This window comes from Thermophagus sp. OGC60D27, assembly GCF_052400625.1.
Taxonomy (GTDB): domain Bacteria; phylum Bacteroidota; class Bacteroidia; order Bacteroidales; family Marinilabiliaceae; genus Thermophagus.
Genome location: NZ_JBQTGH010000005.1, coordinates 57672 through 115342, shown reverse-complemented (window position 1 = coordinate 115342; position 57671 = coordinate 57672). Strand labels below are relative to the sequence as shown.

The 57671-nt window shown below is 44.9% G+C and carries 45 protein-coding genes (2 of these 45 cut by a window edge); 15 read left to right on the top strand and 30 right to left on the bottom strand.

Going from position 1 to position 57671, the window contains the following annotated elements:
- A protein-coding gene (locus ACT29H_RS07700) for a PKD domain-containing protein (RefSeq protein WP_444821038.1) crosses the window boundary here: on the top strand, positions 1–10859 show its 3' portion. It extends 6934 nt beyond the left edge of the window; 10859 of the gene's 17793 nt are visible here — the last part of the coding sequence; the start codon falls outside the window, past its left edge; its stop codon occupies positions 10857–10859.
- A 47-nt stretch (positions 10860–10906) separates the two neighbouring features.
- Positions 10907–11971 carry a PorP/SprF family type IX secretion system membrane protein gene (locus tag ACT29H_RS07695; protein WP_444821037.1) on the top strand — a complete coding sequence of 355 codons (1065 nt, stop codon included), beginning with the start codon at positions 10907–10909 and terminating at the stop codon, positions 11969–11971.
- Positions 11972–12043: 72 nt separating this feature from the next.
- Here ACT29H_RS07695 and ACT29H_RS07690 read toward each other — a convergent pair whose 3' ends face one another.
- The 5 genes from ACT29H_RS07690 to pruA form a co-directional block, all read right to left on the bottom strand.
- Positions 12044–13333 (bottom strand): glycosyltransferase family 2 protein, encoded by a 1290-nt coding sequence (locus ACT29H_RS07690; protein ID WP_444821036.1) that lies wholly within the window; start codon positions 13331–13333, stop codon positions 12044–12046.
- Between the two features lie 73 nt (positions 13334–13406).
- Positions 13407–14033, bottom strand: coding sequence for an OmpH family outer membrane protein (locus tag ACT29H_RS07685; protein ID WP_444821035.1), 627 nt, complete (start codon positions 14031–14033; stop codon positions 13407–13409).
- Between the two features lie 170 nt (positions 14034–14203).
- Positions 14204–14524: a hypothetical protein gene (locus ACT29H_RS07680; protein WP_444821034.1), complete on the bottom strand. Its 321-nt coding sequence runs from the start codon at positions 14522–14524 to the stop codon at positions 14204–14206.
- A gap of 95 nt (positions 14525–14619) precedes the next feature.
- The gene (locus ACT29H_RS07675; protein ID WP_444821033.1) at positions 14620–14931 is read right to left on the bottom strand and encodes an FtsB family cell division protein; all 312 of its coding nucleotides are present in this window, start codon (positions 14929–14931) and stop codon (positions 14620–14622) included.
- Between the two features lie 657 nt (positions 14932–15588).
- Positions 15589–17220 (bottom strand): L-glutamate gamma-semialdehyde dehydrogenase, encoded by a 1632-nt coding sequence (gene pruA, locus ACT29H_RS07670; protein ID WP_444821032.1) that lies wholly within the window; start codon positions 17218–17220, stop codon positions 15589–15591.
- A 400-nt stretch (positions 17221–17620) separates the two neighbouring features.
- Between pruA and ACT29H_RS07665 the strand changes: the two genes are divergently transcribed.
- Positions 17621–18361 carry a DUF4469 domain-containing protein gene (locus ACT29H_RS07665; protein ID WP_444821031.1) on the top strand — a complete coding sequence of 247 codons (741 nt, stop codon included), beginning with the start codon at positions 17621–17623 and terminating at the stop codon, positions 18359–18361.
- A 446-nt stretch (positions 18362–18807) separates the two neighbouring features.
- On the opposite strand, the gene ACT29H_RS07660 is transcribed toward ACT29H_RS07665, so the two are convergent.
- On the bottom strand, positions 18808–21279 hold the full coding sequence (locus tag ACT29H_RS07660) for an alpha-ketoacid dehydrogenase subunit alpha/beta (protein ID WP_444821030.1): 2472 nt from the start codon (positions 21277–21279) through the stop codon (positions 18808–18810).
- Between the two features lie 257 nt (positions 21280–21536).
- Between ACT29H_RS07660 and ACT29H_RS07655 the strand changes: the two genes are divergently transcribed.
- Both ACT29H_RS07655 and ACT29H_RS07650 read left to right on the top strand, forming a co-directional pair.
- Entirely contained in the window at positions 21537–21752 is a 216-nt protein-coding gene (locus tag ACT29H_RS07655) for a hypothetical protein (protein ID WP_444821029.1), read from the top strand.
- 230 nt (positions 21753–21982) lie between these two features.
- The gene (locus ACT29H_RS07650) at positions 21983–22153 is read left to right on the top strand and encodes a hypothetical protein (RefSeq protein WP_444821028.1); all 171 of its coding nucleotides are present in this window, start codon (positions 21983–21985) and stop codon (positions 22151–22153) included.
- Positions 22154–22195: 42 nt separating this feature from the next.
- Here ACT29H_RS07650 and ACT29H_RS07645 read toward each other — a convergent pair whose 3' ends face one another.
- From ACT29H_RS07645 to ACT29H_RS07615, 7 genes are all read right to left on the bottom strand, one after another.
- On the bottom strand, positions 22196–23224 hold the full coding sequence (locus ACT29H_RS07645) for an FAD:protein FMN transferase (RefSeq protein WP_444821027.1): 1029 nt from the start codon (positions 23222–23224) through the stop codon (positions 22196–22198).
- 405 nt (positions 23225–23629) lie between these two features.
- Positions 23630–24889, bottom strand: a complete 1260-nt coding sequence (nqrF, locus tag ACT29H_RS07640; protein WP_444821026.1) for an NADH:ubiquinone reductase (Na(+)-transporting) subunit F — start codon at positions 24887–24889, stop codon at positions 23630–23632.
- A 16-nt stretch (positions 24890–24905) separates the two neighbouring features.
- The gene (nqrE, locus tag ACT29H_RS07635) at positions 24906–25523 is read right to left on the bottom strand and encodes an NADH:ubiquinone reductase (Na(+)-transporting) subunit E (RefSeq protein WP_444821025.1); all 618 of its coding nucleotides are present in this window, start codon (positions 25521–25523) and stop codon (positions 24906–24908) included.
- An 80-nt stretch (positions 25524–25603) separates the two neighbouring features.
- Entirely contained in the window at positions 25604–26266 is a 663-nt protein-coding gene (locus ACT29H_RS07630) for an NADH:ubiquinone reductase (Na(+)-transporting) subunit D (RefSeq protein ID WP_444821024.1), read from the bottom strand.
- Between the two features lie 11 nt (positions 26267–26277).
- Positions 26278–26982, bottom strand: coding sequence for an NADH:ubiquinone reductase (Na(+)-transporting) subunit C (nqrC, locus tag ACT29H_RS07625; RefSeq protein ID WP_444821023.1), 705 nt, complete (start codon positions 26980–26982; stop codon positions 26278–26280).
- Between the two features lie 11 nt (positions 26983–26993).
- Complete coding sequence (locus ACT29H_RS07620) at positions 26994–28154, bottom strand: NADH:ubiquinone reductase (Na(+)-transporting) subunit B (RefSeq protein WP_444821022.1); 1161 nt, start codon at positions 28152–28154, stop codon at positions 26994–26996.
- Between the two features lie 75 nt (positions 28155–28229).
- Positions 28230–29579, bottom strand: a complete 1350-nt coding sequence (locus tag ACT29H_RS07615; RefSeq protein ID WP_444821021.1) for a Na(+)-translocating NADH-quinone reductase subunit A — start codon at positions 29577–29579, stop codon at positions 28230–28232.
- A gap of 87 nt (positions 29580–29666) precedes the next feature.
- On the opposite strand from ACT29H_RS07615, the gene ACT29H_RS07610 reads away from it, so the two are divergent.
- Entirely contained in the window at positions 29667–31013 is a 1347-nt protein-coding gene (locus tag ACT29H_RS07610) for a type IX secretion system plug protein (protein ID WP_444821020.1), read from the top strand.
- Here ACT29H_RS07610 and ACT29H_RS07605 read toward each other — a convergent pair.
- Both ACT29H_RS07605 and ACT29H_RS07600 read right to left on the bottom strand, forming a co-directional pair.
- On the bottom strand, positions 31010–33433 hold the full coding sequence (locus ACT29H_RS07605) for a GumC family protein (protein WP_444821019.1): 2424 nt from the start codon (positions 33431–33433) through the stop codon (positions 31010–31012). The two genes, ACT29H_RS07610 and ACT29H_RS07605, sit on opposite strands and share 4 nt — an antisense overlap.
- A 23-nt stretch (positions 33434–33456) precedes the next feature.
- Entirely contained in the window at positions 33457–34251 is a 795-nt protein-coding gene (locus ACT29H_RS07600; RefSeq protein ID WP_444821018.1) for a polysaccharide biosynthesis/export family protein, read from the bottom strand.
- 587 nt (positions 34252–34838) lie between these two features.
- Here ACT29H_RS07600 and ACT29H_RS07595 point away from each other — a divergent pair.
- Positions 34839–35432 carry a YqgE/AlgH family protein gene (locus ACT29H_RS07595; protein ID WP_444821017.1) on the top strand — a complete coding sequence of 198 codons (594 nt, stop codon included), beginning with the start codon at positions 34839–34841 and terminating at the stop codon, positions 35430–35432.
- Between the two features lie 37 nt (positions 35433–35469).
- Here the strand turns inward: ACT29H_RS07595 and ACT29H_RS07590 are convergent, their stop codons facing one another.
- From ACT29H_RS07590 to ACT29H_RS07575, 4 genes are all read right to left on the bottom strand, one after another.
- Positions 35470–36339, bottom strand: a complete 870-nt coding sequence (locus ACT29H_RS07590) for an aminotransferase class IV (protein WP_444821016.1) — start codon at positions 36337–36339, stop codon at positions 35470–35472.
- A gap of 4 nt (positions 36340–36343) precedes the next feature.
- Complete coding sequence (locus tag ACT29H_RS07585) at positions 36344–36973, bottom strand: rhomboid family intramembrane serine protease (protein ID WP_444821015.1); 630 nt, start codon at positions 36971–36973, stop codon at positions 36344–36346.
- Positions 36974–37093: 120 nt separating this feature from the next.
- Entirely contained in the window at positions 37094–38101 is a 1008-nt protein-coding gene (gene holA, locus ACT29H_RS07580; protein WP_444821014.1) for a DNA polymerase III subunit delta, read from the bottom strand.
- Between the two features lie 30 nt (positions 38102–38131).
- A complete protein-coding gene (locus ACT29H_RS07575) occupies positions 38132–38908 on the bottom strand; it encodes an AMP nucleosidase (protein WP_444821013.1) in 777 nt (258 codons plus the stop codon).
- A 69-nt stretch (positions 38909–38977) separates the two neighbouring features.
- Between ACT29H_RS07575 and ACT29H_RS07570 the strand changes: the two genes are divergently transcribed.
- Complete coding sequence (locus ACT29H_RS07570) at positions 38978–39430, top strand: type I restriction enzyme HsdR N-terminal domain-containing protein (RefSeq protein WP_444821012.1); 453 nt, start codon at positions 38978–38980, stop codon at positions 39428–39430.
- A gap of 1 nt (position 39431) precedes the next feature.
- Here ACT29H_RS07570 and ACT29H_RS07565 read toward each other — a convergent pair whose 3' ends face one another.
- From ACT29H_RS07565 to recR, 5 genes are all read right to left on the bottom strand, one after another.
- On the bottom strand, positions 39432–39971 hold the full coding sequence (locus ACT29H_RS07565; RefSeq protein WP_444821011.1) for a GNAT family N-acetyltransferase: 540 nt from the start codon (positions 39969–39971) through the stop codon (positions 39432–39434).
- Between the two features lie 111 nt (positions 39972–40082).
- A complete protein-coding gene (locus ACT29H_RS07560) occupies positions 40083–41696 on the bottom strand; it encodes a hypothetical protein (protein WP_444821010.1) in 1614 nt (537 codons plus the stop codon).
- Between the two features lie 302 nt (positions 41697–41998).
- Complete coding sequence (locus ACT29H_RS07555) at positions 41999–42433, bottom strand: BT0820 family HAD-type phosphatase (RefSeq protein WP_444821009.1); 435 nt, start codon at positions 42431–42433, stop codon at positions 41999–42001.
- A 10-nt stretch (positions 42434–42443) separates the two neighbouring features.
- Entirely contained in the window at positions 42444–42917 is a 474-nt protein-coding gene (locus tag ACT29H_RS07550; protein WP_444821008.1) for a hypothetical protein, read from the bottom strand.
- An 11-nt stretch (positions 42918–42928) separates the two neighbouring features.
- Positions 42929–43552 (bottom strand): recombination mediator RecR, encoded by a 624-nt coding sequence (recR, locus tag ACT29H_RS07545; protein ID WP_444821007.1) that lies wholly within the window; start codon positions 43550–43552, stop codon positions 42929–42931.
- Between the two features lie 197 nt (positions 43553–43749).
- Between recR and ACT29H_RS07540 the strand changes: the two genes are divergently transcribed.
- The 4 genes from ACT29H_RS07540 (at position 43750) to ACT29H_RS07525 (ending at position 47293) form a co-directional block, all read left to right on the top strand.
- Entirely contained in the window at positions 43750–45195 is a 1446-nt protein-coding gene (locus tag ACT29H_RS07540) for a sodium:solute symporter (RefSeq protein ID WP_444821006.1), read from the top strand.
- Positions 45196–45390: 195 nt separating this feature from the next.
- A complete protein-coding gene (locus tag ACT29H_RS07535) occupies positions 45391–45969 on the top strand; it encodes a LemA family protein (protein WP_444821005.1) in 579 nt (192 codons plus the stop codon).
- Between the two features lie 11 nt (positions 45970–45980).
- A complete protein-coding gene (locus ACT29H_RS07530) occupies positions 45981–46415 on the top strand; it encodes a TPM domain-containing protein (protein WP_444821004.1) in 435 nt (144 codons plus the stop codon).
- A 71-nt stretch (positions 46416–46486) separates the two neighbouring features.
- The gene (locus ACT29H_RS07525; protein ID WP_444821003.1) at positions 46487–47293 is read left to right on the top strand and encodes a TPM domain-containing protein; all 807 of its coding nucleotides are present in this window, start codon (positions 46487–46489) and stop codon (positions 47291–47293) included.
- 166 nt (positions 47294–47459) lie between these two features.
- On the opposite strand, the gene ACT29H_RS07520 is transcribed toward ACT29H_RS07525, so the two are convergent.
- From ACT29H_RS07520 to ACT29H_RS07505, 4 genes are all read right to left on the bottom strand, one after another.
- Positions 47460–48212 carry a zinc ribbon domain-containing protein gene (locus ACT29H_RS07520; RefSeq protein WP_444821002.1) on the bottom strand — a complete coding sequence of 251 codons (753 nt, stop codon included), beginning with the start codon at positions 48210–48212 and terminating at the stop codon, positions 47460–47462.
- Positions 48213–48216: 4 nt separating this feature from the next.
- Positions 48217–49314 (bottom strand): Nif3-like dinuclear metal center hexameric protein, encoded by a 1098-nt coding sequence (locus ACT29H_RS07515; RefSeq protein ID WP_444821001.1) that lies wholly within the window; start codon positions 49312–49314, stop codon positions 48217–48219.
- A 13-nt stretch (positions 49315–49327) separates the two neighbouring features.
- Complete coding sequence (locus tag ACT29H_RS07510) at positions 49328–49663, bottom strand: MerR family transcriptional regulator (protein WP_444821000.1); 336 nt, start codon at positions 49661–49663, stop codon at positions 49328–49330.
- Positions 49664–49787: 124 nt separating this feature from the next.
- On the bottom strand, positions 49788–50759 hold the full coding sequence (locus ACT29H_RS07505; RefSeq protein WP_444820999.1) for a M23 family metallopeptidase: 972 nt from the start codon (positions 50757–50759) through the stop codon (positions 49788–49790).
- A 290-nt stretch (positions 50760–51049) separates the two neighbouring features.
- Here ACT29H_RS07505 and alaS point away from each other — a divergent pair, with 290 nt between their 5' ends.
- The 3 genes from alaS to ACT29H_RS07490 all read left to right on the top strand — a co-directional run bounded on the left by alaS (position 51050) and on the right by ACT29H_RS07490 (position 56146).
- Entirely contained in the window at positions 51050–53686 is a 2637-nt protein-coding gene (gene alaS, locus ACT29H_RS07500) for an alanine--tRNA ligase (RefSeq protein WP_444820998.1), read from the top strand.
- 187 nt (positions 53687–53873) lie between these two features.
- Positions 53874–55694: an AMP-dependent synthetase/ligase gene (locus tag ACT29H_RS07495; RefSeq protein WP_444820997.1), complete on the top strand. Its 1821-nt coding sequence runs from the start codon at positions 53874–53876 to the stop codon at positions 55692–55694.
- A 77-nt stretch (positions 55695–55771) separates the two neighbouring features.
- Positions 55772–56146 (top strand): putative signal transducing protein, encoded by a 375-nt coding sequence (locus tag ACT29H_RS07490; protein WP_444820996.1) that lies wholly within the window; start codon positions 55772–55774, stop codon positions 56144–56146.
- 207 nt (positions 56147–56353) lie between these two features.
- On the opposite strand, the gene ACT29H_RS07485 is transcribed toward ACT29H_RS07490, so the two are convergent.
- On the bottom strand, positions 56354–56551 hold the full coding sequence (locus tag ACT29H_RS07485) for a hypothetical protein (RefSeq protein ID WP_444820995.1): 198 nt from the start codon (positions 56549–56551) through the stop codon (positions 56354–56356).
- Between the two features lie 67 nt (positions 56552–56618).
- Positions 56619–57671, bottom strand: partial view of a TonB-dependent receptor gene (locus ACT29H_RS07480; RefSeq protein WP_444820994.1) — the 3' portion only. Its footprint extends 1260 nt past the window's final position; 1053 of the gene's 2313 nt are visible here — the last part of the coding sequence; the start codon falls outside the window, past its right edge; its stop codon occupies positions 56619–56621.

Sequence of the window (57671 nt, the reverse complement as noted above, 5' to 3'; positions counted from 1 at the left end):
TGTTGAGAATAGTTGATGATTTGGGATGTATTGTGGAGACGACATTTGATATTAATGAACCGGATCCTATCACTTTTGATATTGACTCTGAAAATCTTTCCTGCTACGGCAGTGGCGATGGAGAGATCTCTGTCACCAATGTGGATGGCGGATGGGGCAGCAACTACAGTTATGCCTGGGAGGTTTACAACGGAACCGGTTGGGATCCTTATCCTTCTTCAGGGCAGGCTACTACGCCTACTGTTAATAATCTTCCTGTTGGCACCTACCGGGTAGTGGTGACCGGTAATCTTCATGGATGTACTGCTACCTCTGCCGGCATTCAGATAACTCAACCGGAAGATTTGGAGCTTATACTCTCCGGACAAAAAGATATTACTACCTGTTATGGTGATAATTCGGGTGAAGTGACGTTGAGGGTTGAAGGTGGCAGTGGTCCTTATGATCTTACAGGTAGTGCTGCTCATCTGAACTGGTCGGGAACCGGAACTTTTGTAGCTACCGGACTTTCGGCAGGCATCAACAATTTTAACGTCGAGGACGCGCATGGATGTACAGCCACTTCTTCAGCCACTATCCAGGAACCGAATCAATTGGTGGTTACAGGAGTGGATGCTAAAATAGAATGTGAATCAGACGGTTCAGGTGGTGAATTGGAGCTGGAACTTTCCGGTGGCGTGGTTAACGGTTTGGGTGAATACTCTTATCGGATAGAACTTATCCATCAGGTTACAGGAAACAGCCTGGTGTGGATTCGCAGCTCTTCAACCCAACCTCTCGTCATCAATGATATTACCGGCATTCCGGAAGGGAACTATGATCTTTTTATCACTGATGCGAACTCTTCTAATCCCTCCGGATGCATCTATACGGATGTTGTTAGCTTCTCTTATATTGATATCCAGGCAGTTGTTGACCATGTCTCATGTTTCGGTGCTTCCGATGGCGCAATTGATATCACTATCAGCGGAGGATCAGGTAATTATACTTATCAGTGGAATAAGGATGGCGAAGCTGCTATTTATGCCAGTAATCAGGATTTAAGTGGTTTAACCAGTGGAAGCTACGTTTTGACACTGACAGATGTTGACCGGGGTTGCACACTGGTTCGTACGTATAAAGTTGACAATGGGAAAACGCTTTATTTGGATGCTTCGGTTATACCGGTAAGTTGCAATGGTGGAGCCAATGGAGCCATCATCGTGGATGATGTGGTTAATGCGGTTCCTCCCGTTGCCTATTATCTGGATGGCGTCGCAGACATCGATAATGATGGTCAGTGGACCGGCCTCACCGCGGGCACCTATCAGGTTACTGCTATAGATGCTGATGGTTGCGAAGCGTCGGGAAGTTTTTATGTACCACAACCTTTGAGTATCGATTTTTCATTGAGTACTTCACTTGAATGTTCCGCTGGTTATTCCAGATCGATTACGTTGAGTGGTCTGACCGGTGGCACAGCACCATACTCTTTTACCTGGAGTGGTCCGGGAGGATTTACACAGGTGTCGGATGAGGAAATTTCGGATATTACTGTTGGAGGTACTTATAGCGTGACCGTAACCGATCACAGGAATTGTTCTGTTACCAAGAGTATTACAGTGTTTGGCAAACCTGTTCTTACTGCCCTGACCACACCTGTCAAGTGTAATGGCGGCAGCAATGGAATTATTAATTTGACCGTTTCGGGTGGTAGTGCTAATTACACTTATAGTTGGGACGATCCTTCTTCCTCCGTTTCTCAGGACTTGAGTGGATTGCTTGCCGGAAACTATCAAGTGGTGGTGACCGATCATTCTCAGATCTGTGCCGTTAGCGGTAATCCTTATACAGCTACTTTAGCGGTAGAGGTAACGGAACCTGCTCCTTTTGTAATCGATAGCTATATCTCTCATGTTGATTGTGGAGGTGTAACCCCCAATGGAGAAATTAACATTACCTCTATTTCAGGAGGATCAGGAAGCTATACCCTCACTTGGGATGCATCACCCTATATAACCCAAGGTGACTGGCATCAAACCGACCTTCCCGGTGGGGAATATACGGTGGTTATTACGGATGCCGATGGATGCTCCGTAACCCGAAGCTTTACGGTGGATGAGCCTGATCCACTTAGTTTTATCCTTGATGTGGATCCATCCAATTGTTTGCAGGAGAATTCAATTACTATTACGTCGCCTTCCGGCGGTACCGGCAGTTATGAATATATTTGGGCAGGGCCCGGTGTGGATACCTCTTCTTCTTTCCTGACCACCCAAACCAATCTTCCCGGTGGGGAATATACCGTGACTATGGTGGATGTGGGAAATGCACATAACTGCAACATTAGTAAGTCGGTAACTCTTTCCAAACCATTGAATGCGACCCATACCGTTAAGTCGGAAACCTGTCCGGGGGCTAACAACGGTGCTATTAATCTTACTGTTATTGGTGGTGTTTCTCCGTACACTTATAGTTGGTCAACTTCCGATGGAAGCGGCCTGTCAGTTACAGAGGAAGACCAAAGTGGTTTGTCTGCCGGTACCTATGAGGTGGTCATTACCGACAGTAATCCTGACGGACCATGTTCCATTACCATCTCTGATATTGAGGTGGAGGTTGCGAATACCATTTCTATTGGAAGTGATATAACGCATGTCCGTTGCTTCGGTGCCTCTACGGGCGCTATTAATATTAATGTGACCGGTGGTTCCGGGGCATACAGCTATATTTGGAATGGTCCTGATGGGTTTAATTCTGTTAACCAGAATATCTCAGGATTGAAGGCCGGTAGTTATACGGTCGTGGTGACCGATGTTATTGACGGGACTTCCTGTTCTGTTACCCGTACCTTTGCGATTAACGAGCCTGCCACGCCTATCGTGGTTACAGATGTTTCTGTGGATAGCGTTAAATGTCGGGGTGCTGCAACCGGTGCCATCGACATCACGGTGGGTGGCGGAACGGGCCCATACAGTTTCCAATGGACCGGCCCGGGAATAATACCTGATCCCACATTAGAAGATTTGAACAACATACGTTCCGGCGATTACAATGTTGTGATCACTGATGCCAACGGCTGTATCCTGGATTATTCCGGCGCTTATGGGACAACAATAAATGTTCCGCAACCTGATGAGGCTTTGTCCGTTGCTCTCGTCCATGTGGATCATGTCACCACCACCGGTGGCGATGACGGCGCCATAGAGGTGGATGTTGAGGGCGGAACCGGTTCATATACCATTCTTTGGTTCGATGATAGTGGTAATCCGGTTGCCGGAAGCGATGGTCTTGAGGTGGTTAATAACCTGGAGGCAGGAACTTACCGGGTTTATGTGGAGGATGAATATGGATGCTCCGATGAAATTCTTAACATTGTTGTTACGGAACCCAATGCATTGCTCGAACTTGTGATCAGTAAACGTAGTGTCGGAAAATGTAATGGCGACGGAAATGGTGAGATTACCGTTGACATGATAGGCGGTACTTTGCCTTATCAATCCATTACCTTGTACGATGGTTCCGGACAAGTTGATCAGGTCACCAATCAAAACAATGTTGTATTTTCCGGGTTGGCGGCCGGCGATTATGAAGTGTCAGGGATAGATGCAAATGGGGTTGAAGTTAGAAAAGAAGTTACCCTGTTGCAGCCAACAGCACTTCAATTGAATGCCACTGTTTCGCAACAGGTGGAATGCTACAGCGCCACTACCGGAATTATTGAAATTTCGGTAGGAGGAGGAGTCGCTGATGAAATTGGTGGCAATTATTATGTGACGCTTAGCGGTGGGCCTTTTGGTACCGCAGACAATTATTCACCCACCTCAGGTGAAGTATTCACATTCAGTAATCTTCCTGCCGGTTCATATACCGTTAGGGTGATCGACGATAGTAATGTGAATGAAGTTAATTATGACAATGATACTTTTACCGACGGTTATGGCGATGGCCTATATAATATCAACACCGATTGTTATCTCGAACAGAAAATAGTTATTGAACAACCGGAGGCAGAACTGTTGCTGAGCACTGTTACGGGTAGTGAAGAATTGTGTGAGGGCGAATTGCCTATGCTGCAAATTATTACCTCCAACTGGGATGTTGCAGCCAGACCGTTAGAAGTGCAATTAAGTGATGGTGAAACTTATATTGTAAACTCGTCTCCTTATCAGTTCCAACCCAATAATGTGCCGGCGGTGGGTATTACACAATATACTATCACCGGATTTGTGGAACAAGGTACTGCCTGCAATAAAGGGACCGCTTCCGGAACGGCGACCGTAGAAGTTCATCCCTTACCTACCGCCACCATCTTTGGTGATGCAGAACTATGTCTGGGCGAAAGCAGGGATGTGGCCATTGAGCTGACCGGGACCTCCCCCTGGGAGGTGGTGATTTCGGACGGAACCAACAGCTGGAATCAAACTTTTACCGGTACGTTTAACCTCTTTACGGTAACCCCCGCAGCGGATGCTTCATATGAGATATTAAGTGTTTCAGATGTTTATTGTTCCAACACCGGTACAGGTACCGCTAATATTACCGTTCACGAACTGCCTGAAGTGACGCTATCAGGAAATGCAGAAATATGTGAGGGCCAGAGTACCGATCTGACATTCGAATTTACGGCCGGTACCGGACCTTGGACGGTCACCTTCACTGAAAATGGAACTCCGCGAACGGTAGGTCCTATTATTAACAATACATTTGATCTGAGTGTTTCACCTCTTGTGACCACTGATTATGAGCTTGTCAGCTTACAGGATGCCAACGGATGCCAACAGAGCGTTTCCGGCTCTGTGAGGGTTACCGTGCGTCCGTTCCCCGAGCAGCCTGCTCCCATCGTGGGTAACGACATTGTTTGTCAAGGAAGCATTCAGACCTATTCTGTTGATCCGGTGGCCAATGCTACCGGCTATGTATGGTCGTTGCCGACAGGAGCTACCATTCTTTCCGGGGATGGAACACGGGAGATTGAAGTGCAATTTGCCAATGATGCTGTCACTGGTAATATCTCGGTTTATGCCCAGAATAATTGTGGACCCGGCCCCAATAGAACGCTGCAGATTAATGTGGATGAACGACCTCTGACCATCGGTGCCATTGCCGGTCCCGAAGATTTGTGTCAGGGATCCACTGCCATCAGTTATAGTGTAACCCCCGTTGCTGATGCCTCCAAATATAATTGGACGGTCCCCACCGGCTTCTTCATTGTTTCCGGTCAGGGAACTGCCAAAATTGTGGTAGAGCTGGATCCGGCACTGGATGCAACCATCGGTGACATAACCGTTACGCCCGAAAATAACTGTGGAATTTCGGATGTTACCTCGACGCTGGAGGTGGAAGTTCATCCTTTGCCGCAAGCCGATGCAGGAGGAGATCAGCAGGTATGTGGTAATACAACCACCATGTCAGCAGCCGATCCATCCGTCATCAATGCCGACTGGCAAGGGACTTGGGAAGTGGTATCAGGATATGCAGATATCGCATCTCCGAATGATCCGAATACCTCCGTGTCTAATATCAGTAGAGGGGATGTGGTTTTGCGATGGACGGTGACCAATATTGCTTCCGGAAGTAACGGATGTAGTATCAGTGATGAAGTAACGTTACGGAATAATCAACTGACCGTAATTGCTGATGCTGAGAAAACACTGACCTGTGATGCCACCAGTAATCTTTATGCCACACCTATTCCGGCCTATTCCAATACCAGTGGTCGCTGGTCGGTGGAATCGGGAAGTGGAATCTTTGATGATGCTACCTCTCCCTCTACTTCAATCTATGATTTGGCACCCGGTTCCAATATCATTCGATGGACCATTACCCAAAACGGATGCGATAGTTATGCAGAGGTAGAAATCGTGAATGATCAACCCGATCAGGCCGTGATCTACGATCAGGATGTTATTGACTTGTGTAGTGACGATACCATTTTGGTGGCCAATGACCCTGTTGAAGGAATTGGAGTATGGACCGTAGAAAAAGGGCGTGCCACCATTACACCAATCGGAGGCAATGACTATGAGGTTCGGTTGACCAACCTGGCAAGAGGAGAAAATGTCATCCGGTGGACCATCACCAAAAACGGACATTGTTCCACCTTCGATGAAGTGGTGATACGCAATAATCAGCTGGATGTGGAAGCCGGAGACGATTTTACTACTTGCCAGAGTACCGTTCAACTGATGGCTACTGAGCCACCTGCCGGAGTTGTGGGCTACTGGACGGCCTTGGATGCTGCCTCCGGTTCGGCCACCTTTGCCGATGGTACCTCTTATCAAACAGAGGTAAGTGGTTTGGTAAATGGAGACAACCGGTTGAGATGGACACTCTATAAAAACGGTTGTGAAAGCTCCGATGAAATAGTCATTACCAGTATGGCGCCTACTCAAGCGACGGTTGGCAGTGAGCAAAGGATTTGTAAAAGTGATACCGTGCTGTCAGGAAATACACCTGCTGCCTATGAGGTTGGCAGATGGAGCGTGGTACAGGGTAGTGGTGATTTTGTGGATGTTAATGATCCCAAAACAAGAGTGACCAATGTGGGACTAGGCGTGAATATTTACCGTTGGACCATTTTTAATGGCAACTGTTCTTCTTCTGCCGATCTGAAAGTCATCAACCAGCAAGTGGTTGCTTTTGCCGGAAAAGATACCGTATCGTGTAGCCGTTATATCCTTCTGGATGCGGATCCGGTTCCCGCCGGATATTCCGGCCTGTGGACCATTGAACCCGGAAGCGGAGGGGCGGTATTTGACGGTGACGCCGGGAACCCTAATGTAGGGGTGCAGCTGGCCAAAGGAGAAAATATTTTACGTTGGAATGTGGTGCATAATCAGTCGGGTTGTTCTTCTTCTGATGTGGTTAATATTCTGGTTAATACGGTGGATAATGTGGATGCCGGAGGGGATCAGATTATTAACGACGGAAGTGGTGAGGCAACCATGCAGGCCGATTTGCAGGATCGTGCCACCGGGGTGTGGTCCATTATTTCGGGTGGGGGAGATATCCTGGATCCAACAGATCCCACTACCATCATAAGGAATTTGGTGCGAGGACCCAATATTTTCCGATGGACCGTTACAATTGGCAACTGTTCTGCTTATGACGAAGTGCAGGTCACTAACGGTGATGTGATTGAAGCCGAAACCGGACCCGACATCTATACCTGTTCGGATGAGGCCACTATGAATGCCAATGATCCTGAAAACGCTATCGGTAAATGGACGCTGGGACGATTTGGCTCCGGTAAGTTCGAAAATGAGAGAGATCCAAAAACCAGAGTCTACGACATTGGTCCCGGACAAAATGAATTTGTTTGGACCATTTCCTATGGACAGGGAACTTCTTTCTCTTCCGATACAATCATTGTTATTAATAATAGACCCGATGATGCGCGTGCGGGGGCCAACGACTACACCTGTAGTGAATCTTATACCTTACTTGGTAATACCCCTGATGCCGGAATGGGAAGCGTCTCCTGGAAAACTGTTTCCGGAAGCGGGACACTCCTTACGCCCGATCAACCGCAGACCGATGTGGTTGGCCTGTCGCAGGGCGAAAACAGATTCGTCTATACCATTGAAAAAGGCTCCGGTAGTCGGGTGTGTTATTCTACCGACACTGTTACCATTATTAATGGTATTGCGACACAGGCTATTGCCGGAGAAGATCAAACCCTCTGTACCGATAGTGCCAAACTGGAACCCAATATTCCCAATCATGGAACCGGCGAATGGAGAATCCTGGATGGGGCTGCCGAATTTGACGGTAACATGGCGCGCAATATTGCTCGTGGAACCAACCGTTTCTTGTGGGTTATTTCCACCGAATACTGTTCTTCTACCGATACCGTAACCATCGTTAACAACACACCTTCTATCCCCAATGCGGGAAGAGATATCGCGGTTTGTGAAGATAGCGTTGTCCTTTCGGGAAGTTTGGATATTTATCATACCGGTGAATGGAGCCTTATTTCCGGCTCGGGGACTATTGAAGACCCCACTCGGCCCGATACGAAAGTTACCAATCTCGGAGTCGGGGAAAACCGATTCCGATGGACCATCACCAACGGTAATTGTTCCGATTTCGATGATGTCGTAATCAGTAACGATTTCAAAGAGGCCATTATCCGTTATGATGCTTCTACGCCTCTGTGCGTCGATACTACGGCACTCGAAGCCAACAATCCCTCGCCGGGGATCGGTACCTGGGGAATTATTGGGGGCAGTGGATCGGCTGAGTTTGTGGATCCGGAAGATCCCTATACCGTAGTACGAAACCTTCAGCAGGGAGAAAACCTCCTGACCTGGAGTATTACCAACGGTGAGTGTACCGATGTGGATACCGTTCGGATTGTGAATAATCAGCCAACGACTGCCGATGCAGGAGATAATGCTGCCACTTGTGATAACTATGTACACCTCACGGCCAATATTCCGGTGGTGGGTACCGGTAGCTGGACCATTCGAAACGGTGGCGGTAAATTCTCGGCCCTTGATAACCCTTCTGCCAGAGTTGATTCGCTGAAGTTTGGCGCCAATATTTTCCGTTGGACCATCGAGCATGAAGGGTGCCGGTCATTTGATGATGTGCAGATCGACTACAACACCATACAGGCTGAGGTGGGAGATAGCCGCACCATTTGTTCGGATACCGAAATTCTGCAAGGCAATAGTCCATTGCCGGGTACCGGAACCTGGACCGTTGTTGGCGGAACCAGTCAGGCCTATTTCGACGATATCAACAATCCGAATACAACTGTTCGAAACCTGCGTAAAGGGGTCAATAGACTGCGGTGGACAATTAACTACAAAGGATGTCAGACCTATGAAGAGGTTTCCATTACCAACGCTATGCCCAGTACTGCCTATGCCGGTAATACCCAACCTCTCTGTAGCGATGAAACGGTGCTCGATGCTTTAGAGCCTGAAATCGGGACCGGACACTGGGAGGTTATTGCCGGATCGGCCACCATCGCCGGATCGGATATCACCAATCCCAAAGCGGCAGTATCAGGCCTTGCCAAAGGCGAAAATGTTCTTCGTTGGATTGTGGAAAATGGAATATGTCGTTCCTCAGATGAGGTGCTCATATTGAATAACCTGCCTTCCGAACCCTTTGCCGGTGGAGATATTGAGGTGTGCGAACCCAATCATGATCTGAGGGCGCTAACCCCCGAATATGGCTCCGGCCTTTGGTCCATCATTGAAGGTGGTGGCTACATTGCCGATGTGACCGATCCAAGTACCGAGATTAAGAATCTGGTGCCGGGAGTTACCAAACTTAAGTGGACAGTTAGTCAAGGTCAATGTACTCTTTCCGATACCATCGTTATTGAAAATAATACGCCGACTCAGGCCAATGCCGGTCCTGATGTGGCCGATTGTAAAGATTGGGCGCAACTGGATGCCAATCCGGCCCTCTATGGAACCGGAGAATGGTATCTTGTGTCCGGTACCGGATCGTTCCAAAACCCGGGCGATGAGTCTACTCTAATCGAAAATCTTGGGTTTGGTGAAAATATCCTTATGTGGGAGATTTGGAACGGTACGAAATGTTATTCTCGCGATACCGTTAAAATCTTCAATAAGGTGCCCGAACAAAGTGATGCGGGGAACGATAAAACCATTTGTGAAAATTATACCACCCTCAATGGAAATTATCCCCCCGACCCCGCCATCGGTACATGGACCGTGGTGAGTGGGGCCGGAACTTTCGATGATCCCAATTCGCCAAGCTCCATTGTTAGCGATATCGGTTTCGGTGAAAATGTCTTTAAATGGACCATTTCTTACGATGAGTGTAAGACCGAAAGCACGGTTACCGTCAGAAGTAACAAAACCGATGCTTATGCCGGGGAAGATGTGGTGGTTTACGACCCAGAGGCGATTCTTAATGCCAACAATGTTGGTGATTTGGATGCCAAATGGGAAATTGTCGGTGGTACGGGTGATTTTGAGGATGCCACATTCTTTAATACCAGGGTTACCGGACTGAGTGAAGGAACGAATACGTTCCGGTGGACCATCAGTGTGGATGAGTGTGACTCGTATGATGATGTAAGTGTTGAATATCGGCCCACCCCGGATGCTGGGTTTATCACCGATGTGGATGAAGGATGCTGGCCTTTGACCGTTAATTTCATTAATTATTCGGTAGATGTTCAGGAACGTAATTACCATTGGGATTTTGGTGACGGAAACAGCAGTGGTGATCAGAATCCTTCACATACCTTCGACGTAGCCGGTGAATTCCCCGTGGTGCTTACAGTTCCGGGACCCGATGGTACAGAAGGCCGGTATCAAAAGGTTATCCGTGTTTACGATCATCCCGAAGCAGGCTTTAGTGTCATGCCCGAAACGGTTTATGTGCCGGGCGATGAAGTGCGTTTCTTTGACTTGTCAACCGGTGCGGTCAGGTATTTATGGGATTTTGGCGACGGCAACAGCTCAGAGGAAGCGCATCCCGTTCACGAATATGCACAAAGCGGTGTCTATGATGTAACGCTTCATGTCACCAACGAACATGACTGTGTGGATAGTGTGACGGTTGTTGATGCTGTGACCGCCATTTCTCAAGGATTTATTAAGTTCCCTAATGCCTTTAAACCACGACCCGATGGCGGAACGGATAACCGTCCTAATGAAACCAATAATATTTTCAAACCCGTATACAGGGATGTGGATGAATACCATCTTCAAATATTTAACCGATGGGGGCAATTGATTTATGAATCAAGGGATGTAGAAGAAGGATGGAATGGTTTCTATAAAGGCCAGTTAGCGCCTCAGGCGGTTTATGTATGGAAAGTGAGCGGAACTTTCGTCAATGGTCGGGAATTCCGGGATACCGGCACTGTTCTGCTGGTCCGATAAAGGTGACTTTAAAACTCTAGCCAATAACTTGAATATTTTTTATACTAATGAAGGAAGTAATCAGACATATTGTTTTTCTCTTGGGGGTAATTCTAATGGGTTTGAGTAATATTCGGGCACAAGACCCAACCTTTTCGCAGGTCTATGCCTCCCCGGTTTATCTGAGTCCTTCCTTTACGGGTTTGACTGATGGTAGTCGCATTGCGCTTTCGTATCGCGATCAATGGCCCGGTATTCCCAATACCTACAGCACCATTTCCTTTTCTGCCGATCACTTCTTTGATCAGTACAACAGTGGTGTGGGCCTCGTATTTGTTCGGGATGACCAGGGCGGTGGTCAGCTCATTACCCAGAATATCGGGTTGGTTTATGCTTATGAATTTCCCATATCTCATTCCATATACGTCCGGCCCGGTCTCAATTTCAAATATTTTGAGCGCAAAATAGATCCTGCCTCCTTGCTATGGGGGGATCAGATTGGGCCTGAGGGAGACATCCTGGCCAGTGCCATTGGCGATTTCGAAAAAGAGAGTTATAACAAGTTTGATGCCGCTGCCTCGGCCATGGTTTACAGTAATGATTTTTGGGGTGGCGTTGTGGTCGATCACCTTATCAAAAGCGATCTGGGCTTCACCGATATTGAATCGACCATCCCCATCAGAACCACTGTGTATGGTGGCGGTAAATACCGGTTCAGAAAGCGATCCAGAAATCAGGATGAGGTGAGCGCCTCTTTGGCCTTTATGTATCGGATGCAAGACGATTTTCAACAGCTCGACATGGGAAGCTACTGGTACATTAATCCTTTTGAACTGGGATTATGGTACCGCGGGTTGCCCATTGGTGGCAGCGATGGTTTGACCAATAACGATGCTATTATTTTTATCGTGGGATTCAATCTCGGGAGTGTCAGGCTTTCATACAGCTATGATCTCACCCTTTCCGATCTCGCCGGACATAGTGGGGGCGCCAATGAGTTTTCCCTTATCTACCGGTTTTCTACCTCAGGGGTTAATAAGTCGCCCAGAGGAGCCATCCCATGCTCCGAATCGGGTAGTAGCTGGATGCGGAATAAAACTTCTTTCAGAAAGAACAGCCGGACCCTGTTTTAGTTAAAGGCAGAATAATGGATTACAGATGGTGCAGAGATGAATGGTTCTTCGTCTCTACACCATTTTTTTTGGCTATTCACCACTGCCTTTTTCCAATTCCCGGTACTTACGCAACAGCTCTTTTTCGTCCAAAATATCGGACGGATCTATGCCGGTGTTCTCCAGGAGCGTGTATGCAGCGTCAAAAACGTCGGTTTTGGCGTAAAAATGCTCGTGCGAATAGTTGAGATACTTAACAATGCGAAAGGCGTTAAAAGTGGTGTAGAATCGCTTTATAAAGGTTTTTTCGCTGTTGCTGTTGTTCCGGATGATGGACAGCTCTTCTTCAAAATGGGTGTTGAGCAGAAAACTTCTGAGCGGACCCGTCAGATGATAAGACCATGCCTCAAATTGATCGGGGGTAATAGCCCGTAACTCCCCGATTCGCGAAAAAAAGTTTGCCAGATCGTTAAATGCCTCCGGATTATAGGTTGTTCCCAGCTTTTTGATACCATCCACATGCTGGCGGATGCTGGCACCGGTCCCAAAGATGACCCTGTCCGATGGCCTTGGTGACGGGTAAACCGTAGTGGTGGTTATTTCACCAAACCCGCCAAGAGGTATCAGTTTTTGCAGAAAGTAGAAGTCTTCACCCGCTTGTTTTCGTGGCATGCCTCCCGCCTGGACATATTTGACGGCCCTAAAGGTCATACACGACCCGATGGTGTGTGCGGCATAGGGGAATCCGGTGTTCGCCAATGCCCGCAGATAATAGCGCAAATGGAGCTCATAAAGGGTGATGGCATCATAGATCTCCTGCGAATAGTCTTGGCCTTCCAGGGGATGCTCAAAGTATATTACCGCTCCCTGATGTTTGGGGTCGGAATACCATTCTTCTATGGCTTGGAAATAGTTGGGTGCAACGGGTGAATCGGCGTCCAGACAGGTTATTATTCCGTCAGGATGATTCAGCTCATAAAATCGCCGTACCGCTTCATCGAGCCCTGTTTTTCGAGCCATTCCTGCACCAAAGTGCTTCTTGCGTAAATGCCATACTTCCAGCGCATGAATCTGAAGCCAGGATACTGTTTTTTTGCGGTTGTAGGCCTTGACCTGGCGGCTGCACCGTTCCTGTTCTTCCTGTACCTCCCGGCGATCCTTTTCCGAGGTGTTGAATACCACAATAACTTCTACCGCTCCCGAAGGGGGATGGCAGGCACACAGAGCGTCCAGCGTCCGGAAGAGATAATCCTTTTCCAAATAAGCGGGAATAACCACAATCTGTTTTAATGACGGTGGCGGCGGATCCGCTATTGGGTGGGTAGGAAAATGCTTTTCCAGGTAATGCTCTAGAAGGGCTTGTTTTTTTTCCCGGGAGGTCATACTGTGTCAAAAAAAAACAGGCCATCGTAAAAGTGACTTAACAATGACCTGATTCGTGAAATATCTTTGTCAATTACTCCTGACTGTTGGAATTACTTTTCCCTGCCTTTTGATACCGTTTGTTGAGAATGTCCACCACTTCATCGGTGATGTCTAAGGCTTTCTCGGCATAAAGAATATTGTCGCCCAGTGTGTTGCTGAGCACCATCTGTACCGATCTGGTTTTGGCATATTCTTTCAGGAAACCGGTAATGGTATCCCTCAGCTCGCGATTCATGTTGTTTTGTTTCTGCATGAGCTCGGCCGACAGCTTGTTGTTCAGTTCTTTCAGTTTTTGTTCTTGTTGGCGGAGCCTTTCTTCTTCTTTTTGTGCCCGGTCGAGGCTCAAAAAGGCATTGTTTTGTACTTTCCGTTGAAAAGCACGCATATCGTCCTGAAATACTCTTGCACGTTCGTTAAAATCTGCTCTGGATGACTCCTCCTGTTTCAGCAGCTCCTCGTTCAGATATTGGGCATACTCGTAATTGATTAATAAAGAATCGGTGTTGATGTATGCGATAGGGCAACTGTCGCTCGCTTCATTATCGATATTGCCTTTGGATTCCTTCGCGGAAGAGTTGTCATCGGAAAGAACAATAAAAAAGAGGGCAGCTACTGCAATCAGCAGAATGGCGTTTAGGACGATCGATAAGTTCTTCATACGTAATAATTTTGTTTTTTGTGGAAGTATCTTATTATCAACCCCTCTGTCGAATTACTCAGGAAACGACAGTTGGTGTCTTTGGTTATTTTGATGGTTGATGAGGACAAATATAACTGTATTGTTAAAATATTAAAAGATTATGTAGTGATTTTGATGCCGGGAAATGATTAAGTAATTTTTCGAAAGCTGGCGTAGCCATCTAGGATGGCTGAAATAGCCACAAAAAGAATCCAGTACGATCGGTGGAAATATATGGCCAGCCCGCCAACCAGAAGCGACAGTGCACTCACCCACAGGATGGCGTTCACCCGTCGCCGCGGAGATATGGATACAAAAAAATTATAGGTCCTGACCCCTACAAAGGGAATTAGTCCTGCACCGTATACCCACAGGGCGGCAGGGGTATCGGTCATATGCATAACAATTCCGGTAAAGATTAAGATCATTCCGGCATAATAGAGGCCGCTAAAAAAACGGATAATATTCATAATAATTGTTAATGATTGCTAAGTCGTAATTGTTTGTCTGATTATTTTCATCAAAGTTCTTTGGGGAGGGGAGGGGGTGAGAGCGAAAAGTGACTTCATTCTTCCAGGACTATAAAGATGTCTTCGTCCGGCTTTTTCATGAGATACTGCTCTCGGGCAAATTTTTCCAGATTTTCCGGGTCGCTTTGAAGCTCTTCCATCTTCTTCTTATTACTGATAATTTCCTGTTGGTAGTGGATCTTTTGCCGCTCTAGCTCTTTAATTCTATTGGACAGGGCACGCCGGTCCATGAGGTTATTCTGGTCAAAAAAGGTGATCCAGATAAGAAAGGCCAAAAAAGCAATTACATACCTGTTTCGCAACAGCGGTAAAAGAAGTCTTAAAGTGCTTTTTATTGCCCTTATCATCCGTATAAAATTTGTTTCATTCATTGGTCGGATGGAACCCGCATGACTCATGGTTTTATCCATGTTCTTTTGTGACCATTTCTAATGGTCATGCTCGTTTCATCCGTATGAAATTAAGCTCAGTTGATGAACCTCCAAAGATTCCTTTCCTGAAATGGATTCTTACTGTGCAAATTTAACTATTTCCGAAGATTATGCAATTAAGTTGTCGGGCAGTTATTAAGATCGATGGGGAATCATTATTTCTGGGTGGCATTGGGTGATCGGGAAACGCTATAAAGCGTTCTTTAAGGTGGAGGGGTGTTACCACAAAAGCATGTGTAAAAAGAGAGAGGCAGAAATGAACAGACTGAAGGGAGTTGCATTTATAATATGATGGCGAAAAACTTGATTAGGCGAGTTCCATTCCGCCAATGACCAAAGTAAGTTTTATCCGGGTAAAATGGGGAATAAGCCTTTGTTGCTCCTCGTTGCCTTTCTTTGTGCATGGGTGATGCATCCCAACGATGGCTTTTGCTTGACGGTCGCAAAAAAATATCGGGCCTTCGCGGTGCCTGTCGAATAAATGAGAATAATTCCATTCTGCTCTCAATATTTTATTCCCGATTCGTGGTGTAAAGCACCCGAGGCCCGATATTATGTGGTTTCTACCTGATTCTATTCTTCCGCCATAAACGGATATTTAAAATCGGTAGGTGGCACAAAGTTTTCTTTAATGGTACGTGGAGAAACCCATCGAATGAGGTTGAGGAGCGACCCGGCCTTATCGTTGGTACCCGATCCTCTGGCACCGCCGAAGGGCTGCTGACCGACCACTGCACCGGTGGGTTTATCGTTGATGTAGAAGTTTCCGGCGGTATTGACCAATGCCTTGGTCGTTTTCTCAATGATGTAACGATCCTGTGCAAATACGGCACCTGTCAGTCCGTACATGGAGGTTTTATCCAATATCCGGAGTGTTTCATCATACTTTTGATCGTCGTAGACATAGATGGTTAACACGGGTCCGAAGAGCTCTTCCTGCATGGTGCGATAGAGCGGATTGGTGGTGAGAATAATGGTGGGCTCGATGAAATAACCAACCGATTTGTCACATTTACCGCCTGCAATAATTTCTGCTTCGGGATGGTCGGCCGCTTCCTTAATTACGGCCTCCAGTTTATTGAACGAAGACTCATCAATGACCGCATTGACAAAGTTGCGGAAATCTTCCGGCGGCCCCATTTTCACTTCGCTCAGTTGACGCAACACCTCCTTGCGTATCTCGTCCCATCGGCTGGCGGGGAGATAGGCCCTTGATGCTGCCGAGCATTTTTGTCCCTGGTATTCGAAAGCGCCTCTTGTAATGGCCGTCGCTACCACATTGGCATCGCATGATTTATGGGCAATGATGAAGTCTTTGCCACCCGTTTCGCCCACAATTCTGGGGTAACTTTTGTATTGATGGATATTGTTGCCAATGGTTTTCCAGATGGACTGGAACACTTCGGTGGATCCGGTGAAGTGGAAACCCGCAAATTCGGGATGGGAGAATACTTCGGCTGCCACTACCGGGCCCGATGCAAAGACCAGGTTGATGACGCCATCGGGTACGCCGGCTTCGCGGAATATCTGCATGATAATATGTGCCGAATAGATGGCTGTTTTGGAGGGTTTCCACACCACCACATTCCCCATCATGGCGGGGGCCGATGGTAAATTGCCGGCGATCGAGGTGAAGTTGAACGGTGTAAGGGCAAACACAAATCCTTCCAGTGGGCGATACTCCACACGGTTCCAGGTGGTGGCCGACGAGGTGGGCTGGTCACCATAAATTTGCGTCATGTAATAGACATTGAATCGCAGGAAATCGGCCAACTCACAGGCACTGTCGATTTCGGCCTGAAACACATTCTTGGACTGCCCCAGCATGGTGGCGGCATTGATCTTCTGACGATAGGGACCCGAAATTAAGTCGGCCGCCTTCAGGAATATGGAAGCCCGGTGTTCCCAGCTCAGGGCTGACCATTGGGTGCGGGCCTCCAATGCTGCATCGATGGCTTGATGGACATGGAGTTCATCCCCCTGATGATAATGCCCCAGACAATGTTTTAACTCATGCGGAGGATGGATCGATACTTTATTGCCGGTTCTGACTTCTTCACCACCAATAAACATGGGGATGTCGACCTCCTGTGAACGAAAGCGTTCCAGTTGTTTTTTCAATTCCACACGCTCTGCACTTCCCGGTGCATAAGAGAGGATGGGTTCATTCTTGGGAGGGGGTACACGAAATATTCCTTTTGGCATGATTAACAAGTTTGAGAGGTTAATTAATGTTTTTGTTTCTATACAAATCTAATTCATTGTCCTTGATTTGGCTATGAAAAATGTCAGGTATTAATGACCAATTGTCAAGGGGAATGGCTAAAAATCAATTGGCTTTGTTCGGGGCGGGAAGGAACGCCCCCCGGGGCCCGGCAGTAAGATCTTGTAAAAAAATTTATTTTTTTGTTGGAATTTTTTTCGAAATGGATTAAATTAGTACCACTTCTATGCAAAAACGTCCGGCAGTGTCGGGCGATGATTGTTGATTCCATACAAAAATGATCTTAAGTATTTACCGGGACTGAATAGCTGATTGTTGTTGCCAATTAGGACTGATTTGATGGTTAAATTATATTCATTGTTTAACTAAAATTGATTAGTTATGGCAAATATTAAAAACTCAGTAATTGTCGAGTTGTATGACCTGGCAATAACCGGAAGGAAAGATGATCGGTTTGGCAGGGTTGTGGTAACCAGAAGACTTAACGAAGCTGATTTGGCTAAAAAGGCTGAAGAGCGAGGCTCTCCCTTAAGTGCCGACATTTTGTTGACCTCCATGAACATTATGAGAGGGCTTGCCAAAGAAGAAATAGCCACAGGTGGGCATGTCACCTTTGGGCTTGGAACTTTTGGTTTGAAAGTCAATGGGGTGTTCGTGGGGGATAATGCCAAATGGGATCGCTCCAAACATTCTCTTTCCATTCAGGTTTATCCATCACCTGAATTGAGGGAGATGGTCAATGAGATTGGCGTGGAAGTGCGGGGAATGGCTCCTTCAACCATGGTGATTAACTCTGTTGTAAATGTGGCTACGGGTGAAGAGAATACTTCGCTTACACCGGGAGGTGGTGCCAATGTGTCGGGAAGCGGAATAAAAATTGAAGGCGATGCAGATGGATTGGGTATTTCACTTGCCAATACTGAAACGGGAGATGTTGTCTCTATTCCCATGAATACGGTTCTGATCAATGAGCCTTCAAGGCTTTCGTTTATTGTCCCCAGTGATTTGCCCGCCGGTACCTATTTACTCACCGTTACCACCCAATATTCCGCGTCATCGTCCCTGCTGAAAGAACCGCGTTCATTTACCTTGGAATATGTACTGACCGTTGATGCCCATTAATAGTTGATTTTATTGATTTTGTTATTCAATAACAGGACTGTTGTTGAATATTTTTGCGGGCCAATGAGTAGGGGTTATCCTCTTCGACAGGGGATGGCCCCTTAATTGTTTCCGGAAGTTGGGCCACCTATCTCGAAACTTATTTTTATCAAAGGGGATTGCCGTGTTTTATGAATCCTTGGCTGTTGTGCTTCTCCTCCCACCGCAGTTGAATCCTTCCTTCCCCGGCAGTTGAATCCTTCCCGCGCTTGCTGTTGGTTTTTTCCCGCCTTGGCCGTTGAGACCTTCCCGCCTATAAGAAACGCTTTTTTATGTTAATCTGTTCCCCTCCATCTATTCCGGTAAGCTCAAGGCGCTAAAGAGAAAGTTTGGAGAGACTAATTTTTAGTGGATGGTGCTCTACTTGATGCGCGATCGGGTAGAGCACCATCTCGCTATAAATGTGATTAATAAATAGGTGGAAACTTATCCGGGAAATCTTCACCCATCAGGTTGTAAATGGCTTCGTAGAGATCTTCTGCATTGGGGTTGCTGAAATAGTCGCCATCGGTACCGTAGGCGGGCCGGTGATCTTTGGCTGTAACCGTAACCGGCCGGTTGCTCAGATGATTAAACCCACCTTGCTCTTCGATAACTTTTTGCATCATAAAGGCGGTGGCGCCTCCGGGAACGTCTTCATCGAAAAAGACAATGCGGTTGGTTTTTTTGAGCGAATTAAGGATGACCCTCTCTTTATCAAAGGGCAGCAGGGTTTGAACATCGATGAGTTCGACGGATATTCCGGTGCTTTCCAGTTGACGGGCGGCATCCCTGGCAATGCGCACGCATGAGCCATAGGTGACCACTGTGACGTCGGTTCCTTCTTTCAGTACTTCGGGAACCCCCAGCGGTATTTTGTATTCGCCGAGGTTGGCGGGTTTTTTTTCGCGGATGCGGTAGCCGTTAAGGGGTTCAATGACGAGGGCGGGGTCTTCTCCGTCGAGAAGCGTGTTGTACATGCCTGCGGCGCGGGTCATATCCCTTGGGACGCACACGTGTATGCCACGAACGCTGTTGATCACCATGCTCAGTGGCGATCCGGAGTGCCAGATGCCTTCGAGACGGTGTCCGCGTGTGCGGACGATGAGCGGCACTTTTTGTCCGCCTTTGGTGCGGTAATGGGTGGTGGCCACATCGTCGCTGATAATATGTAGTGCATACAGAATATAATCGAAATACTGAATTTCGGTGATGGGTCGCAATCCCCGTAATGCCAGTCCGATGCCTTGGCCCACGATGGTGGCTTCGTGGATGCCGGTGTCGCGGACCCTCCATTCACCATATTTTTCCTGTAATCCTTCCAGTGTTCGGTTCACATCTCCCAGTTTACCGGTGTCTTCGCCCAGGGTGAGGATGCGTGGATCTTTGGCAAACAAGGCATCGAAGTTGTCGCGGATAATCTCACGTCCGGGCACCATGGGTGCTTCGTCGGCATACTCCGGAGCTACCGGTTGCGTCAAGAGGGGTGAATGGTGGGACTCATCATAGAGGTATCGGTTGTATTTTTCCCTTCCACTTTCGAAATAATCGGCAATCCACTTTTTGAGCTGCTCTTTGAGGCCTCCTTGGGCTTGACAGGACACACAGGTGTGACGCAGAATTTTCCGGGCGGCACTGAGGATCTCTTTTCGGTTGAGGGTGATGGCCTTGTTGAGCTTATCTATGATGCCGTTAATTTGCGCTTCCCCTTCGGGGTGGCAGACACAGCTTTTTTGTTGGACCATTTCGATCAGCTGCTTTCGTTCTTGCCGGAAGGGTTCCATAAACTCTTTGAAAACTTTTTTTTGCGCCGTTTGGGCTTCGGTGAGCGCTTCCTTTTCGATGCTTTTAAGCGTTTCTTCGTCGGCCAGGTTGGTATCGATCAGCCATTTGCGCATTTGCGTGAGGGCGTCCTTTTCTTTTTCCCATTCCAGCCGCTCATTGGTTTTGTAACGTTCGTGCGAACCGGAGGTGGAATGGCCGGTGGGCTGCGTCAGCTCTTTGACATGAAAGAGTACGGGGATATGATTTTTTCGGCATTGGCGGATGCCCTCTTCATACATCTGGCACAATCCGGCGTAATCCCACCCAAAGCCTTCGTAGATCAGGATTCCGTTGGGATCGTTATTTCGTTTTTCGAAGCCTTTAAGAGCTTTGGAAATGTTGGCCTTGACGGTTTGCAGATTCACGGGTACCGAGATGCCATAGCCATCGTCCCAAACCGAGACGGCCATGGGGATCTGAAGGACCGCAGCGGCATTTATGGTTTCGAAGAATAAGCCCTGTGACGTACTGGCGTCGCCAATGGTGCCAAAAGCCACTTCGTTGCCGTGGTTGCTGAATTGAGACAGATGGCTCAACTCCGGCTGGTTACGATAGAGTTTTGAGGCGAGGGCCAGGCCCACCAGTCTTGGCATTTGTCCGGCCGTAGGGCTAATATCGGAGGTGGTGTTTTTACTTTGTGTTTGGTTGATCCAGTTACCGTTGTCATCGATGAGGCGTGTTCCAAAATGATTGTTCATGGATCGTCCGCCGTTGTCGGGGTTAAGATGAGTTCTGGTTTCCCCGTAAAGCATGGCAAAGAATTTTTCGGGGGTGATCATTCCCGTTGCCAGCATAAAGGTTTGATCGCGGTAATATCCCGATCGCCAGTCACCTTCTTTAAATTGTTTGGCCATGGCTATTTGAGCGATCTCTTTTCCATCGCCAAAGATTCCGAATTTAGCTTTTCCGGTGAGTACTTCACGACGAGCGATAAGGCTCATCTGGCGGCTCAGGAAGGCGAGTTTGTAGTCACTCAGAACTTCCTGTCTGAACTCATTGAATTTAAGTGATTCCGTCATGTTGTGGTTGACAGGATTGCCGTTTGTTTTTCCTTCTTTTTCTTTGGTTGTAATCATTTTGGTTCTGTTGTGTCGGTTAGGCTCTCCATAAGCAATTCCAACAGGGCAAAGGTAGTGGTTTGATGTGGAAATCTAATCAAATATCAAATACGAAATATCAATGGTCGAGGTTCTATGGGCCCGGCCGGGGGCGGATAAAAAAACCCGTAAACGAAATCCCTTCTTCCTGTTCTAAATATCCAAACACTAATTTGGTGAATAATGTTTAGATCCCTATATTTTTTGTAATTTTGGGGCCAGCTAAATGATTGGAAATGATATCGAAACTTCTTCTTTTATTGATTCTTAGTGTTCTTCTGGTAGGGTTAGTTTTTATTTTATTTGCCGTTCGTATTCTTTTGAAGAAGAACGGACAGTTTCCCCATACACACATTGGGGGAAATAAGGAGATGGCAAAGCGTGGTATATACTGCGCCTCTTCTACCATTAAAATGGAGGAAAAAGACCGTCGGCATTTGTTGAAAGAATAGACTGATAGAAAGGTAGGATGGTAGGAGGGTAGAATGGTAGGAGGGTAGAATGGCTGAATGGGGTGAAAGAATGATTCCTTTCTACCCTTCCACCTTTCTACCCTTCCACCTTTTATACCTGTCCAACCAAAAGAGATGTTTGGGTCCGAAATTAAAATGTTGTATCTTTGTGGTGTGAATGAGGGGCGGAGAGAAGGTGTGAAACTAAAAAAAGAAAGAGGAGGATGACTATGAGCACAGTATTAATAGTGATAGGAATAAGCATTGTTATGGTAGGCTTGGCAGTAGCCGGGCTGGCCGTCAAAAGCTTCTTTAAAAAAGATGCCACACTAACGACCTGTAGCGGCGGTTCGTGTGGCTGTAGTGCCGGTGCCGAAAGCTGTGAAACGGCGAGCCGTTAAGCTTTGGTTGTGGCGATAGATTAACAACTTTATTGATGGGGATTACTCCCCGTCCATGTATTTTTTGAATCCCGGAGTCGTTGCCGTCTTCATTCCTTCCGGGGTATCGTAGATAAAATAACCTTCCAGATCGGGGTGGTGACAGAAGAGGTCCAAGCTTTTTTCGAGCCCCAAAACCATACAAGCCGTCGCATAGGCGTCAGCCGTCATACAGTTGTCGGTAATGACCGATGCACTCAGCAGAGAATGTTGTACGGGCATTCCCGACCGGGGATCGATGGTATGGGCATATTTCCTTCCTGTTTTTTCGTCGATATAGAATTGTCGGTAGTTGCCACTGGTTGCCATCGCTTTTCCCGAGAGTTTAATAACAACTTGTATTTCGCGTTTTGAGGCGGAAGGGTCGTCAATGGGTTTGTCGATTCCGATGCGCCATGGTTCGTTTTTTTGGTTTCTTCCTTTCGAGAATATTTCACCCCCGATTTCCACCAGATAGTTGGTACAGCCGTGTTGTTCCAGCACTTTAGCGGCCATATCCACGCCGTAGCCTTTGGCGATGGCAGAAGCATCGATCATGAGACCGGGAATTTTTTTAATGAGGGAATCTCCACGAATTTGTACTTGTTGCATACCCACCAGCGATAGCAAGGAATCGATGAGGGTTGGGGTAATGGACTGTTTTTTTGAGAAGCCAAAGCCCCAGGCATTCACCAATGGCGCAACGGTCATGTCGAAAGCTCCGTCGGTAGCTTTGGTAATGGTTCGGCCGGCAGAGAGGACCGTATTGAAATGAATGTTGTTCTCGATAATGCCGTTTTTTGACCGATTAAAGCGGGAAATAACGGATAAAGTGTCGTAGGTGGAAAGAGCACTGTTGACCGAGTCGAGTGCCGCCAGAACCGCTTTATTCAGATCTTTTCCTTGTGGGCTCTTATAGATTAAATGGTAATAAGTACCGAAAACCGACCCTTGGTTTTTGACCCACTTTTCCCGGGGGGAGCAGGCGACAACCATTAACACCAGGATGATTGGCAGTGTAATATGCCTAAAGGAATAAGGATGCTTTTTCATCAGTATAAAATTAGGTTAAATCATTGGTCTGATGCAACTCGCATGATCTTAAGTTTTATACATTCTCTTGTTGTGACAAACTTAGTTGGTCATGCTCGTTTCATTGCTCTCTAGAATTGCCTGAAATGATACGTTCCTGTTTTTCGGTATTAGGGTGGTCTATAAGCCTCGCATTAGATCTTAATGCAAGGGAAAGAAATAATCCGTAGTTCAAAAAAAAGGGTCGCTTCATCGAGGTTTTAAGGGCCTTCAACCAATTGATTGAGCTTTTTGGTTCCAACAAGAGAGCCGGAGACGGTTCATTGTCAGATCAGCGTGGTGGCATGGTGGCAATCCTTAAAACTTCGGTGAAGCGACCGGAAACTATTAATCGATACAGGGGTTTAATTCCTGCGCGATGTTTTGTTATGATCCGAAATCGTCAAACATGATCATTTCTTCCGGTACACCCAGATCGTAAAGCATTTTTTGAACGGCAGCGATCATCATAGGGGGTCCGCAAAGATAGTATTCGATCTCTTCCGGCTCTTCGTGTTTGCTGAGATATTCTTCAAAGATGACCGAGTGAATAAAGCCTGTGGGGCCGTCCCAGTTATCTTCGGGCAGTGGTTCGGAGAGCGCGATGGTGAAGTTAAAGTTGTCGAAATTCTCCTGGATGTTGTGGAAATCATCATAGTAGAAGATTTCTCTTTTTGACCGGGCACCATACCAGAAGCTGACTTTACGGTCGGTTTTCATGGAATGGAACAGGTGAAAGATGTGTGAGCGCATGGGGGCCATTCCGGCACCCCCACCAATAAACATCATTTCACGGTTGGTTTCTTTCAGGAAGAATTCGCCGTAAGGTCCGGAAATGGTAACCTTATCGCCGGGTTTGCGCGAGAAGATATAGGATGAACAAACTCCCGGGTTGACTTTCTGGAAACCACCGTTAACGCGGTCGAAGGGTGGGGTTGCAATCCGCACATTCAACATGATGATGTTGTCTTCGGCCGGATGGTTGGCCATGGAATAGGCCCTAAAGGTAGGTTCCGGATTATGCATCTTGAGGTCGAACATCTTGAATTTCTCCCAGTCGCCGCGGAATTCTTCCTGTACTTCGATATCCTTGAAGTCGACATCAATTTTCGGGACATCGATTTGGATATATCCACCCGACTTAAAGTCGAGGGATTCATTTTCCGGCAGTTGAACCACAAATTCTTTGATAAAGGTGGCCACATTTTTATTGGATACGACGGTACATTCCCATTTTTTGATTCCCAGAATTTCCTGAGGAATTTCCATTTTGATGTTGTCGCGCACCTTGACCTGACAGGCCAGACGCCAGTCATTCATTTGCTCTTTTCGGGTGAAATGGCCCGTTTCGGTTGGCAAAATGGAACCGGCACCATCGTGTACCTGACAGCGACACATGGCACAAGTACCCCCTCCACCACATGCCGAGGGCAGGAAAATTTTATTGTTTCCCAGTGCTGTCAATAAGGATTGTCCACTATCTACTTCCAGTGTTTTTTCACCGTTGTTAATGTCGATGGTGACTTTTCCCTGCGGGGTTAGTTTTTTCTTGGCAAAAAGAAGAATCGAAACCAACAATATTATCACCGTCAAAAAGACTACCGCACTGGTAACGATTACTTGTGTTGAAATAACTAATAAATTCATTTTAGCGTGCTCTTTTTTAAAGTTGAATACCCATGAAACTCATAAAAGCAATGCCCATCAGGCCTGTGATAATAAAGGTGATACCGAGTCCACGCAGCGGAGCGGGTATATCCGAATACCTGATTTTTTCACGTATGGCCGCAATGCCGACGATGGCCAAAAGCCAACCGATTCCAGAACCAAACCCGAAAACGGCTGCTTCACCAATGTTGGCATAAGCACGCTCCTGCATGAAAAGAGAACCACCAAGGATGGCACAGTTCACCGCAATCAAGGGAAGAAAAATACCCAGAGAGGTGTATAGTGCCGGAGCAAATTTCTCGACGATCATTTCCACCAGTTGAACCATGGAGGCAATCACGGCAATAAACATGATGAAGCTGAGAAAGCTCAGATCGATGTTGGCGAAGTCTTCACCCAACCAGCTTAAAGCCCCTTCTTTCAAGATGAAGTTCTCTAATAAATAGTTGACAGGTACAGTGATGCTTAATACAAAAACGACTGCAACGCCAAGTCCAAAAGATGTCTTAACGGTTTTGGAAACCGCCAGGTAAGAACACATGCCCAGGAAATAGGCAAAGATCATGTTCTCGATGAAAATGGACTTTACAAATATATTTAGCAGATTTTCCATTTTTCTTTGATTAATTGATTTTAATATATCCGATACTAAAAGGGTAGGTTCAATAACGTGGGGTAATAACGCTTATGGATTTAACTGACGTCAATTAAATCTTTGTTTTTGCTGCGTTGCACCCAAATGATGATACCCACCGTGATCAGGGCCATGGGTGGAAGAATCATCAGTCCGTTATTGACATATCCGGCCTTGTAGAGGAAATCGGGAATGACCTGCAGCTCTCCGATGCCGGGGAGTGTGAGTGTTCCGGTTCCCAGCAATTCACGGAAAAAGGCAACAATAACGAGAATGATGCCATAACCGGCACCGTTACCGAGTCCGTCCAATACGGAAGGCCATGGTTTGTTACCCAGGGCAAAGGCTTCCAGCCGGCCCATGATGATACAGTTGGTAATGATCAATCCCACAAATACAGACAACTGTTTGCTCACTTCATAAGCAAAAGCTTTTAGTACCTGATCCACCAAAATAACCAGAGAAGCCACAATGGTCAGCTGGACAATAATGCGGATCCGCGAAGGAATGGTATTTCTGATTAATGATATAATAAGGTTTGAAAAGATCAGAACAAAGATCACTGAAAGCGACATCACAATGGCCGGTTCCAGTTTGGCCGTAACCGCCAGTGCGGAGCAGATACCCAACACCTGAACGGTAATGGGGTTCTGGCTACCCAGTGGACTGGTTAAAAGTTTCAGGTTCTTCGATGAGAACAAAGGTTCTTTTTCACTACTCATAGTTCTCTATTTTATTTTTTTAAAAATGCTTCGTAACCACTAAAATAATCTTTCAGCATGGTTTCCACGCCCCTGCTGGTGATGGTTCCTCCAGAGATGGCATCTACGCCATGGGGGTCGTTGTCGGGCGCGCCACCTTTCATGACCTGAACAGAAACCATCTTTCCGCTTTGGTCGAAAATGGTTTTGCCTTTGAATTGGTCTTGAAAAGCTTCCGTTGCTATTTCGGCACCCAGCCCGGGTGTTTCACCTTTGTGAGAAAAAGTAGTTCCGTAGATGGTGTTTTTATCTTCATTGAGCGCGATATATCCCCAGATGGGTCCCCAAAGACCGGCACCTCTAACGGGAAGGATGTATTTAACGTCCCCATTGTCGAGGTGACATTCGTAAACAGGATATTGTCGGTCGCTAAGCGGTTTTCTGATTTCTTTGCTCAGGTCGATGTTAAAAGCCGCTTTTGCATCGGCATTTTGTCGTTCACCCTCGAAGGAAACGATGAATACATTGTCGCCGATATACTTTTTGTATTGATCTGCCACGTTGTCAGTGGTGCTTTGAATATTAACTGACCTGAGAATATCTGCCATTTTAGCCTCTTCTTCATTTTTTTTCTGGATGGGCGAGAGGGCTTCTGAAACAAAAGCCAGCAGTGTTGCTACCACTATTACCATCACCGAAGCATAAAGAAAAGTATATTTATTTCCTTGTCTGTCCATTATATCAATTGTTATGCGGTTATACTTGCTCTTTTCAGGCGACGTTTGATGTTGCCCTCTACAACAAAATGGTCAATCAGTGGTGCAAAAGTATTCATCAGCAGAATGGCCAGCATGACACCCTCGGGATAAGCGGGGTTGAACACTCTGATCATGATACTTAACACCCCAATTAGGAAGCCATAGATATATTTTCCTTTGTTGGTTCTGGTGGCCGAGACGGGATCGGTAGCCATGAATACGGCGCCAAAAGCAAATCCGCCGAGGACCAGATGATGCCAGGCCGGTATTTGCATCAATGGGGTTGATCCGATGGCATTAAAACCAAGCGCCATAAGAAATCCTCCGACAAAAACCGAAAGAATGATCCGCCAGCTGCCTATCCCGGTATAAATGAGAAAGGCGGCGCCCAGAAGTATCGCCAAGGTAGACGTTTCTCCGATGGAGCCGGGGATGAAACCCAAAAAGCTGTCGAGGAACGAGAATTTATCGATGTCGCCGGTGGTAACGGCAGCCCCCAGAGCGGTAGCCCCTGAGAATCCGTCAACAATACCCTCCCCTTTTGAGAGTCCGCTGATCCAGATTGCATCGCCCGACATATAGGCCGGATAGGAGAAAAACAAAAAAGCCCTAGCCAAAAGGGCAGGGTTCCAGATGTTCATTCCTGTGCCACCAAAGACTTCTTTCCCAATTACTACTGCAAAGGCGGTGGCTACTGCTACCATCCACAATGGCACATCGACGGGAAGAACCAGCGGAATAAGCATTCCCGAAACCAGGAAGCCTTCGTTTACTTCGTGTCCCCGAATCTGAGCAAAAATAAACTCTATTGCCAACCCCGTAACATATGAAACCACAATGATGGGGAAAACTTTCAGTAAACCGTGCCCAAAGACCGGCCAGAAATCCGGATCTTGTCCGGTAGCCAGAAAATGTTGGTAGCCCGAATTCCAAATACCGAAAAGTAATGCCGGTATCAGGGCAATAATAACTGCGGCCATGGTTCGTTTCATATCCATGGCATCGCGAACATGCACTCCGTTTTTATTGGTCGTATTCGGGACAAATAACAAAGTCTCGAATGCTTCGAATGTGGATTGCAGCTTTTCATATTTCCCACCTTTTTCAAAGTGGGGTTTGATCTTATCAATATAATTTCGTAATGCCTTCATTCGAAAGTGTTTGTTTGTTGTTTTATCGAACTCGTAATATGGTCAAAACATTAAAATAAAAGAGTTGCGGCTCTATTAGCCCAGTTCTTTAATCATCAAATCGATGCCGGTGCGCAGTATTTTTTGCAAATTCATCTTTGAAGGACAAACAAATTCACAAAGCGCTACGTCTTCTTCTGCCAGCTCATAGATGCCTAATTGTTCCATCTTGTCGATGTCTTCTACCAGGATAGACTTGAAAAGATGCTCCGGCAGAATATCCATGGGCAGAACTTTTTCGTAAAGTCCGGAGACTACGAAAGGACGTTTTCCTCCCTGCATGTTGGCACTCAGTTGGTATTCTTTTTTGGGTTTTAACCAGCTGAAGTAAGATCTGGAGACACTGAATTTTCCAAAGCCCGGTTTTGCCCATCCCATAAATTCGAATTCATCGCCTTCGGGGATGGCCGTTATTTGAGAATGGTAAAAGCCGATATAACCATCTTCCGGGATTTGCGTTCCGGTGAGCACATTTCCACTGACGATACGTACGTGTTGATCGGTATTGATGTTGTCGTTGAGGTAGGGTTTAGCACTTGCGCCCAAGATGGTGCGGAAATAGGCCGGTTTTTTAATTTCCGAACCCGCGACCACAATGATGCGGGAGAAATCGTGTTTTCCGGTGGTAAATAGTTTCCCAATGGCCGCCACTTCCTGAGGTTGCACGGTCCATACCACTTCTCCTTTGTTGATGGGCATTACGTGGTGAATTTGTACCCCTACATTACCTGCGGGATGAGGACCTTTGAACCGGTGGAGTTGAACTCCTTTGGTGTTGATAAAAAGCTTGGATGCTGCATCGGCATTGATGCCGATATGGATGTTGTCACAAAGCCTTTTTAATACATCGATCCCGGCCTGAAAATCTTCTTCGCAACCGGTCATCACAAAATCATAGTCGGGCGCCAGAGGCGCAGTGTCAAACGCAGAGATGAAGATGGCCTTGGGGTTGTCATCTTTTTTTGCCAGTACATTGTATGGCCTTCTGCGCAAATAGGGCCAGGCACCGGCATTTTGCATCTTTGCTACCACATCATCCCGGTTCAGGGAAGCAATGTCTTCCTGACCAAAGTCAACGGCTTCGTTTGTTCCGTCAGCTTTAATGACGACTTCCAGAATTTTGCGTCGTTCGCCCCGAATGATACTCTGGAGCTGACCGCTAACCGGCGAAACAAATTTCACATCGGGTTGGTTCTTGTCGAAAAACAATACCGAACCCGCCTTTACCTTCTCACCTTCTTTGATAACCATTTTGGGAACCACCCCTTGAAAATCAGTCGGTTTTATGGCAAACAAATCGGGTAATTGGGCCTGACCAAAGACTTTGTTAGACTTGCCTTTGAGCGGGATATCCAATCCTTTTTTTATTTTAATTACCTCAGACATGTTTTTAAAACGGTTTTGAATTTGCCTGCAAAAATAGCTAAATTTATCACTTTAGAGCACTTTAAAGGGAAATGAAACCACTTCAAAATGAGCATTTATAACTTTTTCACATTGCCCAAACAATCGGCAGCCGCCTTTGGTTCTGATTATTTGCGTAAAAATTTCTTTAATTTTTTGGTGTTAGTTTTTTTCTTGAATTGGTCGTTGGTGTCTGCCCGTGGTTATGAAAAAGTTGCAGAACCGGAAATAAATGGCCCCAATATTAAAACAGTGAAGTTTCATCGACAGGGGTGGCCCATGTCCTACCCATTTATCGAACTTAATGCCGGTCAGAAGTTATTTCTCTCTTTCGATGAGCTGGGGACTGAAATAAAAAACTACTACTATACCGTGGAGTATTGTGACTCGGATTGGAGCCCGTCGGTGTTGATGCCCACAGAATATTTTCGGGGCAATGACATGATTCCGGTAGAAAACTTTCAGCGATCGTTTAATACCACCTTCGACTATGTCCATTATGAGTTGTCCTTACCCAATGAAGAGATAACGCTGCTTTTGTCGGGTAATTATTTGCTTAAGGTGTTCGAAGCAGGGCATCAGGACCAGCCCGCCCTAACGCGGCGTTTTTATGTGACCGAACAGTCGGTGAGTATTGAAGCCGAAATAAAATACACCATGTTGTCGTCGGGGCGTTCCAGTTATCAGGAAGTAGATTTTAAGGTTTACCATCCGGGGCTGACCATCATGGACCCTTCCAGCGAAGTGAGTGTCACCATCCGGCAGAACGGGAGGACCGACAATGCTATTACCGGGCTTCGACCATTATTTTTCGGAAATGATGTGATGGATTTTAATTATAACCGAGAGGTGGTGTTTGAAGGGGGAAATGAATTTCGTTGGGTGGATTTAAGGAGTTACCGGTTTCAGTCGGATCATGTTCGGGATATCACTTTTTCCGATCCCTTTTATCACATTCAGGTTTTTACGGATGAATCGCACCAAGAAAAGTCCTATTATTATCATGATGATTTTAACGGCCGATATTATATTGATGTGCAGGAGGAGGGTGATCCATCGGTGTCGGCCGATTACGCCTTTGTTCATTTCTCCTTGTCGTGGCAGCCTCCCCTGAACAATACCCATGTTTACTTAACAGGGGCTCTGAACAATTGGATGCTGGATGCCGGCTCGCGGATGATTTACAGTGCTGAAGATGATTTGTATCATTTGACACTCCTTCTGAAGCAAGGTTATTATAACTATCAGTATGTGGTTGAGAATGGAGAAGGCGGGAAATCCGTGGCACCTGTTGAAGGGAGTTTCGGCCGAGCAGAGAACGACTATCTTATATTGGTTTATTACAAGCCCACCGGCCAGCGCTACGATCGGCTGATCGGACTCACCGTCACCAATTCGGTAAATAAAGTCAACTAACTGTAATAGCCGCTTTTTTTATACCGGCCATAGCCATATCCATAGCCATACTGAGAAATTGAGCTGTAGCCTTTAGGCGTAATGACGTCGTTGACCAGTATGCCGCTTTTTTTGATTCGACCAGCTTCAGCCAGGTGGTTGAGAAACTCGATGGCTTGTTTTCGTGAATATCTCTGACGGACTACGAAGAGGGTAAGGTCCGCCGTTCCTGTAATGAGGAGGGTGTCGGAGACCAGAGCCAAAGGAGGGGTGTCAAGGATAATCACATCGAACCGTTCCCTGGCCGATTGAAGAAATTCAGTCATTCTGTCCGATTGAAGCAGCTCTGCCGGATTGGGTGGTACGGGTCCTGAGGTGACGATGCTTAATCCGTCGATACTGGTGTTTTGAACCACCTGCTGAAACGAAGAGGAACCCAGAAGAAAATTGCTTAATCCGCTGTTGTTTTCTACCATAAATTCCTTGTGGGTTTGAGGTTTTCTAAGGTCCATTCCTACCACCAGCACCTTCTTTTCGGTAATGGCGAGAATTGCTCCCAGATTGGCCGAACAAAAAGATTTACCTTCTCCCGAGACAGAGGAGGTAACGGCAATTACGGGTGATGAGGCGTTCTTTCCCAGCATGAACTCGATATTGGTTCTCAGAGCCCTGAACGATTCGGCCAAAGGAGAGGCCGGATGCTGAATGACGGGAATCTTTTCGCTGTATGAGTCGTGTTCGATGTACCCCAAAACGGGGACCGGGGTATGGTCTTCTACCACATACCCTGCAGTGATCCGGGTGTTGAGGCTGTTGCCCAGAATTAGAATCAACGCCGGGAGGATGAGGCCCAAAAGGGTTGCTACCACCAGGTTGGCAGTAGGCCGAGGCGTGGTTTGATAGATGTTGCGTTCATAGGCGGGGTCGATGATTTTGTGATCGGGGATGTTTGATGCCAGAGCAATTCCTGCTTCTGCTCGTTTCTGAAGCAGGAAAGTATAAATGTTGTCGTTGAGCTGAAAATCACGTTGAATGTTGATGTATTTTCTTTCGGTTCCCGGAAGTTTTTGTATCTGTTTATTCACTTCTTCAATCTGTTGATTGATTTGCTCCATTTCGATTTGAGAGGTGTTGATAATGTTACGAACGTTTTCGATCAGGGCGTGCCGGATGGATTCAATTTCGCTGTTGATTTGTCGGACCTGGGGACTGCTTTCCCGGGTTGTCATTAAAAGGCGGTTTCGGGCCGAATAGGCTTCTGCCAGATTCGTGACCAGCCGGTTGAGCGACTGGTCGGAGATGCCCATGGTAGAGGGGACTATAATATCATTAAATTCGGTTTTGGTTTGAATATACTCGTAGAGGTATTCAAAATATTTCAGCATGCGTTGCAGGTTGCTTTTTTCGGTAACCAGTGTTTCCAGTTTTTCCATGGCAAAATTGCCTTCCGAGCTGATGTTGATGAGTTTGTTTTGAGACCGGAACTTTTGAAAGTCGGACTCAGCAGCCTGGAGGGAATCGGAAATTCCACTGATTTGATTATCGATGAACTGAATGGTGGCATTGGCAATTCTGTTTTTTTCTTCGAGTCCGCTTTCAATAAATGATCGGGTGTGTTGATTCAGGAAATCTGCTACCAGTTTGGGGTGCTTGTCTTCCAGACTTAACTCCAGGATGGAGGCATCATCAAAATAGAAATTGACTTTTAATTTTTGTGCGTAGATGGCTGCAAGTTTCTCAATGTCATGAAACATGAAGCTGTAATCGTACTTTCTGAATTCCTCTTTATGTGTTTCGAATTGCGTCTTGGGGTTGTTTTTCCAATGGATTGAAAAAGAATAGTATGGATTGTTTACGACCTGTCCGAAGGAGAGTGTGTCGGTTTTCGTCAGCAGTTGTCCGTTGATGGTGGTGTTTACCTCCAAAATATATTTTTGAGGGGAAAGGATATGGATAAAAAACGGTACCTCCATCAACTTGTGGCTTAGGGGAGATGTCTTGACCACTATGGGGGAATTCTGATAAATGTTTCTTGAGAGCGCATTGATTCGTCCTACACCCAAGAATCTGGGGGTTTTATGGAAGCTTATTTCCAAGTCAAGGTCTTGCAAAGTTCGTTTGGCCAGGGAATAGGATTTAAGAATGCCGATTTGGTTGCGAATGTTATCGCGGGTATCGAATGAGAGGTCGCGGATCAGGGCTTGGGCACCAATGGGTTTGGTTTGCTCGGAACGGATCAGAAGAGTGGTGTTTCCTTTATAGAGAGGGTGAGAGAATTTGTTGATTACGAAAGCCATTGTCCATGCCAATAATAGGCCAAAAGCAAAGAAATACCATTTCCCCAATAATCTTTCGAGCAATCGGGTTAATTCCGGTGATCGTGTTCCTGAAAAGGTATCGCTTTCCGCTCTGGAATTTTTTATGTAATCGTTATGCATCATTGTTGCGCGTAGTTATTGGTCACTTATTGATTGTCAAAATATTGCAATAGGACAATAAGGGTTGTCAGCGATGAGAGAAAGATGGACATGATTGGGAGGTTGATGCGAAAAGCTTTACTTCCAGAAGGCTTAACATAGATTACATCATTGGGTTTAACAAAATAGGCCGGAGATGAAAGAAGGTCTTTTTGGGTAAGGTCTACTTGATATGAAATCTGTCCTTGAGGCACAGAACGGATGACCATAATATTGCGTTTGTCTCCGAGGTCGGTAATATCACCAGCCTTACCAATTGCCTGAAGAATGGTCATTTGATCATTGTAGTGACTGTAAACCCCGGGTTGCGAAACTTCACCCAGTACGGTGACTTTGTAGTTGAGTAATCGAACGATGACTGTCGCATCAATCAGATACTGGTCGGCAAGGCGTTGGATTTGTTGTTCGGCGTCAAAAAGAGAGAGCCCTTTAACGGCCACCGACCCGAGGACGGGCAACTTGATATGCCCGGTCTTGTCGACCGTGAAACCATTGATGTATTGGTCGGCTTCCGAACTCATGGATATGCTGAATCCCGAAGCAGGAAGGTTGTTGTAAAGTGCGGATATTTCCGGATTACCGGTGAGGACTCTTACATAAAGCACATCATTGATTGCGATTTTGTATTCTTTGTGCGGGTTTTTAAAAACAAGTGTAGTATCCTCTTTGGAGGCATTTTTCAGGTAAACCATTTTGCCGGGCCCTTGGCAGCTTGCCAGAAAGAGAAAGATTGGCAGGACCATTGTTCCGGTCACTTTAAGTAAATTTGATCTGAACGTCATTGTTGATTTGTTGTTTGGATTGATGTTTGGTTTGGCAGCCTGCATTCTATACATGTCAAAAAATATGTAATCGTTGTTACACAAAGTACTGTTGGTGGAAGATGTTGTTTTCGATTTGGGAATGAATGTTTATATAAGTCATATCAGTCGGGTTTTGGATTTCGGGTTTATAAAGAGTAGCAAATACTCATAATTGCAAATCTATGTAATTAAACATGTAAATTCTACCTTTTGGTTTTAAGAGGGGCGTTATATTTGACAAATGAATGTTTTTAAGGGGCAAACTTTTGGCATCGGTAGGTTTTTTGCTTATTTTAGATAACGGATGTAATGTTTTAATAAGTCAAAACAAATCGAAATAATGGGTTTTATTGGTGCAAGCAGAATGGTGTGAATTGGGAAACAGATATGAGGTTGTGGCGTATTTGCACGTTTTATGCTTAAATAGAATAGGAATCAGTTGTTTTGATGAAGATTCTTGTCAATTGATATACATCCATAATGGAGAGTTCTATTGATCAACAGAAAATAATTGTATATTGGTTGATGGAGAGTAGTAATCTCTAATACAGAAAAATAGAGCGAACATGAAAAATTTAGATTTCAATATATTCCAGCCTTCGCGCACCAATTTAAAACCGGAGGTAGGCAGGGTGCTGATCGCCGAACCATTTTTGCAGGGTCCCTATTTTGGGCGATCCATTGTTTTGCTGACAGAGCATAATGAAGAGGGCACCGTAGGGTTTGTCCTGAATAAGCCGACCGAACTCTATCCTGATGAGATAGTGGATGATATATTGAGTTTTGAAGGAGAGTTGTTTGTCGGAGGGCCTGTATCGTCCAATACGTTAAGTTTTTTACATACGCTGGGGGATCGGCTTCCCGGTTCTATCAAGGTGACCTCTTCGATCTATTGGGGCGGAGATTTTGATTGTCTTAAGAAGATGATTAATCAGGGCGAGGCGACCAGTCAATCAGTGAAGTTTTTTGTGGGTTATTCGGGATGGGCGCCCGGTCAGCTGGAGGGAGAGATTGCCGAAAACAGCTGGGTGGTTTCCACTTTGCGCGATGAGCTGATAATGACCCGAGAGGTGAAAAATGTTTGGGAAACTGCGATTCACGAAATGGGTGATGACTATAAAACCTGGACCAACTTTCCTCGAAACCCCTCGTTTAATTAGTTTATGCCGGGGAGATTTTTATAGGAAAAATAACCGGCTATTTCACTGTCTTTGAAATTTCTTCGTTGAGCCATCTTGTGATCGCTTTTGGTAACCGGTTGAAGTACCGTTTGTTTTCGAAAGCGACTATCCATCTGACGCCGTTAATGGCATTGCTAAGAAAAAGTTCATCGGCATTCAGTAGTTCTTCTTTTGTTGCCCCAGGCGTTTCTAGTACCGGGATGTTGTTTAGGGCTGCAAACCTCAGTATTTGCCTTCGCATGACGCCATCAACACAACCGGAAGAAATGGATGGTGTTTTCAACACCTGATCTTTGGTCCAGAAGAGATTGGAGCTGATGGATTCAATCCATTTTTTATTTTGATTCAGGATCAGGCAGTCGTCCCAATGGTTTTCTTTTTTATATATGCCGGCGAGGATATTGGGTGTTGAAGAAAGTGTTTTGAAAGGGGCGGTAAGGTTCCATACTTTTGGGAATCCATCGAAGGCCCCGATTCTTAAGCCTTCTTCATTTAATAGAAAACCCTTATGGGGGAGCGGAGTTGCTTCGATAAGCCAAGCCGGGGTGTTGGTTTCGGGAGTATATAATCCTCCATCCCGTCGAAAAACAGAGATTCGTACTCTGGCATCATAAAATATTCGGTTGCGAACGATGAGTCGTTCAATGTTTGTTTTGAATATTTCCATAGAGGGCAGTCCCGAAACAGATATTTTCAGGGTGGCCATACCTCTTAGTAATCGTGCGTAGTGGTCGTCGAAAAAAAGGGGTTCTGTTTTATGACACCGGATGGTTTCAAATAGACCGTCACCGTAGCGAAAGGCTCTGTTATTGGAGGAGAAGAGTGCTTTTCCGGTTTCGTATTGATGGCCGTTGAGTATTAGGTATTTTTTATTGGAGGGTGGCATGGTATCAGAAATTGAAACTCATTAGCCGATTGAAGAAATGAATGGCCAGTGAGGGTTCATAAAGAATAGGGAAAATAAGACCATAAAGCGCACCGTAATAGTGGGCATCATGTCCAATATTGTCGAGGTTTTTACCGGCCATGGATTTGGAATATATCAGGTAGAGAACACCAAAAATAATCCCCGGAACAGGTATAATTCCAAAAAACAATATGGGGTTGTAGGGAGCAAAAAGGATCGACGAGAAAACAACCGCCGATACTGCCCCCGAAGCTCCTACCGCGTTGTAATGAGGGTTGTCTTTTTCTTTTATCAGAGTGGCCAGAGTAGAGATGCCCAGAGCACTAACAAACAGAATGAGGTATCTGATCGCCGCGCCGGTAACAAATGCAGCTTTGAAGTAATAAAGAACCGCCTCTCCAAAGGAGTAAAGGACAAACATATTGATCAGAAGATGCATCCAGCTGCCGTGAACCAATCCGTAGGAGAGCATCCTGTAATACTCATTGCGATTTATAATCTGCCAGGCATTGAAGCGGAGTCGATCAACGATTACCGGACGGCTAAATCCAGCAATACTGATGAGTGAAACGACGATGATAATAATTAGGTTGATATTTAAACTTAGATTCATGATACGTCTTTGGTTTTTTGATTCTATCGATTATGGCAAGGAGGTTTCTCATTCCGCTTTGCCGACACTCTCAACATGGCCCATCACATCCTCTGATTATCTTTCAGATTTACATCAAATTTAATGCATGATTTTAAAGATCATCTCTTGCAGGAGTTCTCCTTCTGAAGCAGAATTGTTGTTAAAACCTTTAGAGCGCATGTCATATTCTCGCAGCAAAGAAATGACCTGTCTGGTTTTAGCCCAATTGAAACGACGTGCTGCCGTCTGATAATCTTTTACAAAATAGGGGTGGATCTTCAGAAGTGTTGCAATGTTTTTTTGGCTTTTGTCCGGGGTGACATGATAGGTCAGCAAATTTCTGAAAAAAATAAATAACAAACCGGTGATGGCCGGTATTGGCGTTTCTTTGGGGTTTTGTCCGAAAATATGGGCTATTTGGTTGGCCTTGACTATGTTGCCGTAGATGATGGCTTTTTGTAGTTCGAACGTGTTGTAATCTTTGCTGATACCAACATATTCATCCACATGAGCAGAGGTAATGGTTTTTACTTCCGGCCCAACGGCAACTATAAGTTTGTCGAGTGCTTTAACAATTTTGCTGAGATCGGAGCCCAGATGTTCCACCAACATCAGGGTAGCCTTAGGGTCAATGTCTAAATTTTTGTTTTTTAGATATTTGGTGATCCATTGTGCTGCCTTGTTGTCATATAATTTTTTTGTTTCCAGGGTAATGAACTCCTTTGGGGTGAACTCCTTCCATACTTTTGACCGCTGGTCGAATTTGTCGCGATAGTTGATTACCAAAACGGTGGAAGGTGCCGGAGCTTTCAGATAGGAAATCAGCGGATCAAATTTTTTTATGTTTTGTGCTTCTTTGACGATTACCACTTGCCGGGGTGCCATCATCGGGTACCGGCGCGCCGCATGGACAATATCCATGGCATCGATGTCGCGACCATATAGGATGCTTAAATTGAAGTCTTTTTCTTCCTTTTTTAATGCATGTTCGACAATGTAATCGGTAATATAATCAGCGAACCAAGGTTCTTCTCCGAAGAGAAAGTAAACCTTGGCAAAATCGTTTTTTTTAAGTTGTGCAACTATTTCTTCAAACTTGAGATCCATAAATCTGTCTTTGAACGGACAAAGTTAAAACTAACTATCAAATTTAAGGTGTTTCACCGATTTTCCATTATTGATAATCTCTTTAAGAGAGTCGATCCCTATTTGAAGATGTTCATGAACGAACTCCCGGGTTACGCGTTGGTCACTTTTTTCTGTTTTAATTCCTGTTGAGATCATGGGTTGGTCGGATACGAGCAATAGGGCTCCGGAGGGGATTGAATTGGCAAACCCGACGGTGAAGATCGTTGCGGACTCCATATCTATGGCCATGGCTCTCGTTTTGGCCAGGTATTTTTTAAACCGTTCATCGTATTCCCAAACCCGTTTGTTGGTGGTAAAGACAGTCCCGGTATAATAATCTCTTCCGTAGTCGCGAATGGTGGTGGAGACGGCTCTCTGAAGACTAAATGCCGGAAGAGCCGGAACTTCAGGTGGCAGATAATCATCTGAAGTACCATCACTTCGTATTGCGGCAATCGGTAGAATTAAGTCGCCGAGCGTGTTTTTCTTTTTTAATCCTCCGCATTTACCCAGAAACAATACGGCTTTGGGGGATATGGCACTGAGAAGATCCATAACCGTTGCTGCATTAGGGCTTCCCATTCCAAAATTGATGATGGTAATGCCTTCGGCACTGCAGTTGGGCATGTTATGGTTTTCACCCAGTATTGGCGCATTTTTCCATTTGGAAAACAAATCAACGTAGTATTGAAAGTTGGTCAGAATAATGTATTGGGTGAAATCTTTCAAAGGGCGACCGGTGTAGCGCGGAAGCCAGTTTTCTACAATTTCTTGTTTTGTTTTCATATTTGTGGTTTTTTACGAATATAATTCAAATTTTAATTGAACAAGGTATAATGTTATTAATTTTACGCCATGAAAATATTGAATCTGCCCCAATGCTCATTCCGTTTTAAGGAACAAGGGGGCAAAAAGTTTATATATGATGAGGTGCGTCAAAAATTTGTGACATTGACCCCGGAAGAATGGGTTCGGCAGAATTTTTTGCATTTTATGAGCCGGCATCTTCACTATCCGACAAGCCTGACCGGGGTGGAAAAAATGATAAAAGTTCATGGATTGTCACAACGGTGCGATATTGTATTGTACAACCGAAAGGGAGCGCCGGTAATGATTGTGGAATGCAAAGCCCCTTCGGTAAGAATTGATGCAACCACCCTTAGTCAGGCCGCTCGTTACAATACGGCACTCGGTGTTCCCTATCTGGTTTTAACCAATGGATTAAAGCATTACTGTATCGAGACCGAAGTGAAGGATAATTCCTATTCCATAAAAAGCGAATTTCCTTCATTTGAAGAATTGCAATAGCCTAATTAATCGTCGGCCTACCGGCAATTTTCTGATACATCAGTTCATCCTTGAATCCGTTGGGTGTTTTTAGCCAATCTTTTTTTTGTCCCATCAGCTTGAAATCAAGGCTTTCAAAGAGCTTTATGCTGGCCCGGTTGTCTTCGCTGATGTTGCAGTAGAGCTGATGAAGTCCCAGATGGTTGAAGACATAATCAGTAAACAGAGCTACTGCTTCTTTTGCATAGCCTTTTTCCCGTTCGGGTTTATGAATCATAATACCAATGCCACCTCGACTGTGATAGGGATCGAAATCGAAAAGATCAATCATGCCAATGGTTTTTTGCATTTCGCCTTCAGGGATATCAATCATAAGTCGAAGTTGACGGGTTTGATAAATATCCAGAGTGGTTTGATTGATGTAGGTTATAATTTTATGTCGACTGAATGGGGTCAGGGTATTACTTACAGGCCAGATCTCCATTTGGTTCTCCCATTTGTACAACAAATCGGCATCTGCAGGTTCAAGGGCTCGGAGTATTATTTTGTCATTCTTTATCATATCCGGATATTTAGCTGACAAAAGTAGTTGATACTTGAAAGAAGACAAAAGTGATTCCCCCAAAAAAAGATAAGACGATTGTTATTCTTCTTTATCCTAAAAACCGTCCAATTACTTTATTTCGGTGACTTCTTTATGAGGTTCACCGCCCTTATCCATAGGTTTAAGTGTGATGGGAGGAAGATAAATAGCTCTGTTTTTCGATTTGTAATCGTCTTTAACGCCCAGCTTGAAGATTTGTGAGTAAGGCTGATGATCCGGGCATTCGATGAGTAATTTATATTCCTGAAAAGAGGGTATAATGGTTACAAACTTACCTGTGGATGGGTTAACCTTGTAGGACCCTAATCGTTTATTGGTAGAGTTGTTAATAATATAAATGGTAGCATTATCGGCAGGCTGATTTTGGCTGTTGAAGATGTGTGAGGAAACGACCGCCATGGAGCGCTCGTTATCTTCTGGAAAATGAAGCACGAAGAGGTCTGATTGTCCGATGGATCCTTCTTTTCTGGAAGAGAAGTAAACCCTTTGCCCATTGGGGGTAGGGACATAAAAAACATCATCGGAAGGTGAGTTGACGGGGTATCCTATGTTTTGGGCTTTAGTCCACCCATTTTCTGTTTTGGTGCTTTTGAAAATGTCATATCCCCCCATCGAGTTGTGTCCGGTGGATGAGAAGTAGAGTGTCTGATTGTCGGGGTGAATAAAAGGCCCCTCTTCGTCCATCTCAGTGTTAATGGTTTCCCCGGCATTGATAGGTTTTCCCCAGGAGCCGTCGGGCAAACGGTGAGAATAATAAATATCTTTCCCTCCGAGACCACCCGGTCGTTCGCTGGAAAAATAGATGGTGTTTCCATCGGGGGAGATGGAAGCATGGGTTTCATTGTATCCGGAATTGACGGGCGGGGGAAGTGGTTGCGGGTCGCTCCATCCTTCAAAGGTTTTGTAAGTAATAAAGAGTGCTCCTTTTAGTCCGTCATTTTGAAAAAAGATAAGGCCTTGTCCATCGGGTGTAAGACCAACAGTGGCCCGGTTAACATTTCTATATCCTGGAATGTTTAAAACTTCCGGTTTGGTCCATCCGTTTTTTCTCCAGTGGCTGACAAAGATATTTTCGAAATAAGGTCCTACACTTTCAAGACTATCGACGGGGCGCGTGGAGGTGAAATAGATGGTTGATTCATCATACAAGGTAACAGGACTATGATCTTCATACTTGCTGTTAAGGATTTTTCCCAGATGTTCAATTTTAAAATAGACCGGATTGTTCATGAGTTTTTTCATGTTGTGGCAATATTGTATTTCCCGGTCAATATCTGCGTTTAATTCTTTATCGGTAACAAAATTCTTCAGTCTGGTAAATTCGATGAGAGCTTTATCCGGTTGTTCATTGAGACGGTATGCCTGAGCCAGATAATAGTGGGCCTCTATGGCCTGGATCCTGTTTCCTTTGTCCAGGGAAAAATGGGGCATAATTTTTTCATAAACAGTAATTGCTTCCGGCAGCTTTTCCAGTGCTACCAATGCAAAGCCTTTAAGAAGAAGGGCCTCCGGATTATCTTTTTGTGTGAGGGGAGCAAGAGTTTCCAGAGCCTCTTCATATAATTCCAAGTCGATGAGTTCATAGGCTTTTCGTAATATTTTACGTGGTGCCTGAGCATAAGCCGATTGTAAGCACAAAGCAAGGAATGTCAAAACTATTGATATGTATGCAAATTTTTTCATGTCAAAAAATTGAATAGGGGGTCGTTTGATCCGTCTGTAACTGATGATGTGTATCGCTTTAATAACAGTAACTCATTGAGCCATACAAATTACGAAAAAATAGTTGGAGGAAGGGGAGAAGATGAGTGAAGTTTTTTTGAACGGCCGGTTTTTGGTGATGAAGTAAAGGTTTCTCTTGATCTTTGAATGAAAACAACGCGTTATCGCGTTTGGCTTTTCCGGTATACGAAGAAGCGGGAAGCCGGCCGTTTCTTGTGGGTCATAATATTGCCGGAGATGTGATGAGGGCAGAGAGAGTACTTTTATTGCTTGCAGAATAGGGATTTAATAAAGCCACAAAAGGTTTTTCTTTCAGCTTTTTTGAATCTGGAGAGGAAAAGCTCACGTTCGTTTTCAGAAACTTCTTTGCTGAGCATTTGATAAATTTCTCCCCATCCCGGGAACCCACCAACATTTCTGTCATCAATAAAAATGTCGGCATTGATTTTCCGGCTAACGGATTCATCAAATTTTTCTTCCGGAAAGTTTTTGTTTACGGCATAAAACTCCAGACCGTTTTTTGCACAAAACTCAACGGCCTCATCTAATTCTTTACCGGTTCTGATGGTCCATAAGATCAAAAGGTGCCCCTGTTTTTGCAAAGCTTTTAACGTTTCAAAGGCAAACAGCTTTTCCTTACCAATTTGCGGATACCTGTGCTCTACAATCGTGCCGTCAAAATCAACTGCTATAATCATTGGATTAGGTTTATTCAGTATTTTCATTATTGTCTTGGTCCAATTGTTCCGGGTTGATCTCTTTAATAATACTATATCGGGAAGGGCGATTAATTAAATAGGCCAAAAATAATAATGCAAAAACATATATAAATGTAAAATCGGCGGTCAACATATATCCTATTAGGCCCAGAAAAGCCAGGGATTCAATTGTTACAAGTTTAATAAAAAAACTGGTTTTAAACTGTAATAATTGTTTGTCAAATGGTAACTCAGCGTTGATATGCTTCACTTTTTGAGAATGGAAAAAGTAACTGGCAGGAATACCAACCAAAGAAAGAAGGAGTATTACAGCTTTAAAGTTTTCCTTGAAAGCCAGTGACCAATCTGCCGCGGGACCTATTTTGTTTACGACGATTAATGAAGTCAGGAGCAAAAAAATTAGGCCCGACAGGATGCTCCAAAAAATAATTTTGATTTGCTTGAGAATTTTATTGGCTTCCATAGTTTATGGGTTTATTGAATGTTTTTATCAAAAGGCTGTCGGTCTATTAGTGACCTTCCGAGGGTTACTTCATCTGCATATTCCAGTTCGTCTCCAATGGCGACCCCTCGGGCAATGGTGGTAAACTTAACCGGATAGGATTGAAATTTACGGTACAGGAAAAAATTGGTTGTGTCGCCTTCCATGGTTGTACTTAATGCGAAAATGATCTCTTTAACCTCCCCTTTTTTGAGTTTCTCTTCCAAGGGATCGATGGTTAAATCGTCGGGGCCTGTTCCGTCCATAGGGGAAATAAGTCCTCCCAGAACATGATAAATACCCTGATATTGGTGGGTGTTTTCGATGGCCATTACATCTCTTACGTTTTCAACCACACAGACAATGGCTTGATCCCTGCGAGGGTTGGCACAGATGGCACAAATGTCACTGTCGGATATATTGAAACAGTTTTTACAGTATTTGATTTCGTCGATAAGAGTCGTGATGGCATTGGCAAATTGGTAAACCGATTCTTTGTCCTGTTTTAATATATGTAAAACCAGACGCAGTGCACTTTTTTTTCCTATCCCCGGCAATCTGGCGAATTCGTTAACTGCATTTTCAAGTATCTTTGATGGGAATTCTAGTTCAGACATTGGAAAATGTTTTTGGGTCTCAAAGTTAATAAAAAATAAAGGTGAAGAGTCGGTTCCTTCTCGAAGGGATTATTGTTCAAATGATGTGGTGGGTTACAAATTAAATTGTTTTTTTGTAGAGTCATAAATAAAACTGCCTCGGCCTCTTGAAATGGCTGTTGCTGCGAAACGCAATAATCAAAGATAACTATTGTGGTATGGATCCGTTATTAACCATCTCTCTTTTGGGTATTTATTTTGTGATACTTATTGCTATATCGGTCGTTACAGGTCGTCAATCCGATAATGAAAGCTTTTTTTTGGGGAATCGTCGATCTCCCTGGGTGGTGGTTGCCATTGGGATGGTAGGGGCTTCCTTGTCGGGTGTGACCTTTGTGTCGGTACCGGGCTATGTTACTTCGGTAGGGTTTACCTATATGCAAATGGTTGCCGGTTTCTTTGCAGGATATATTGTTATTGCTTATGTGCTCTTGCCTCTATATTACCGGATGCAATTAACTTCTATCTATTCCTATCTTGAAGAGCGTTTTGGGTTACGATCCTACCGGTCGGGGGCGGTGCTTTTTATGGCCAGCAAAATAGTTGGGGCCTCGGCCCGTCTCTATTTGATGGCCATTGTCTTGCAGATAGCACTTTTCGATGAGTTGGGTGTCTCCTTCGGGCTAACCGCTATGGGATTGGTCCTTTTAATATGGTTGTACACTTTTCGGGGAGGAATTAAAACCATAATTTGGACGGACGCATTGCAAACGATCCTTTTTTTGACGGCGGTAGTGGTTACAATCTATCATATAGGAGATCAAATGGGTGCCAATGTGGGAACCCTGATTCGGTATGTTCGTGACAGTGAGTTTTCTCAAGTTTTTGAATTTGAGGATTGGCGTTCATCTCAATATTTTTTCAAGCAGTTTTTGTCGGGGGTGTTTATTACCATTGTAATGACGGGATTGGATCAGGATATGATGCAAAAGAACCTTAGCTGCAGATCGCTGAAAGAGGCCAGAAAAAATATGTTGACCTATGGTTTTGCTTTTATCCCGGTCAATTTATTGTTTCTGTCATTGGGAGCTCTGTTGGTGCTTTTTATTCGTTTTAAGGGGATAGAGATGCCGGTACGTGCCGATGATATCTTTCCGGCCATTGCTACAGGGGGGTATCTCCCTGTTTCAGTGGGCGTATTTTTCTTTTTGGGATTAATGAGTGCTGCTATGTCGAGTGCCGATTCGGCACTTACATCTCTGACCACTTCTTTTACGGTGGATATTTTGAAGATAAGAAACTTTTATCCCTCCCAAGCCAAGAAGATCAGAATGATAATTCACCTAGGATTTGCGGTGATTCTGGGATTGGTAATAATGGTGTTTGGGGCATTGGGACAGGATAGTATCATCCACACTGTATACACCCTGGCAGGTTATACTTATGGCCCATTGTTGGGATTATTTGCTTTTGGCCTTTTCACCTCTCGAACCGTTAGAGATGGGGCAGTTCCTTGGATTGCAGTTCTTACTCCGGTACTGACCGGAATACTGGACTTTAATGCGCTGGATTGGTTTGGATTCAGCCTGGGATATGAAAAGTTAATGCTAAATGGTGGATTTGCCTTTCTGGGGCTTTGGCTGTTTTCTTCGAACAAGCAATGACAGGTTGGCATTTATGCCTTAATTGGCGTTTTTTTTGATATTAAGGGAATTGTCCATAAATTAGGAACAATCATTGTCTTATTAGAAGACAAGGTTGTAGAAAGAGTGAATTCATCTGGCCATCATGTAAAGTGGTGGTAGGATGGGTTGAAAAGTGAATGTAAATTATCATTTAAATTTATTGATTTGAGAATTATGCGCAATTTGAAATGGATTTTTTTGGCGGTTATTACTCTGCCATTACTTTCCGGTTGTGGTTACAACCGTATGGTCGAACTGGAAGAGGGTATTGATGCCCAGTGGTCGCAGGTGGAAAATGTTTATCAGCGGAGAGCTGATCTTATTCCCAATCTGGTTAATACCGTGAAAGGGTATGCCAGTCATGAACAAGAGACACTTCAGGCCGTAATAGAAGCCCGTTCCAAAGCGACCAGTATTAATCTATCGGCCGATCAACTTAATGAGCAGACTTTGCAGAATTTTCAAAAAGCACAGGACGGTTTGTCATCTGCTCTTTCCCGATTGATGGTGGTTATGGAAAGATATCCGGATTTAAAAGCCAATCAGAATTTTTTGGATTTGCAGGCACAGCTGGAAGGGACTGAAAACCGGATCGCCGTGGAACGAAGAAAATTTAACGAGGCTACCAGAGCCTATAATACCTATATCCGGAAATTTCCGAAAAATATAATTGCGGGGATGTTTAGCTTTGAGCCACGACCTTATTTTGAGTCGGATGAGGGAGCCAGTAAGGCGCCAGAAGTTCAGTTTTAAAACACAATTCTATGGCTGTTAATATATTCACGGAAGAACAGAAGCAAAAGATTATCAATGCCATTAAAGAGGCAGAATTGAATACTTCCGGCGAGATCCGTGTGCACATTGAAAGGGACTGCCCCGAAGATGTACTTGATCGAGCTGCTTTTATCTTTGAAAAACTGAAGATGCACAAGACCAAGTTGCGCAATGGTGTCCTTTTTTATTTGGCCGTAAAAGACCGGAAATTTGCCATATTGGGTGATGCGGGAATTAATGCCAAAGTGCCTGAAGATTTTTGGGACAAGACGAAAGAACTCATGGTTTCCCATTTTAAGAATGGAGAGTTGGCTCGAGGACTGGAGGAGGGGATAGGAATGGCCGGAGAGCAACTGAAAACCTATTTCGCCTGGAAAGAGGATGATGTGAATGAGCTGTCGGATGAGATATCTTTCGGGAAATGATTCCTGGCTTTTGGTATAAAAGAGTTTCCGGTGCTCAATGATTATTCACTGTTTAATTATCTGATTGATTCATGATACGATTATTTACATCTTTAATGGTTTTGCTTTTGATGGTTTCTTCAACCTCAGGACAGGATTTCCCGGAGCCCCCACAGCCTCCAAAACTGGTCAATGATTTTGCGGGGGTTATCGAAAGCGCGGCAGTAGTTGCATTAGAAAAGGAATTGGTGGCCTTTGCTCGTCAGACGAGTACGCAGATTGCGGTGGTGACCATTTCTGATTTGGGCGATTATGATGTGTCAGGATACGCTTTTGAACTGGCAGAAAAATGGGGAATTGGGCAAAAAGGGAAAGACAACGGCGTGCTCATACTGGTACAACCTAAAACTGCTGATAAACGTGGTCAGGCATTTATTGCCACCGGATATGGCTTGGAAGGTGTCGTACCCGATGCCGTTGCCAATCGAATAGTGGACAGGGAAATGATTCCGCGTTTTAAGCAGAATGACTATACAGGAGGAATCATTGCCGGCGTTTCCGTATTGATGGAACTTACCAGAGGTGAGTATACCGCCGAAGGATATATGAAAAAAACTGCTGGCTCCGGGAGTGTTTTAGGTGGTATGGGGATTATTATTATCTTTTTCCTTATTCTTTTAACCTCCTTGGGCCGTCAGCGAGCACGCCACAGTTCACTTGGTCATGATCTTCCCTTTTGGGTGTTACTGACAATGCTCGGGTCGGGGAGTCGAAATCATTCAGGCAGCTGGGGTAGTTTTTCTTCCGGATCAGGTCCATTCGGTGGTGGCTCGGGCGGTGGTTTTGGTGGTTTTGGTGGCGGTAGCTTTGGCGGTGGCGGTGCCGGCGGCAGTTGGTGACAATCGATCGGTTAAAAATATCTGTTTATTGTAATTTAAAGGTGGAAAGAGGGGTAACCATCGGACATAAAAAAACGGGTTTTAACAACCCGTTTAGTTCAAAAATATCTTAAGAAAACGGGTTACCCCCGTTACTACTACTCAATATTCAGCTCAAAAATCGCATTTATAGTTCGCTATCCACAAGAATTCGTCCACAATATTCGCAAACGATGATTTTTTTCCGTGATTGAATGTCCAGATGGCGTTGGGGAGGAATCTTATTGAAACATCCGCCGCAAGCATCTCTTTCAATAGTTACCACGGCCAGACCATTGCGGGCATTTTTACGAATTCGTTTGAATGCTGTAAGCAAACGCTCGTCAATCCCTTTCTCAATGTCTTTTGCCTTTTTCTTTAATTTATCTTCGTCATCTTTTGTGTCGCTGACAATATTGTCCAATTCTTTTCTTTTGTTTTCCAGATCCATTTTACGCTCTTCTATGAGCGATTCCGATTTGGTTAATGTTTCTTGTTTGGCCTTCATTTCGGTCTCAAACTCACGGATCCGTTTTTTGCAGAGTTCCTTTTCCAGATTTTGATATTCTATTTCCTTATTAAGGGATTCAAACTCTCTGTTGTTACGAACACCTGATTGTTGCGATTCATATTTTTTGATCAGTAAGTCGGCCTCTTTAATGCCGTTTTTCTTTTCCTGTATGGCGTTGTTCAGATTTTTAATCTCTGCATTCAGATTCTTGAGGCGGGTTTCGAGTCCTTCCACTTCATCTTCCAGATCCTGAACTTCCAAAGGTAATTCGCCGCGAAGAGTTTGAATTTTGTCAATCTCGCTCATTACCTTCTGAAGGTTAAACAGGGCGCGCAATTTTTCCTCTACGCTTTTCTCGCTGCTATTTTTCTTTGTCTCAGTTTTTGCCATGCTGCTAATAATATTTTACGGGATTGGTTGTAACGTTTGTCAAACGGACTGCAAAATTAGGGAATTTTTTTGTAAGTAATTCAAAAAAAACTTCTTTAGTCAATTGTTCGCTTTCGTAATGACCTATATCGGCGATAACAATTTTGTTGTCTGCTTCCTGAAACTGGTGATACTTAAAGTCTGAACTCACAAAAATATCGGCTCCATTTTGGATCGCCGTTTTTAAGAGGAAACTGCCCGATCCTCCGCATACGGCAATTTTTTTTACGGGATTGCCTATCAGTTCGGTATGTCGTATGCATTGTGCTCCGGTGACTTTCTTGATTTGTTGCAAGGCCTCTTCTTCCGAAAGGGGAGTCTGTAAGTCGCCAATGGCACCAAATCCCACCTTTGGCCATACGTTTGCCAAGGGGTAAAGATCGTAAGCGACTTCCTCGTATGGGTGGGTTTCGAGCAAAACCTTCAAAATTCTGTTCTTCAAATGTTTTGGAATGATTGTTTCGATGCGGACTTCCTTTTCGAAATGAATGGATCCTTTTTCTCCCACATAAGGATTTGTCCCTTCGCCGGCCCGGAAAGTGCCGACCCCCTCCAGGTTATAGCTGCAACAGTCGTAATTGCCGATCATGCCGGCGCCGGCGTCAAAGAGGGCAGAACGTACTTTTTCGGCATATTGGGTTGGGACAAAGGTCACCAGTTTAAGTAGTAAACCCGTACGAGGGGCTAATACCCGCAGGTTAGAGAGTCCCAGTCGTTGAGACAGTATGCCACTGACGCCGTTGTCAACACTGTCGATACTGGTGTGTGCCGAATATATGGCAATGTTCTGTTGAATGGCTTTTGCCAATATCCGTTCGGCAGCGGTACTGCCGGTCAATTTTTTGATGCCACTAAGCGTTACCGGATGATGTGAAACAATCAGGTTTTCCCCTTTCGAAATTGCATCTTCCAAAACTTCTTCCGTGACATCCAGTGTGATCAGAATGCCCCTAATTTCCATGTTCGGGTCGCCGGTTTGCAGCCCGGTGTTGTCATAATCCTCCTGGAAAGCGGGAGGGGCAAATTGTTCAATTTCTGAAATGATATGTTTTAGCAATACCATAGATGCAGGTAAACTATATATTCTCTTTAATTTCTAAAAGTGTTTTTCTAATTTCTTGAAGTCTTTTTACGACCTCAAAGTTGTTTTCTGTTCCTTCTTTGTTCTCTTTGAGTTTTTTTTGTGCCCCTTTTAGGGTCATTCCTCTTTCCTTAACCAAATGGTAGATCAGATGAAGGTTGTCAATGTCTTTTTGAGTAAATAACCGGTTCCCTTTTTTGTTTTTGTGGGGTTTGATGATGTCAAATTCCTTTTCCCAGAACCGAATCAGGGAAGTGTTGACGTTGAAGATTTTGGCTACTTCCCCAATAGAATAATAGAGTTTTTCAATTTTTGGCTCTTTGTAAGGCATTCTCTATGAATTTAGGTGCTATCGGAAAACAACAATTGCCGCCCGATGAATATCAGGCAGCAATTGCAATAATAATTCTTTTTTTTGTAGAGTACAAATATTTGTTTAGCCGATCGTTAGGTGGCTAATCAAATGTTTGATGACTATTACTGGCAATTTGAATCATCTTTTCAAACTGGTCAGGTGTGAGATCCTGGAAGTAGTAATGAGCCGGGTTTACGGGCCGTCCTTTAACCCTCACTTCATAATGAAGGTGAGGTCCGGTTGATTTCCCTGTATTGCCTACATAGCCAATGACATCACCTCGTTTAACTTTTTGGCCGACTTTGACATTGAACGCACTCATGTGTGCGTATAATGTGGTATATCCAAAGCCATGATCGACTTCAATATGGTTTCCATATCCGCCAAAAGATTTAATGACTCTTTTAACGACACCATCGCCTGTGACATAGACCTCTGTGCCTATGGGTGCCGAAAAGTCCATGCCATCGTGGAATTTTTTTACTTTATAAATTGGGTCTATTCTCCATCCATATCCGGAGGCGGTTCTTCTCAGGTCTTTATTGGAAACCGGTTGAATGGCAGGCGTACAACGTAACATTTCTTCTTTACGAAGAGTAAGATCGATAATCTCATCAAACGACTTGCTCTGAACGTAGAGCTGTTTCATGATGATATCCAGCTTCTTGGCTGTGTTGATGACGAGCTTGGCATTGTCCAAGTTTTCCAGATGCTTATATCGGTTCATTCCTCCAAAACCTGCACGGCGAATGGAATTAGGGATAGAATCGGCCTGATAGATGACTCGATAAATGTTTTCATCCCGATGTTGGATGTCGTTAAGAGCAACCTGGATTTGCTGAAGTTTCTTGTCCATTATCTCGTATTGAGATAGAAGACGAGAATTTTCTCTGGCAAGCCGTTTTTCCTTAGGACTGTCAAAAATATACGAGAACGCTAAAAAGTAAAAGAAACCTAAAATAGCAGATGAGAAGAAAAATTGAAGGAATCGCTTTAATTTGTATCGGATTCCTTGTTCTATTGGTTCATAAGTTAACGTTTCTGTATTGTAGCGGTACTTTACTTTTGACATAAGGTAATGTTTTGCTGTCCAAAAATAGAAAAAAATGTTTTCAATACCTATTTGTTAGATGTTTAACCTATTTTTGTGCCCGGAGAAAACAACTAACTGTATTATTACTGTTTTTGTTTGCCTTTTAATAAGGCCTTATTAAGGACAATGGTTAGGGGTATCTTTGTATTGTGGTATGTTTGAGAGCGATACCCTTGATCAGGTTCGTTGTACGAAGAGAAGCTTAAAAAGGTTTAACTTTTTTGAAGAAAGTGACTATTGTTGGAATTATCAATTAGAGAAATACATATATGATAGCTAAAGAGGTTCGACAAAGATTTTTTGACTTTTTCAGTGCCAACCAGCATGTTATTGTTTCCTCAGCCCCAATGGTTGTAAAGAATGATCCTACTCTCATGTTTACCAATGCGGGGATGAATCAGTTTAAGGATATTTTTCTTGGAAACCGAAAGCCGGATCATCTCCGGGTTGCCAATGCACAAAAGTGTTTGAGGGTGTCGGGAAAACATAATGATCTGGAAGAGGTTGGACATGATACCTATCATCATACCATGTTTGAAATGTTGGGCAATTGGTCGTTTGGTGACTACTTTAAGGAAACAGCCATTGACCTGGCCTGGAAATTTCTTACAGAGGAATTGGCTATTGATAAAAGCAGACTTTACGCTACCGTTTTTGAAGGCGATAAGGCCGATGGTCTATCCCGCGATGAAGAGGCGGCTTCGGCCTGGGAAAAACACTTGCCCGCTGATCATATTTTAAATGGCAACAAAAAGGATAATTTCTGGGAAATGGGAGATACAGGCCCGTGCGGTCCCTGCTCCGAAATTCATATCGACCTCAGAGATGACTTTCAAAGAAAGAGCAAACCGGGCCATGCATTGGTGAATAAAGATCATCCGGAAGTGATTGAAATTTGGAACCTGGTCTTTATCCAATATAATCGAAAAGCTGATGGAGAGCTTGTTTCACTTCCCCAAAAGCACATCGATACCGGTATGGGCTTTGAACGTTTGTGCCGTGTTCTTCAGGGGAAGACCTCCAACTATGATACCGATATATTTCAGCCCATCATCCGGCAAATCGCTGCATTAACCGGCATTCAATATGGTGCTGGTAATGATTCAGATATTGCCATGCGCGTCATCGCCGACCATATTCGTACCATTGCTTTTTCCATTGCCGATGGTCAGCTTCCCTCTAACAACAAAGCGGGATATGTCATTCGTCGGATTCTTCGTCGGGCAGTACGGTACGGGTATACCTTCCTGAATATGAATCGACCTTTTCTGAGTGGTTTGTTGCCTGTGTTAATAGATACAATGGGTAATGCATATCCCGAACTGAAGAAATGCCAACAGTTGATTGATAAAGTTATATATGAAGAGGAAGAGTCTTTTCTGAAAACATTGGAAACAGGAATCACCCTGCTGAACCGAATTATTGAAAACACCCTTTCGAATAATTACAAAGTGGTGAGCGGAAAGGTGGCTTTTGAGCTTTATGATACTTACGGCTTTCCCCTTGATCTTACCGAGCTGATTCTTGGAGAAAAAGGACTGGTGGTCAATCGACAGGAATTTGAAAAGGAGATGAATGCTCAAAAAGAGCGAGCTCGCAATGCGGCCTCCGTTGAAACGGGCGACTGGATCATCCTCAGAGATGACGATCAAGAAGAGTTTGTAGGGTACGATTATTTTGAAACGGATGTCTATCTCACACGCTATCGTCAGATTAAGGTCAAAAACAAAACGCAATATCAGCTGGTATTTAATATCACACCATTTTATGCCGAAAGCGGAGGACAAGTGGGTGATTCCGGATTCATCAAAAATGAGAAAGAGAACATTGCCATCGTTGATACTAAGAAGGAGAATGATCTTATCATTCATCTTGCGAATCAGTTACCTGCTGATTTGGAAAACACCTTCCATGCAGTTGTGGATATTCATAAACGGCGCAGCACCGCACGTAACCACACCGCCACGCACTTGTTGCATAAGGCCTTGAGAAAGGTGCTGGGAACTCATGTCGAACAGAGAGGTTCGCTGGTACATCCCGATTATCTGAGGTTCGATTTTTCCCACTTCCAAAAGGTTACTCCTGAAGAGCTCCGGGAAATTGAAAAGCTGGTGAATGTTGATATCCGAGCTAATATTACCAGGGAAGAGCACCGAGAAATGCCAATAGATAAAGCTCGGGAAATGGGAGCTATGGCATTGTTTGGTGAAAAATACGGGGATGTGGTGCGCACCATAGGCTTCGGCGATTCGGTAGAATTGTGCGGTGGCACTCATGTGGATGCCACCGGGGAAATAGGCTTTTTCCGAATTGTTGGTGAAAGTGCCGTGTCGGCCGGCGTCCGTCGGATTGAAGCCGTTACCGGTGAAAAAGCTGAAGATCTTTCATATGTTCAGTCTGACCTTATTAATGAATTAGGCACCCTGGTTAAGAGTAAAGGACAGCTACGTAAACAAGTTGAAAACCTGATACAACAGAATTCTCAGTTGTCCAAACAAGTGGATGCTATGATGCAGAGTTTCCTGAAGATTGAAAAACAGGGTATCATCGATGCAGCACGGGAGGTGAATGGGGTCAAAGTGATAACCACCATTGTTAAGCCGCAGCTGGGGGGCAACCTTAAAGATCTGGCCTTCCAGTTGAGGAATGAGCTGAACGGAGATATGGTGGCAGTATTGGGTGCCGAAGTGAAAGGAAAACCACAGATTGCCGTTATTCTCTCCGATACATTAGTGGAATCAGGTCAGTTGAATGCCACCAAACTGGTGCGTGAGGTGGCCGTTGAAATTCAGGGTGGCGGAGGCGGACAACCCTTCTTTGCCAGTGCCGGAGGGAAAAATCCCGATGGGCTTGCTGCTGCCGTGGATAAAGCCGGACAAATCATTCAAGAAAAATTGGAAGCCTGAAACGTTCCCATTTAATCAATTTGTTGGGTTGGTGATATTCAACAAATCTCACCAACCCAATGGGAATTGGCTTAAATCACCTGCTTTACTGCTGACCCGGAACAGGCAGAAAATATCGACGCTTCTGCCATCAGCCTTCGCCCTGTCCACTTTTTATTGATGTGGAATTTAAACCGACGAAATGAACATGAGGATAACCAGAACCTTTGATTTATTGGAGAATTTCAGGCAAAATTACAATAAGACTGATATTCTGGCAGCCAAACGAGATGGTACCTGGATAAAGTTCAGTGCCGAAGATTATATCCATAATGCAAAAAACTTTGCGTATGGGCTCTTGGCATTGGGATTTAAAAAAGGCGACAAAATAGCCACCATTTCCAACAATCGTCCCGAATGGAATTTTGTGGATATGGGAATGGCCATGGCAGGGGTGGTGCATGTTCCTGTATACCCCACCCTCGGAGAGGAGGATTTTAAACACATTCTCTCGCATTCCGATGCCAAAATGCTGATTGTGGCTGATTTGCCTACCTATCGCAGATTAGAACCCATCGTCCGTAAAATAACTAAACTTAAGTGGATTTATACCTTTAATTACTATGAAGGCATTCCCCATTGGTCTGAGATTACTAGGGATGGGTCGGAAAATAAAGTGAAATATCGCGATAAGCTTACCGCAATTTCTGACTCCATTCAACCCGAAGATCTGCTAACCATCATTTATACTTCTGGAACGACCGGTCTGCCCAAAGGGGTGATGCTTTCGCACCAAAATATTCTGAGTAATGTGGAAGGGGTTTTCAACCTCTACCCATTGGGGCCCGACGACCGTATATTAAGTTTTTTGCCCCTTTGCCATGTCTATGAACGCATGGTGAACTATCTTTTTCAGTGGAAGGGGTGTAGTATCTATTATGCGGAAAATCTAGGAACCATTGCCATAAACCTGGCCGAAGTGAAGGCCTCAGCCTTTGTCACCGTTCCACGCGTAATTGAACGAATCTATGACCGCATTGTATCCAAAGGAGAAGGATTGAGAGGTCTAAAACGGCTGATCTTTTTTATGTCGCTTCGTTTGGGCGAGCGCTACCGGATCAACGGGAAACATGGTCCCTGGTATGGTCTTCGATTGTGGGCCGCCCGGAAGCTGGTCTTTTCCAAATGGCAACAAGCTTTTGGGGGAAAGCTGAAATTCGTCATTTCGGGCGGTGCCGCCCTGCAACCACGACTGAGTCGTCTCTTCTTTGCCGCAGGTATTCCTCTTATGGAGGGATATGGCATGACTGAGACCTCCCCCGTTATTGCGGCCAACCACCTGAGTGAACCCAACAGTTTGCTGATTGGAACGGTCGGTCCCGTACTCAAGAACATTCAGGTGAAGATTGACGAAGACGGTGAAATCCTGGTTAAAGGTCCCAGCGTGATGATGGGATATTACAAGGATAAGAAGAACACTTCGGAGGTGTTGGAAAAAAATGGATGGCTACATACCGGTGATATCGGCACCTTCGAAAAAGGTAAATTCCTTAAAATTACAGATCGTAAAAAGGAAATGTTTAAAACCTCCAGTGGAAAGTATATTGCGCCCCAGGCCATTGAGAATATTCTGAAAGAATCGTTCTTCATCGAGCAGGCGATGGTGGTGGGCGAAAATGAAAAGTTTGCCAGTGCTTTGGTATCACCCAACTTTGAATATCTCCATGTGTGGGCCAACGATCATCATATTCATTTTCGCGACAATCAGGAACTAATAAATCATCCCAAAGTGTTGAAACTCTATAACAAAGAAGTGGAGCAGTATAACAAGCAACTGGGACGTACCGAGCAGATTAAACGATTTCGTCTGGTGCATGAAGAATGGTCTCCTAACACCGGGGAGTTGTCGCCAACACTTAAGCTGCGACGTCGCGTAATCTATAACAAATATGCCAACCTGCTGAGGGAGATTTATAATTATGCTCCCGGCGAAGAGAACCGAGGCTCCATTAAATTTAATGATCTTTGATCTTCGTATTCTCTGGCTTATTGTGTATGTGGTGATTTTAAGGTATCTTAGGGGTAAAACAGATTAACTTTTGAGTTATGGAAGATCAACTGGTAACCATTGCCACTTTTAGTTTTGCTCCTCAAATGGGGTTGGTGCGCAGCAAGCTGGAGTCGGAAGGCATCGAATGCTTTGTTAAGGACGAACTGGTTTCGCAAACTTATATCTATAATGCTGTGGGGGGGATAAAGCTTCAGGTGAAGGCAAGTGATGCTCAACGTGCCACCGCCATTGTTGAAGAGATGGGGGTTTTTGATGCCCCCGACCCCAAGCCGTCGCGGATGATTGTGTTCGATAGGGTTACCCGTCGCCTTCCGTTGCTGGGTAGTCTTGACCTGGGACTCCGTTTTTTTGCATTTCTGGTACTGCTGGCCGTGATCTTTGTGCTCGTTTATATTTTGTTGATATTATAATCTTCCCGGTTGGCAGGTATTGCCTTTTTTGTTTGAATTCTCCGTTAAGGTCACAGTTTGGGGCTGAGTCCCCATTAAACCCGAAAAATACATTAGAAAATCTATTACGAATTAAAATTGCTGCCAATCAAGTCGCAAGCTAACTTGTTTCCATTCACCATAGCGGTGCTATGCCTCATTTCAACAAGTTCTTGATTGATTGCACTTTTAATTCTCACGACGAAATTCTAATGCATTATTCGGGTTTAATGAATACTTCTTTTCCTCCTCAAGGTGAAAGTGCTTCCCCCGATAATGGGAAAGCATTTCCCCCGATAATGGGAAGGCGTTTCCCCCGGTAATGGGAAAGCGTTTCCCTCGGTAATGGGAAAGCGTTTCCCCCGGTAATGGGAAACGCTTTCCCATAGTAATGTGTTGTTGTTCATATTTTATCGACTGTTGTGGTATCCGGTTCCGGTTTTACCGTGCATTGTCAGAACTCCACTCTGTAAGTAAAGTAAGGATAAACCATGGTAATGCCATGCTCTATCACCTTTTGTTTTTCAAAGTCATAGGCCCAACCGAACATTTCGCTTTGCATCAGTGCATTTTTGCATTGGAGAGAAAAAACGTGGGCTTTTCCTTCACGATTGATCCGATAGCGAAAGGCAATATCCACAAAAAGCTTGTTGTTTTCCTGCCATTCAAAGGCTTTCGATTCATCCAATATTACCATCTCATGAAGTCTTGAGGCTTCCTGATCGGGAGGGGTGAACCGGTTGCCACCCATCCAGGATATCTTCCCGTTTATCCCCACAATGTTGTTTTTTCGAAGAGTCCATTCGCGGCCTCCAAGCAGGTTGAATACAAACCGTCGATTGAATGAAGTGTTTCGTTCGATGCCGTCGGCCCCTCGGTATTTGGAATCGAAGAGGGTGCCGGTAAACATATAGTAAAATCCTCCTTTCATGTATCGTTCCAGAGTAATGTCTACGCCGCGGTTGGTTCCGGTCCCTTTATTAATCAGCGGTTTCTGGAAATACATGTCCCAAGAGTAGTTGATTAGCGATTGTGATGTGCCATCCACTACCGGGACATCGAATAGGGATTGATAATAGGGTTCTATTTTAAGTTTCAGATTATCGCGAATAAGGTAATCGAAGGAGAAGACATAGTGTTCGGCTTTGGTGACCTTAAGGTTGGGGTTAAGGGCTTCACCTTGCTCGTTTTGGGTCTGATAGAACCGGAGAGGTTCCAGCCGGCTGTGTTTACCGTAGGCCATCTGAAACGACATTTTTGATGAGAGATTCCACGAAAGGGCCATTCTTGGTTCTACAATCCATTCTTGGTTCATGGCAAACAACGAAACGTTTATACCGGGCATGAGGGTGAAGTCAGGAGCCAGGCGCCATTTTATCTGAGAGAAGGCTCTGGCATAAGTTGTCTGGTCGCTCTGGTTGCTCAGCAATGTGAGTGACTCTTCTGTTTCAGGGTCGGTATTTCCTTTTATATTCAGGTTGTATTGCAGGGAAGTCACATTTATGCC

Bases quoted from the DNA above. Each gene is read 5' to 3' on its own strand.
- holA (WP_444821014.1), bottom strand. From the start codon at position 38,101: ATGGATCTCAAGTTTGAAGAAATAGTTGCACAACTTAAAAAAAACGAT.
- ACT29H_RS07610 (WP_444821020.1), top strand. From the start codon at position 29,667: ATGAGCATTTATAACTTTTTCACATTGCCCAAACAATCGGCAGCCGCC.
- ACT29H_RS07520 (WP_444821002.1), bottom strand. From the start codon at position 48,212: ATGGCAAAAACTGAGACAAAGAAAAATAGCAGCGAGAAAAGCGTAGAG.
- ACT29H_RS07490 (WP_444820996.1), top strand. From the start codon at position 55,772: ATGGAAGATCAACTGGTAACCATTGCCACTTTTAGTTTTGCTCCTCAA.
- ACT29H_RS07535 (WP_444821005.1), top strand. From the start codon at position 45,391: ATGCGCAATTTGAAATGGATTTTTTTGGCGGTTATTACTCTGCCATTA.
- ACT29H_RS07585 (WP_444821015.1), bottom strand. From the start codon at position 36,973: ATGAATCTAAGTTTAAATATCAACCTAATTATTATCATCGTCGTTTCA.
- ACT29H_RS07690 (WP_444821036.1), bottom strand. From the start codon at position 13,333: ATGACCTCCCGGGAAAAAAAACAAGCCCTTCTAGAGCATTACCTGGAA.
- ACT29H_RS07540 (WP_444821006.1), top strand. From the start codon at position 43,750: ATGGATCCGTTATTAACCATCTCTCTTTTGGGTATTTATTTTGTGATA.
- ACT29H_RS07600 (WP_444821018.1), bottom strand. From the start codon at position 34,251: ATGACGTTCAGATCAAATTTACTTAAAGTGACCGGAACAATGGTCCTG.
- ACT29H_RS07630 (WP_444821024.1), bottom strand. From the start codon at position 26,266: ATGAGTAGTGAAAAAGAACCTTTGTTCTCATCGAAGAACCTGAAACTT.
- ACT29H_RS07530 (WP_444821004.1), top strand. From the start codon at position 45,981: ATGGCTGTTAATATATTCACGGAAGAACAGAAGCAAAAGATTATCAAT.
- ACT29H_RS07620 (WP_444821022.1), bottom strand. From the start codon at position 28,154: ATGAAGGCATTACGAAATTATATTGATAAGATCAAACCCCACTTTGAA.
- ACT29H_RS07485 (WP_444820995.1), bottom strand. From the start codon at position 56,551: ATGGGAAAGCGTTTCCCATTACCGGGGGAAACGCTTTCCCATTACCGA.
- ACT29H_RS07605 (WP_444821019.1), bottom strand. From the start codon at position 33,433: ATGATGCATAACGATTACATAAAAAATTCCAGAGCGGAAAGCGATACC.
- ACT29H_RS07550 (WP_444821008.1), bottom strand. From the start codon at position 42,917: ATGGAAGCCAATAAAATTCTCAAGCAAATCAAAATTATTTTTTGGAGC.
- nqrC (WP_444821023.1), bottom strand. From the start codon at position 26,982: ATGGACAGACAAGGAAATAAATATACTTTTCTTTATGCTTCGGTGATG.
- ACT29H_RS07495 (WP_444820997.1), top strand. From the start codon at position 53,874: ATGAGGATAACCAGAACCTTTGATTTATTGGAGAATTTCAGGCAAAAT.
- ACT29H_RS07590 (WP_444821016.1), bottom strand. From the start codon at position 36,339: ATGCCACCCTCCAATAAAAAATACCTAATACTCAACGGCCATCAATAC.
- ACT29H_RS07680 (WP_444821034.1), bottom strand. From the start codon at position 14,524: ATGAATATTATCCGTTTTTTTAGCGGCCTCTATTATGCCGGAATGATC.
- nqrE (WP_444821025.1), bottom strand. From the start codon at position 25,523: ATGGAAAATCTGCTAAATATATTTGTAAAGTCCATTTTCATCGAGAAC.
- ACT29H_RS07515 (WP_444821001.1), bottom strand. From the start codon at position 49,314: ATGGTATTGCTAAAACATATCATTTCAGAAATTGAACAATTTGCCCCT.
- ACT29H_RS07555 (WP_444821009.1), bottom strand. From the start codon at position 42,433: ATGATTATAGCAGTTGATTTTGACGGCACGATTGTAGAGCACAGGTAT.
- nqrF (WP_444821026.1), bottom strand. From the start codon at position 24,889: ATGAATTTATTAGTTATTTCAACACAAGTAATCGTTACCAGTGCGGTA.
- ACT29H_RS07525 (WP_444821003.1), top strand. From the start codon at position 46,487: ATGATACGATTATTTACATCTTTAATGGTTTTGCTTTTGATGGTTTCT.
- ACT29H_RS07615 (WP_444821021.1), bottom strand. From the start codon at position 29,579: ATGTCTGAGGTAATTAAAATAAAAAAAGGATTGGATATCCCGCTCAAA.
- recR (WP_444821007.1), bottom strand. From the start codon at position 43,552: ATGTCTGAACTAGAATTCCCATCAAAGATACTTGAAAATGCAGTTAAC.
- ACT29H_RS07655 (WP_444821029.1), top strand. From the start codon at position 21,537: ATGATATCGAAACTTCTTCTTTTATTGATTCTTAGTGTTCTTCTGGTA.
- pruA (WP_444821032.1), bottom strand. From the start codon at position 17,220: ATGCCAAAAGGAATATTTCGTGTACCCCCTCCCAAGAATGAACCCATC.
- ACT29H_RS07565 (WP_444821011.1), bottom strand. From the start codon at position 39,971: ATGATAAAGAATGACAAAATAATACTCCGAGCCCTTGAACCTGCAGAT.
- ACT29H_RS07685 (WP_444821035.1), bottom strand. From the start codon at position 14,033: ATGAAGAACTTATCGATCGTCCTAAACGCCATTCTGCTGATTGCAGTA.
- ACT29H_RS07575 (WP_444821013.1), bottom strand. From the start codon at position 38,908: ATGAAAACAAAACAAGAAATTGTAGAAAACTGGCTTCCGCGCTACACC.
- ACT29H_RS07570 (WP_444821012.1), top strand. From the start codon at position 38,978: ATGAAAATATTGAATCTGCCCCAATGCTCATTCCGTTTTAAGGAACAA.
- ACT29H_RS07645 (WP_444821027.1), bottom strand. From the start codon at position 23,224: ATGAAAAAGCATCCTTATTCCTTTAGGCATATTACACTGCCAATCATC.
- ACT29H_RS07660 (WP_444821030.1), bottom strand. From the start codon at position 21,279: ATGATTACAACCAAAGAAAAAGAAGGAAAAACAAACGGCAATCCTGTC.
- ACT29H_RS07675 (WP_444821033.1), bottom strand. From the start codon at position 14,931: ATGATAAGGGCAATAAAAAGCACTTTAAGACTTCTTTTACCGCTGTTG.
- ACT29H_RS07560 (WP_444821010.1), bottom strand. From the start codon at position 41,696: ATGAAAAAATTTGCATACATATCAATAGTTTTGACATTCCTTGCTTTG.
- ACT29H_RS07595 (WP_444821017.1), top strand. From the start codon at position 34,839: ATGAAAAATTTAGATTTCAATATATTCCAGCCTTCGCGCACCAATTTA.
- ACT29H_RS07695 (WP_444821037.1), top strand. From the start codon at position 10,907: ATGAAGGAAGTAATCAGACATATTGTTTTTCTCTTGGGGGTAATTCTA.
- ACT29H_RS07665 (WP_444821031.1), top strand. From the start codon at position 17,621: ATGGCAAATATTAAAAACTCAGTAATTGTCGAGTTGTATGACCTGGCA.
- ACT29H_RS07650 (WP_444821028.1), top strand. From the start codon at position 21,983: ATGAGCACAGTATTAATAGTGATAGGAATAAGCATTGTTATGGTAGGC.
- alaS (WP_444820998.1), top strand. From the start codon at position 51,050: ATGATAGCTAAAGAGGTTCGACAAAGATTTTTTGACTTTTTCAGTGCC.
- ACT29H_RS07505 (WP_444820999.1), bottom strand. From the start codon at position 50,759: ATGTCAAAAGTAAAGTACCGCTACAATACAGAAACGTTAACTTATGAA.
- ACT29H_RS07510 (WP_444821000.1), bottom strand. From the start codon at position 49,663: ATGCCTTACAAAGAGCCAAAAATTGAAAAACTCTATTATTCTATTGGG.